General features: G+C 72.3%; 55 protein-coding genes and 1 riboswitch (1 of these 56 only partly in view). Of the genes, 25 read left to right on the top strand and 30 right to left on the bottom strand.

Annotated elements, in window-relative coordinates; all coding sequences use genetic code 11:
* A protein-coding gene (locus ACZ501_RS06920) for a phospho-sugar mutase (RefSeq protein WP_361602918.1) crosses the window boundary here: on the top strand, window positions 1-819 show its final stretch. It extends 828 nt beyond the left edge of the window; 819 of the gene's 1,647 nt are visible here — the last part of the coding sequence; the start codon falls outside the window, past its left edge; it ends in the stop codon at window positions 817-819.
* Window positions 820-1,780: 961 nt separating this feature from the next.
* Here the strand turns inward: ACZ501_RS06920 and ACZ501_RS06915 are convergent.
* From ACZ501_RS06915 to afsQ1, 3 genes are read right to left on the bottom strand one after another with little or no spacing between them, the layout of a single operon-like run.
* Entirely contained in the window at window positions 1,781-2,425 is a 645-nt protein-coding gene (locus tag ACZ501_RS06915) for a hypothetical protein (protein ID WP_468793098.1), read from the bottom strand.
* Complete coding sequence (locus tag ACZ501_RS06910; protein WP_361611110.1) at window positions 2,406-3,896, bottom strand: HAMP domain-containing sensor histidine kinase; 1,491 nt, start codon at window positions 3,894-3,896, stop codon at window positions 2,406-2,408. Before ACZ501_RS06910 ends, ACZ501_RS06915 begins: the two co-directional genes overlap by 20 nt.
* Complete coding sequence (gene afsQ1, locus ACZ501_RS06905) at window positions 3,893-4,570, bottom strand: two-component system response regulator AfsQ1 (protein WP_180291024.1); 678 nt, start codon at window positions 4,568-4,570, stop codon at window positions 3,893-3,895. The genes ACZ501_RS06910 and afsQ1 overlap by 4 nt, the downstream gene beginning before the upstream one ends.
* A 202-nt stretch (window positions 4,571-4,772) precedes the next feature.
* Here afsQ1 and ACZ501_RS06900 point away from each other — a divergent pair, with 202 nt between their 5' ends.
* Window positions 4,773-5,477: a SigE family RNA polymerase sigma factor gene (locus tag ACZ501_RS06900; protein ID WP_361611108.1), complete on the top strand. Its 705-nt coding sequence runs from the start codon at window positions 4,773-4,775 to the stop codon at window positions 5,475-5,477.
* A gap of 146 nt (window positions 5,478-5,623) precedes the next feature.
* Here ACZ501_RS06900 and ACZ501_RS06895 read toward each other — a convergent pair whose 3' ends face one another.
* Window positions 5,624-6,256 (bottom strand): uridine kinase family protein, encoded by a 633-nt coding sequence (locus ACZ501_RS06895; protein WP_361609303.1) that lies wholly within the window; start codon window positions 6,254-6,256, stop codon window positions 5,624-5,626.
* A gap of 143 nt (window positions 6,257-6,399) precedes the next feature.
* On the opposite strand from ACZ501_RS06895, the gene ACZ501_RS06890 reads away from it, so the two are divergent.
* Window positions 6,400-6,771: a hypothetical protein gene (locus ACZ501_RS06890; protein ID WP_361609301.1), complete on the top strand. Its 372-nt coding sequence runs from the start codon at window positions 6,400-6,402 to the stop codon at window positions 6,769-6,771.
* Window positions 6,772-6,850: 79 nt separating this feature from the next.
* On the opposite strand, the gene ACZ501_RS06885 is transcribed toward ACZ501_RS06890, so the two are convergent.
* Genes ACZ501_RS06885 through deoC form a run of 3 tightly spaced genes read right to left on the bottom strand, consistent with a single transcriptional unit; the run spans window position 6,851 to window position 10,144 of the window.
* Window positions 6,851-7,747 carry an aldehyde dehydrogenase family protein gene (locus ACZ501_RS06885; protein ID WP_361609299.1) on the bottom strand — a complete coding sequence of 299 codons (897 nt, stop codon included), beginning with the start codon at window positions 7,745-7,747 and terminating at the stop codon, window positions 6,851-6,853.
* Window positions 7,740-9,176 (bottom strand): aldehyde dehydrogenase family protein, encoded by a 1,437-nt coding sequence (locus ACZ501_RS06880; RefSeq protein WP_361609297.1) that lies wholly within the window; start codon window positions 9,174-9,176, stop codon window positions 7,740-7,742. Before ACZ501_RS06880 ends, ACZ501_RS06885 begins: the two co-directional genes overlap by 8 nt.
* 5 nt (window positions 9,177-9,181) lie before the next feature.
* Window positions 9,182-10,144: a deoxyribose-phosphate aldolase gene (gene deoC / locus ACZ501_RS06875; RefSeq protein ID WP_361609307.1), complete on the bottom strand. Its 963-nt coding sequence runs from the start codon at window positions 10,142-10,144 to the stop codon at window positions 9,182-9,184.
* Window positions 10,145-10,280: 136 nt separating this feature from the next.
* Here deoC and ACZ501_RS06870 point away from each other — a divergent pair, with 136 nt between their 5' ends.
* The 3 genes from ACZ501_RS06870 to ACZ501_RS06860 all read left to right on the top strand — a co-directional run bounded on the left by ACZ501_RS06870 (window position 10,281) and on the right by ACZ501_RS06860 (window position 11,855).
* The gene (locus ACZ501_RS06870; RefSeq protein WP_361609295.1) at window positions 10,281-10,910 is read left to right on the top strand and encodes a PH domain-containing protein; all 630 of its coding nucleotides are present in this window, start codon (window positions 10,281-10,283) and stop codon (window positions 10,908-10,910) included.
* 102 nt (window positions 10,911-11,012) lie between these two features.
* Window positions 11,013-11,588, top strand: a complete 576-nt coding sequence (locus ACZ501_RS06865; RefSeq protein ID WP_468793095.1) for a VanZ family protein — start codon at window positions 11,013-11,015, stop codon at window positions 11,586-11,588.
* A gap of 54 nt (window positions 11,589-11,642) precedes the next feature.
* Complete coding sequence (locus ACZ501_RS06860; protein ID WP_362462793.1) at window positions 11,643-11,855, top strand: PspC domain-containing protein; 213 nt, start codon at window positions 11,643-11,645, stop codon at window positions 11,853-11,855.
* A gap of 47 nt (window positions 11,856-11,902) precedes the next feature.
* On the opposite strand, the gene ACZ501_RS06855 is transcribed toward ACZ501_RS06860, so the two are convergent.
* From ACZ501_RS06855 to ACZ501_RS06845, 3 genes are all read right to left on the bottom strand, one after another.
* Entirely contained in the window at window positions 11,903-12,679 is a 777-nt protein-coding gene (locus ACZ501_RS06855; protein WP_361609291.1) for a hypothetical protein, read from the bottom strand.
* 128 nt (window positions 12,680-12,807) lie between these two features.
* Entirely contained in the window at window positions 12,808-13,068 is a 261-nt protein-coding gene (locus ACZ501_RS06850) for a hypothetical protein (protein ID WP_361609289.1), read from the bottom strand.
* Between the two features lie 139 nt (window positions 13,069-13,207).
* Window positions 13,208-14,356, bottom strand: coding sequence for an adenosine deaminase (locus ACZ501_RS06845; protein WP_362462798.1), 1,149 nt, complete (start codon window positions 14,354-14,356; stop codon window positions 13,208-13,210).
* Window positions 14,357-14,468: 112 nt separating this feature from the next.
* On the opposite strand from ACZ501_RS06845, the gene ACZ501_RS06840 reads away from it, so the two are divergent.
* The 3 genes from ACZ501_RS06840 (at window position 14,469) to ACZ501_RS06830 (ending at window position 16,913) form a co-directional block, all read left to right on the top strand.
* Window positions 14,469-15,197, top strand: coding sequence for an alpha/beta hydrolase (locus tag ACZ501_RS06840; RefSeq protein ID WP_468793091.1), 729 nt, complete (start codon window positions 14,469-14,471; stop codon window positions 15,195-15,197).
* A 69-nt stretch (window positions 15,198-15,266) separates the two neighbouring features.
* Entirely contained in the window at window positions 15,267-15,632 is a 366-nt protein-coding gene (locus ACZ501_RS06835; RefSeq protein WP_361609283.1) for a cupin domain-containing protein, read from the top strand.
* A 240-nt stretch (window positions 15,633-15,872) separates the two neighbouring features.
* Entirely contained in the window at window positions 15,873-16,913 is a 1,041-nt protein-coding gene (locus ACZ501_RS06830; protein ID WP_468793088.1) for a helix-turn-helix transcriptional regulator, read from the top strand.
* Here the strand turns inward: ACZ501_RS06830 and ACZ501_RS06825 are convergent.
* Window positions 16,852-17,790, bottom strand: coding sequence for a LysR family transcriptional regulator (locus ACZ501_RS06825; RefSeq protein ID WP_468793085.1), 939 nt, complete (start codon window positions 17,788-17,790; stop codon window positions 16,852-16,854). The genes ACZ501_RS06830 and ACZ501_RS06825 overlap by 62 nt on opposite strands.
* A 98-nt stretch (window positions 17,791-17,888) precedes the next feature.
* On the opposite strand from ACZ501_RS06825, the gene ACZ501_RS06820 reads away from it, so the two are divergent.
* The 3 genes from ACZ501_RS06820 to ACZ501_RS06810 all read left to right on the top strand — a co-directional run bounded on the left by ACZ501_RS06820 (window position 17,889) and on the right by ACZ501_RS06810 (window position 21,116).
* Window positions 17,889-19,184 carry an MFS transporter gene (locus ACZ501_RS06820; RefSeq protein ID WP_468793082.1) on the top strand — a complete coding sequence of 432 codons (1,296 nt, stop codon included), beginning with the start codon at window positions 17,889-17,891 and terminating at the stop codon, window positions 19,182-19,184.
* 142 nt (window positions 19,185-19,326) lie between these two features.
* Window positions 19,327-20,034, top strand: coding sequence for a L,D-transpeptidase family protein (locus ACZ501_RS06815; protein ID WP_468793079.1), 708 nt, complete (start codon window positions 19,327-19,329; stop codon window positions 20,032-20,034).
* Window positions 20,035-20,117: 83 nt separating this feature from the next.
* Window positions 20,118-21,116 (top strand): sigma-70 family RNA polymerase sigma factor, encoded by a 999-nt coding sequence (locus tag ACZ501_RS06810; RefSeq protein ID WP_468793076.1) that lies wholly within the window; start codon window positions 20,118-20,120, stop codon window positions 21,114-21,116.
* On the opposite strand, the gene ACZ501_RS06805 is transcribed toward ACZ501_RS06810, so the two are convergent.
* The 10 genes from ACZ501_RS06805 to ACZ501_RS06760 form a co-directional block, all read right to left on the bottom strand.
* The gene (locus ACZ501_RS06805; protein ID WP_361610694.1) at window positions 21,015-21,341 is read right to left on the bottom strand and encodes an STAS domain-containing protein; all 327 of its coding nucleotides are present in this window, start codon (window positions 21,339-21,341) and stop codon (window positions 21,015-21,017) included. The two genes, ACZ501_RS06810 and ACZ501_RS06805, sit on opposite strands and share 102 nt — an antisense overlap.
* A 406-nt stretch (window positions 21,342-21,747) precedes the next feature.
* Window positions 21,748-23,025, bottom strand: a complete 1,278-nt coding sequence (locus tag ACZ501_RS06800; RefSeq protein WP_468793073.1) for a thymidine phosphorylase — start codon at window positions 23,023-23,025, stop codon at window positions 21,748-21,750.
* A 118-nt stretch (window positions 23,026-23,143) separates the two neighbouring features.
* Window positions 23,144-23,542, bottom strand: a complete 399-nt coding sequence (locus ACZ501_RS06795; RefSeq protein ID WP_361610875.1) for a cytidine deaminase — start codon at window positions 23,540-23,542, stop codon at window positions 23,144-23,146.
* On the bottom strand, window positions 23,539-24,801 hold the full coding sequence (locus tag ACZ501_RS06790; protein WP_468793070.1) for an ABC transporter permease: 1,263 nt from the start codon (window positions 24,799-24,801) through the stop codon (window positions 23,539-23,541). Before ACZ501_RS06790 ends, ACZ501_RS06795 begins: the two co-directional genes overlap by 4 nt.
* Window positions 24,798-25,913 carry an ABC transporter permease gene (locus ACZ501_RS06785; RefSeq protein ID WP_361610878.1) on the bottom strand — a complete coding sequence of 372 codons (1,116 nt, stop codon included), beginning with the start codon at window positions 25,911-25,913 and terminating at the stop codon, window positions 24,798-24,800. The genes ACZ501_RS06790 and ACZ501_RS06785 overlap by 4 nt, the downstream gene beginning before the upstream one ends.
* The gene (locus tag ACZ501_RS06780; RefSeq protein WP_468793819.1) at window positions 25,910-27,640 is read right to left on the bottom strand and encodes an ABC transporter ATP-binding protein; all 1,731 of its coding nucleotides are present in this window, start codon (window positions 27,638-27,640) and stop codon (window positions 25,910-25,912) included. The genes ACZ501_RS06785 and ACZ501_RS06780 overlap by 4 nt, the downstream gene beginning before the upstream one ends.
* 197 nt (window positions 27,641-27,837) lie before the next feature.
* A complete protein-coding gene (locus ACZ501_RS06775; RefSeq protein WP_361601298.1) occupies window positions 27,838-28,902 on the bottom strand; it encodes a BMP family lipoprotein in 1,065 nt (354 codons plus the stop codon).
* A 230-nt stretch (window positions 28,903-29,132) separates the two neighbouring features.
* Window positions 29,133-30,377, bottom strand: coding sequence for an amidohydrolase (locus ACZ501_RS06770; protein WP_362463876.1), 1,245 nt, complete (start codon window positions 30,375-30,377; stop codon window positions 29,133-29,135).
* 371 nt (window positions 30,378-30,748) lie between these two features.
* Window positions 30,749-31,399 carry a leucine efflux protein LeuE gene (leuE, locus tag ACZ501_RS06765; RefSeq protein ID WP_468793067.1) on the bottom strand — a complete coding sequence of 217 codons (651 nt, stop codon included), beginning with the start codon at window positions 31,397-31,399 and terminating at the stop codon, window positions 30,749-30,751.
* 45 nt (window positions 31,400-31,444) lie between these two features.
* Window positions 31,445-33,040, bottom strand: a complete 1,596-nt coding sequence (locus ACZ501_RS06760) for an acyl-CoA mutase large subunit family protein (RefSeq protein WP_468793064.1) — start codon at window positions 33,038-33,040, stop codon at window positions 31,445-31,447.
* A 163-nt stretch (window positions 33,041-33,203) separates the two neighbouring features.
* Here ACZ501_RS06760 and ACZ501_RS06755 point away from each other — a divergent pair, with 163 nt between their 5' ends.
* On the top strand, window positions 33,204-34,088 hold the full coding sequence (locus ACZ501_RS06755) for a L,D-transpeptidase family protein (protein WP_362463860.1): 885 nt from the start codon (window positions 33,204-33,206) through the stop codon (window positions 34,086-34,088).
* A 273-nt stretch (window positions 34,089-34,361) separates the two neighbouring features.
* Here the strand turns inward: ACZ501_RS06755 and ACZ501_RS06750 are convergent, their stop codons facing one another.
* Together ACZ501_RS06750 and ACZ501_RS06745 are read right to left on the bottom strand one after the other, a co-directional pair.
* Window positions 34,362-35,375: a hypothetical protein gene (locus ACZ501_RS06750; protein WP_468793061.1), complete on the bottom strand. Its 1,014-nt coding sequence runs from the start codon at window positions 35,373-35,375 to the stop codon at window positions 34,362-34,364.
* Entirely contained in the window at window positions 35,375-36,124 is a 750-nt protein-coding gene (locus tag ACZ501_RS06745) for an RNA polymerase sigma factor (RefSeq protein WP_361601388.1), read from the bottom strand. The genes ACZ501_RS06750 and ACZ501_RS06745 overlap by 1 nt, the downstream gene beginning before the upstream one ends.
* Window positions 36,125-36,485: 361 nt before the next feature.
* Here ACZ501_RS06745 and ACZ501_RS06740 point away from each other — a divergent pair, with 361 nt between their 5' ends.
* From ACZ501_RS06740 to ACZ501_RS06700, 9 genes are all read left to right on the top strand, one after another.
* Window positions 36,486-37,106, top strand: a complete 621-nt coding sequence (locus tag ACZ501_RS06740) for a 2-oxo-4-hydroxy-4-carboxy-5-ureidoimidazoline decarboxylase (protein WP_361601312.1) — start codon at window positions 36,486-36,488, stop codon at window positions 37,104-37,106.
* A gap of 152 nt (window positions 37,107-37,258) precedes the next feature.
* On the top strand, window positions 37,259-37,639 hold the full coding sequence (gene sdhC, locus ACZ501_RS06735; RefSeq protein ID WP_361601315.1) for a succinate dehydrogenase, cytochrome b556 subunit: 381 nt from the start codon (window positions 37,259-37,261) through the stop codon (window positions 37,637-37,639).
* Window positions 37,640-37,644: 5 nt separating this feature from the next.
* Entirely contained in the window at window positions 37,645-38,127 is a 483-nt protein-coding gene (locus ACZ501_RS06730) for a succinate dehydrogenase hydrophobic membrane anchor subunit (protein ID WP_267033120.1), read from the top strand.
* A gap of 24 nt (window positions 38,128-38,151) precedes the next feature.
* A complete protein-coding gene (sdhA, locus tag ACZ501_RS06725; RefSeq protein WP_361601318.1) occupies window positions 38,152-39,906 on the top strand; it encodes a succinate dehydrogenase flavoprotein subunit in 1,755 nt (584 codons plus the stop codon).
* On the top strand, window positions 39,906-40,664 hold the full coding sequence (locus tag ACZ501_RS06720) for a succinate dehydrogenase iron-sulfur subunit (protein ID WP_007266035.1): 759 nt from the start codon (window positions 39,906-39,908) through the stop codon (window positions 40,662-40,664). The genes sdhA and ACZ501_RS06720 overlap by 1 nt, the downstream gene beginning before the upstream one ends.
* A gap of 203 nt (window positions 40,665-40,867) precedes the next feature.
* The gene (locus ACZ501_RS06715; protein WP_361601322.1) at window positions 40,868-42,865 is read left to right on the top strand and encodes a bifunctional metallophosphatase/5'-nucleotidase; all 1,998 of its coding nucleotides are present in this window, start codon (window positions 40,868-40,870) and stop codon (window positions 42,863-42,865) included.
* Window positions 42,866-42,944: 79 nt separating this feature from the next.
* Window positions 42,945-43,364, top strand: coding sequence for a hypothetical protein (locus ACZ501_RS06710; RefSeq protein ID WP_361601325.1), 420 nt, complete (start codon window positions 42,945-42,947; stop codon window positions 43,362-43,364).
* Between the two features lie 3 nt (window positions 43,365-43,367).
* Window positions 43,368-43,805, top strand: coding sequence for a thiol-disulfide oxidoreductase DCC family protein (locus tag ACZ501_RS06705; protein WP_468793058.1), 438 nt, complete (start codon window positions 43,368-43,370; stop codon window positions 43,803-43,805).
* Between the two features lie 11 nt (window positions 43,806-43,816).
* Window positions 43,817-44,551 carry a TetR/AcrR family transcriptional regulator gene (locus tag ACZ501_RS06700; protein WP_468793055.1) on the top strand — a complete coding sequence of 245 codons (735 nt, stop codon included), beginning with the start codon at window positions 43,817-43,819 and terminating at the stop codon, window positions 44,549-44,551.
* A 25-nt stretch (window positions 44,552-44,576) separates the two neighbouring features.
* Here the strand turns inward: ACZ501_RS06700 and ACZ501_RS06695 are convergent, their stop codons facing one another.
* A complete protein-coding gene (locus ACZ501_RS06695) occupies window positions 44,577-45,809 on the bottom strand; it encodes an MFS transporter (RefSeq protein ID WP_468793052.1) in 1,233 nt (410 codons plus the stop codon).
* A gap of 107 nt (window positions 45,810-45,916) precedes the next feature.
* On the opposite strand from ACZ501_RS06695, the gene ACZ501_RS06690 reads away from it, so the two are divergent.
* Window positions 45,917-46,444: a MarR family winged helix-turn-helix transcriptional regulator gene (locus tag ACZ501_RS06690; protein ID WP_468793050.1), complete on the top strand. Its 528-nt coding sequence runs from the start codon at window positions 45,917-45,919 to the stop codon at window positions 46,442-46,444.
* A gap of 30 nt (window positions 46,445-46,474) precedes the next feature.
* On the opposite strand, the gene ACZ501_RS06685 is transcribed toward ACZ501_RS06690, so the two are convergent.
* Together ACZ501_RS06685 and ACZ501_RS06680 are read right to left on the bottom strand one after the other, a co-directional pair.
* Entirely contained in the window at window positions 46,475-47,953 is a 1,479-nt protein-coding gene (locus ACZ501_RS06685; RefSeq protein WP_468793047.1) for a metallophosphoesterase, read from the bottom strand.
* Window positions 47,950-48,192, bottom strand: coding sequence for an SCO4848 family membrane protein (locus tag ACZ501_RS06680; RefSeq protein WP_468793044.1), 243 nt, complete (start codon window positions 48,190-48,192; stop codon window positions 47,950-47,952). The genes ACZ501_RS06685 and ACZ501_RS06680 overlap by 4 nt, the downstream gene beginning before the upstream one ends.
* 121 nt (window positions 48,193-48,313) lie before the next feature.
* Between ACZ501_RS06680 and ACZ501_RS06675 the strand changes: the two genes are divergently transcribed.
* Window positions 48,314-49,591 (top strand): D-alanyl-D-alanine carboxypeptidase family protein, encoded by a 1,278-nt coding sequence (locus ACZ501_RS06675; protein ID WP_468793041.1) that lies wholly within the window; start codon window positions 48,314-48,316, stop codon window positions 49,589-49,591.
* A 6-nt stretch (window positions 49,592-49,597) separates the two neighbouring features.
* Here ACZ501_RS06675 and ACZ501_RS06670 read toward each other — a convergent pair whose 3' ends face one another.
* The 4 genes from ACZ501_RS06670 to ACZ501_RS06655 all read right to left on the bottom strand — a co-directional run bounded on the left by ACZ501_RS06670 (window position 49,598) and on the right by ACZ501_RS06655 (window position 53,845).
* On the bottom strand, window positions 49,598-50,548 hold the full coding sequence (locus ACZ501_RS06670; RefSeq protein WP_361601349.1) for a YihY/virulence factor BrkB family protein: 951 nt from the start codon (window positions 50,546-50,548) through the stop codon (window positions 49,598-49,600).
* A 169-nt stretch (window positions 50,549-50,717) separates the two neighbouring features.
* Entirely contained in the window at window positions 50,718-51,302 is a 585-nt protein-coding gene (locus ACZ501_RS06665) for a 2'-5' RNA ligase family protein (RefSeq protein WP_361601352.1), read from the bottom strand.
* A gap of 83 nt (window positions 51,303-51,385) precedes the next feature.
* Window positions 51,386-52,399 carry a tryptophan--tRNA ligase gene (trpS, locus tag ACZ501_RS06660; RefSeq protein ID WP_361601355.1) on the bottom strand — a complete coding sequence of 338 codons (1,014 nt, stop codon included), beginning with the start codon at window positions 52,397-52,399 and terminating at the stop codon, window positions 51,386-51,388.
* 177 nt (window positions 52,400-52,576) lie between these two features.
* Window positions 52,577-53,845 carry a serine hydroxymethyltransferase gene (locus ACZ501_RS06655; RefSeq protein WP_468793038.1) on the bottom strand — a complete coding sequence of 423 codons (1,269 nt, stop codon included), beginning with the start codon at window positions 53,843-53,845 and terminating at the stop codon, window positions 52,577-52,579.
* Between the two features lie 35 nt (window positions 53,846-53,880).
* A riboswitch (ZMP/ZTP riboswitch) is annotated at window positions 53,881-53,971 on the bottom strand.
* A gap of 117 nt (window positions 53,972-54,088) precedes the next feature.
* On the opposite strand from ACZ501_RS06655, the gene rocD reads away from it, so the two are divergent.
* A complete protein-coding gene (rocD, locus tag ACZ501_RS06650) occupies window positions 54,089-55,294 on the top strand; it encodes an ornithine--oxo-acid transaminase (protein ID WP_361601361.1) in 1,206 nt (401 codons plus the stop codon).
* The last annotated feature ends 88 nt before the right edge of the window (window positions 55,295-55,382 follow it).

Here is a 55,382-nt window from a genome sequence, read left to right as displayed (position 1 = left end):
ATGGACCTGGCCTTCGCGAAGGCCGCCGAGGTCCGGCCGGACATCGTGATCGCCAACGACCCGGACGCCGACCGCTGCGCGGTGGCGGTCCCGGACAACGGCGGCTGGCGGATGCTGCGCGGCGACGAGGTCGGCGCGCTGCTCGCGGCCCACCTCGTCCACAAGGGCGCCCGGGGCGTCTTCGCCGAGTCGATCGTCTCCTCCTCCCTGCTCGGGCGGATCGCCGAGGCAGCGAACCTCGGCTACGAGGAGACCCTCACCGGCTTCAAGTGGATCGCCCGAGTCGAGGGCCTGCGGTACGGCTACGAGGAAGCGCTCGGCTACTGCGTGGACCCGGAGGGCGTCCGCGACAAGGACGGCATCACCGCCGCCCTCCTGGTGGCCGAGCTGGCCGCGACGCTCAAGGAACAGAACCGCACCCTGACCGACCTGCTGGACGACCTGGCGATGGCCCACGGCCTGCACCACACCGACCAGCTGTCGGTCCGCGTCTCGGACCTGTCGGTCATCGCCAACGCCATGGCGCAGCTGCGCGCCCAGCCCCCGCTGTCCCTCGCGGGCCTGCGGGTGGTCTCGGCGGAGGACCTATCGGTCGGCTCGGCCGCCCTCCCGCCCACGGACGGCCTGCGCTACTACCTGGACGGCGACTACAAGGCCCGCGTCATCTGCCGCCCGTCCGGCACGGAGCCCAAGCTGAAGTGCTACCTGGAGGTGGTGGTCCCGGTCGCCGAAGCCTCCGACCTCACCTCGGCCCGCACCCGCGGCCAGGAGATCCTGGACGCGGTGAAGAAGGACCTCGCGGCAGCCATGGGCCTCTGACCCGGCCCCGCCCCACGACGGCCCCCTCGGCCCCGCCCGAGGGGGCCGTCGTCGTTCCTGTACGCGGCGTGCGGCGCGGGGGGCGGGGCGGGGTGCCGGCGGGGCCGTCTCACAGCCGGTTCGGGGGTTTCCCGTCAGTCCCATCGTCCTTCCGCGTCGGGCCGGTCCCTCAAGGGCGCTCCTTCGTCGCGTCGCTTCGCGATTTCGCTGCGCTCAACCCTTGACCGACCGACCCGCCCCGGAAAGCCGAAAGACTGCCGGGAAGCCCCCAAAGGAACGGTCACCAGGGAGAGGTCCCAGGAGCGGGTCTCTCAGGGATGAGACGAGGGACCGGGCTGGGCGAGAAGGGGGCGATCGGGTGCTTTCGAGGGGTGAAGGGCGCCTCACGCAGGTCGGGTGACGGCTTGTCGGAGTCTGAGGGTGTCTTTTTCACCCGCAGACTCCGACAGGGCTTCCCTCGCCGCTCTGATCACCGTGTGGTGCGGGTGACAGCCCAAGACGGCCGTCGGCCGGCGAGACCTGGGGAACGCGTGGCGATCTGCTGCGCCTGGGTGCTCCGCAGGGGGCCCTGGGCAGCCTCTCGTGCGGGTAGCCCGCGCCTGTCCGGAATCTCCGCCATGAGGGCCCGGGCGCCAGCCGGCCAAGGCCCGGCCCCGTCGCCTCGTCCCTGAGGGACCCGCTCCTGCCTGTCCTCCCCAGTGACCGTTCTTTCGGGGGCTTCCCGGCAGTCCTTGTCTTTCTGGGGCGGGGCGGTCGGTCAAGGGTGGCCGAAGGCCATCGCGAAGCGACGCGACCGAAGGGAGCGCCCTTGAGGGACCGGCACGGCACGGAATGACGATGGGACTGACGGGAAACCACCGAACCGGCTGTGAGACCGCCCCTCCACGACACCGCCCACCACCCCGCCCGGCCCCACCCCCACGAGGGAGACAGCCGGCCCGCGCCACAAGCCCCGTACGCCTCAGACCCCCGACGACGCCCCCGGCGACGGTGTCGGGCTCGCCAGGTCGCCCAGGGTCGGGACGGATTCCGGGCGGGAGCGGACCGCGTCCGTGCACTCCCACGCGCGCGGCGGGTCCGCGTCCGGGCCGCCCAGGACCACCGGGCCCGCGCCCGCCGAGACGGCCTCGCTCGCGGCCAGGGTGCACACCACCTGGGCCAGCGCCACCGGCGCCAGGTCCTCCGGCTTGCGGCTCAGCCGGAGCGTGCCCGCCGGGTCGCCCGCCCGCGCCGGGGCAGCCGACAGGCCGTCCGGGACGCTGGTGGTGAAGCCCCCGTCCCGTTCCTCCGCCGACGGGTTCCGTTCCAGTTCCTCCAGCAGCGCCTGCGCGACCAGCACCACCGGCTCCCGCGAAGCCCGCTTCTCAGGCACCGGAACCACCCGCTCCACGCCCACCAGCTGCGACCCGCAGACCAGTTCCACCGTGGCCCGGAAGCCCTGCACCCCGCTCTGCCCGCCCGGCTGCCCGGGGGTTTCGCAGGACACCCGCGACGGCGCCGCGCCCACGTCGACCGGTACGGTCGTGGCGCGGATCCCGCACCCGGACAGGGCGAACACCCCCGCCAGCACCAGGGCCCCGCACGCCCTACCCCTCCATGCCGTCACCGGCGATCACCTTCCCCACGTCCACCGGCAGCCGCAACGTGAAGACGGCCCCGCCCTCCGGCCCGTTCGCGGCCGTGATGTCACCGCCGTGGATGTGCGCGTTCTCCATCGCGATCGACAGCCCCAGCCCGCTCCCGTCCGACTTCGGCCGGGACGCGCTCGCCTTGTAGAAGCGGTCGAAGACGTGCGGCAGCACCTCCTCCGGGATGCCCGGCCCGTTGTCCTTGACCGCGATCACCAGCCACTCCCCCTCCACCAGCACCGACACCCGCACCGGCGAACCGCCGTGCTTGAGCGCGTTGCCGATCAGGTTGGCCAGGATGACGTCGAGCCGCCGCGGGTCGAGCCGCGCGACGATCCCGCGCCCGGCGTCGAGTTCGACCGCGTCCAGCCAGGCCCGCGCGTCGATGCACGCCGTGACCTGGTCGGCGACGTTCACGTCGTCCAGCACCAGGCGGGCCGTCCCCGCGTCGAAGCGGGTGACCTCCATCAGGTTCTCCACCAGGTCGTTCAGCCGCCGCGTCTCGCTGACGACGAGCCCGACCGCCGGGGCGATCATCGGGTCGAGGTACTCGACCTCCTCCTCCAGCACCTCGGCGACCGCCGTCAGCGCCGTCAGCGGCGTGCGCAGTTCGTGGGACATGTCCGCCACGAACCGCCGGCTCGCCTCCTCGCGCGCGCTCATGTCGGCGACCTTCTTCTCCAGGGCCTCCGCGGTCCGGTTGAACGTCCGTGACAGATCGGCGAGTTCGTCGGTGCCCGACACCTCCAGCCGGTGGTCCAGTTCGCCCTCGCCGAGCCGCCGGGCCGCGTCCCCGAGCCGCTGTACGGGCTTGAGGACGGTCCGCGCCGCCGCCTGCGCGAGCAGCGCCGACCCGAGCAGCGCCACACCGGTGGCGATGGTCAGCGACCAGCCCAGCGCGTTGAGGTCGTCCCGCTCCGTGGCGAGCGACTTGTACATGTAGCCGGTGGGCCCGCCGCCGACGATCCGGGTGCCGCCGACCAGGTACGGGTTGCCCTGCGGCTTCGTCCGCTGCCAGTACATGTGGTACTCGGCGTCGTTGGCGGCGGTGGTCTTCTGCCGGTCGTTCACCGCGTGCTGGAGGGACTGCGGTACGTCGTTCAGCCCGAACGGGACGGCGCCGGCGGCGCCGATCACCTTGCGCCCGTCCTTGCGTTCGTGGACGAGCAGCACGCTGTAGCCGGGGCTGCTTCCCGCCATCAGCTCGGCGGTGCGCTGTATCTCGTCGGGCGTCGGGTCCGCGGGCAGTGCCGCGGCCCGGTTCTGCATCTCCTGGCGGAAGTCGCCGAGGGCCGCGTCCTGGGTCCGGGTGAGCACCGCTTCGCGGTTGAGCCAGTACGCGATGCCGGACGCGGAGACCGCGGCGGTCAGCGCGACCAGCGCGAACACCACGAGCAGGCGCAGCCGCAGGCTGGTCCAGCGCCGGCCCGCGAAGAGGGGCTTGGTCACTGCGGCGAGTCCAGCCGGTAGCCGACGCCCCGCACGGTACGGATCAGCGTCGGCGAGGAGGGCACTTCCTCGACCTTGGCACGCAGCCGCTGCACGCAGGCGTCGACGAGCCGGGAGTCGCCGAGGTAGTCGTGCTCCCACACGAGGCGCAGCAGCTGCTGGCGGGACAGCGCCTGGCCGGGCCGGCGGCTGAGCTCCAGGAGCAGCCGCAGTTCGGTCGGGGTCAGCTGGAGGTCCTCGCCGTTCTTGGTGACGGTCATGGCGGCCCGGTCGATCACCAGCGAGCCGAACACGGCCGAGTCGCTGGCCTCGCGCTCGCCGCGGCGCAGCACGGCCCGGATGCGGGCGTCGAGCACCCGGCCCTGGACGGGCTTGACCACGTAGTCGTCGGCACCGGACTCCAGGCCCACCACGACATCGATGTCGTCGCTGCGCGCGGTGAGCAGGATGATCGGCAGCTGGTCGGTGCGGCGGATCCGCCGGCACACCTCGAAGCCGTCGATCCCGGGCAGCATCACGTCCAGCACGATCAGGTCGGGCCGCTGCTCGCGGAGCAGTTTCAGACCGTCCTCGCCCGTCGCCGCGGTGGCCACTCGGTGGCCCTGGCGTGACAGGGAGAGTTCGAGGGCCGTGCGGATGGCGTCGTCGTCCTCGATCAGCAACAGGAAAGGCACGGGCTCATTCTGTCCCATCGGCCGTCCGCACTTCGACCGTCCGGCAGGGGGCAATCGCGCCACGGACCGGCGGGCCGGTGGCTGTGACAGGCCTGTGACAGTCGGCGGACACCCTGGTTATGTCCGGCGGGCAGGCTTTTCCCATCGACAACGACGGACCGGAACCACGGGCCGAAGCAGACTCCACGACGGGGGGCGCGAGATGAACACGCTGCACAGCACCACGACCAGCGCGGTCGTCACGCGGCTGCACGATGTGAACCGCCGGGCGGGTGTCCGTACGGTGACGGTCGCCCGTCAGCGGCCGGCACACGTCACAGCCATTGACGCGAAGCAGTACCAGGCGGTTCCCGCACAGCGCAGCACGCCTTCCCCGTCGTCCTCCTCGGAGGCGGAGTTCACCGCGTACGTCCAGGAGCGGCGGGCCGCGCTGTTCGCGACGGCCTTCCACCTCACCGGCGACCGGCACGAGGCCGAGGACCTGTTGCAGAGCGCGCTGTTCTCCACGTACCGCGCCTGGGACCGGATCAGCGACAAGGCGGCGGTCGGCGGGTACCTGCGCCGCACGATGACGAACCTGCACATCAGCGCGTGGCGTCGGCGCAAGCTGAACGAGTACCCGACCGAGGAGCTGCCGGAGACGGCCTCCGACACGGACGCCATGCGCGGTACGGAGCTGCGCGCGGTGCTGTGGCAGGCGCTGTCCCGCATCCCGGAGCCGCAGCGCACGATGCTGGTGCTGCGCTACTACGAGGGCCGTACGGACCCGGAGATCGCGGAGATCCTGGGCATCAGCGTCGGCACCGTGAAGTCGAGCATCTGGCGCTCGCTGCGCCGGCTGCGGGAGGACGAGGTGCTGAGCTTCGGGCGTGACGAGGCGGAGTCCTTCGGGGAGCTCGTCGCGTAACCACAGACCATGGGGCCGGGGGGCCCGTCCTACGGGGGTGGGACGGGGGCCGCAGGGGGAGAAGAGGCGGGATCGGGCGGCCGGGGGTCCGCGCGGTCCCGCCTCTTCGCATTTCCGCCGGTGTGCCGGGGTCTGCGTACCGCCGGTCAGAGGGCGGTGGGGGTGCGGTGGCGGCCCGCCGCGGCGGCGGCCAGCCGGCCGAGGGCCTCGTCGCGGGCGCAGGCGTGGGCGCCGAGGGCGACGTGCCGGGCGACGATGCCGCGTTCGGCGCGCATCAGCCGGTAGCCCCTGCGCAGCAGGAACGGCAGGGACTTGCGGCCTTCGCGCAGGTCCCGGGCGAGGCGGCGGCGGAAGGTGGTGGAGGGCCGGCCGCGCAGGCAGATGGCGTCGGCGAGCAGGCCCAGTTCCTGGCAGCGCGCCGCGATGTCGGCGGCGAAGATGCCCTCCGCGATGAACAGCGGGGTGCGGTCGATGTCCAGGGTCTCCGTGCCGGTCCGCGAGGACGTGGCGAGGGAGTAGACGGGGACGTGGGTACGGCCCGAGGCGCACAGCTCCGCGATGGCCGTGACGGCGGTGTCCGCGTCCCAGGAGAGCGGGGAGTCCCAGTCGATGTCGGAGCTGCCCTCGACCAGCGGAAGGGTCGGGTCCGTCCCCTCCTTGTAGAAGTCGTCCAGGCGCAGTACGGGAAGGCCCGACCGGGCCGCGAGCGAGGACTTGCCGGAACCCGAGGGACCGGTCAGCAGGACGACGCGCGTGGGGAGGGGAGATGAACTGCTCACGGGAGACCAGTGTGAGGCATGACCCGGCGTATCGACACACCGGCGACGGCCCCTGCGACGGGCCTCACACGGCGGGTTGGCGACCGGGAAGCCGCCTCCACTACTGTGTGTGCGCACGCGACTACGACCTCAGGCGGGAACCCATGGCACGTCACGCAGCCCCCGAACCGTCGCCGAAGCGGCTCCGCGCCGCCGGCCTGACCCTGTCCATGGCCGGGGCGGCCCTGGCGATGGCGGCCGGCGGGGCCCAGGCGCAGACCCGCCTGCAGGCGGCGGAGACCGACCTCCAGGCGGCGGTGGCCGGGGTCGCCGACCCGGTCACGAACCTCAAGGTGAATCCGCTCGCCCACACCGGGGTGGACCCGCTCGACAACGGGGTGGCGACCAAGGTCGCGGACTTCCCGGCCGTGGGTACGGGGATGGTGACCGGGGTCCTGACGCAGGGCCCGTCGGTCGGGGAGCTGCCGACGACGGCGGTGTCCTCGCTGCTCGGCCCGGTCCTGCCGAAGCAGTAGCGGGGAAAGCACGAAGGCCCTGGCGGCACGGGGGTCGCCGCCAGGGCCGGTCTTCGTGTGCTCGTACCTGCCGTGACGGCTAGTACGAGGATCCGCCCGAGCCCAGCGAGCCCGTCGGGTGCCAGACCGTCTTGGTCTCCAGGAACGCCGTCATGCGGTGCGTGCCCGGGTCGGCGGTCCAGTCGTCCACAGGCTGTGGACGCAGGACGCGCTTGAGGTTGTCGGCGGCCGCGATTTCCAGCTCCTTGGCGAGGGCCGCGTCGGCGCCCGCCAGGTCGATGGCGTTGACGTCCTGGTGGGCCGCCAGGTGCGGGCCCATCTCGGCGGCCTTGCCGGACAGGATGTTCACCACGCCGCCGGGCAGGTCGGAGGTGGCCAGCACCTCGCCCAGCGAGAGGGCGGGCAGCGGGGACTTCTCCGAGGCGATCACCACGACCGTGTTGCCCGTGGCGATGACCGGCGCGATCACCGAGACCAGGCCCAGGAACGACGAGTCCTGCGGGGCGACGACGGTGACGACACCGGTCGGCTCCGGCGTGGACAGGTTGAAGAACGGCCCCGCGACCGGGTTGGCGGCTCCCACGACCTGGCCGATCTTGTCGGTCCAGCCCGCGTACCAGACCCAGCGGTCGATGGCCGCGTCCACGACGGCGGCGGCCTTCACCTTGGACAGGCCCTCCGCCTCGCGGACCTCGTGGACGAACTGTCCGCGGCGGCCCTCCAGCATCTCGGCGATGCGGTAGAGGATCTGGCCGCGGTTGTACGCGGTCGCGCCCGCCCAGCCGCCGAAGGCCTTGCGCGCGGCGACGACCGCGTCACGGGCGTCCTTGCGGGAGGACAGGGGGGCGTTGGCCAGCCACTTGCCGTTGGAGTCCGTCACCTCGTACACCCGGCCGCTCTCGGAGCGGGGGAACTTGCCCCCGACGTACAGCTTGTAGGTCTTGAAGACGTTCAGACGCGTGGTCGTCTCAGACATCGAGGTAAGCCTCCAGGCCGTGGCGACCGCCCTCGCGGCCGAAGCCCGACTCCTTGTAGCCGCCGAAGGGCGAGGTCGGGTCGAACTTGTTGAACGTGTTGGCCCACACCACACCCGCGCGGAGCTTGTTCGCGACCGCGAGGATGCGCGAGCCCTTCTCCGTCCAGATGCCGGCGGACAGGCCGTACTGGCTGTTGTTGGCCTTGGCGACGGCCTCGTCGGGCGTGCGGAAGGTCAGTACGGACAGCACCGGGCCGAAGATCTCGTCGCGGGCGACGGTGTGCGCCTGGGTGACGTTGGTGAACAGCGTCGGGGCGAACCAGTAACCGGCGGACGGCAGCTCGCACGCCGGGGACCAGCGCTCGGCGCCCTCGGCCTCGCCGGTGTCGGCGAGCGCGGTGATCCGGGCGAGCTGCTCGGCGGAGTTGATGGCGCCGATGTCGGTGTTCTTGTCGAGCGGGTCGCCCAGGCGCAGCGTGGACAGGCGGCGCTTGAGGGAGTCGAGCAGCTCGTCGTGGATCGACTCCTGGACCAGCAGGCGCGAGCCCGCGCAGCAGACCTGGCCCTGGTTGAAGAAGATGCCGCCCACGATGCCCTCGACGGCCTGGTCGATGGGGGCGTCGTCGAAGACGATGTTGGCGCCCTTGCCGCCCAGTTCCAGGGTGACCTTCTTGTCGGTGCCGGCGATCTGGCGGGCGATGGCCTTGCCGACGGCGGTGGAGCCGGTGAAGGCGACCTTGTTGACGTCCGGGTGCGCGACGAGCTCGGCGCCCGCGTCCCCGTAGCCGGGGATGATGTTGACGACGCCCTTGGGCAGGCCGGCCTGGCGGCAGATGTCCGCGAAGAACAGGGCGGACAGCGGGGTCGTCTCGGCGGGCTTCAGCACGACCGTGTTGCCGGTGGCGAGCGCCGGGGCGATCTTCCACGCGAGCATCAGCAGCGGGAAGTTCCACGGGATGACCTGTCCGGCCACGCCGAGGGGGCGGGGGTTCGCGCCGTAGCCGGCGTGGTCGAGCTTGTCGGCCCAGCCCGCGTAGTAGAAGAAGTGCGCGGCGACCAGCGGGAGGTCCGCGTCGCGGGTCTCCCTGATCGGCTTGCCGTTGTCCAGGGTCTCCAGGACGGCCAGCTCGCGGCTGCGCTCCTGGATGATCCGGGCGATGCGGAAGAGGTACTTGGCGCGCTCGGAGCCCGGCAGCGCGGACCACTTCTCGAAGGCCTTGCGGGCGGCCTTGACGGCACGGTCGACGTCGGCGGCGCCGGCCTGGGCGACCTCGGCCAGCACCTCCTCGCTGGAGGGGCTGACGGTCTTGAAGACCTTGCCGTCGGCGGCGTCGGTGAACTCGCCGTCGATGAAGAGCCCGTAGGAGGGGGCGATGTCGACGACCGAGCGGGACTCGGGGGCCGGCGCGTACTCGAAGAGGGATGCCATGGTGATCAGTCCACCGTCACGTAGTCGGGACCGGAGTAACGCCCGGTGCTCAGCTTCTGGCGCTGCATGAGCAGGTCGTTCAGCAGGCTGGAGGCGCCGAAGCGGAACCACTCGTTGGTCAGCCAGTCCTCGCCCGCGGTCTCGTTGACCAGGACGAGGAACTTGATGGCGTCCTTGGTGGTGCGGATGCCGCCGGCCGGCTTCACGCCGATCTGAATTCCAGTCTGCGCCTTGAAGTCGCGTACGGCTTCGAGCATCAGCAGGGTGTTGGCGGGGGTGGCGTTGACGCCGACCTTGCCGGTGGAGGTCTTGATGAAGTCGGCGCCGGCGAGCATGCCGATCCAGGAGGCGCGGCGGATGTTGTCGTACGTCGACAGCTCGCCGGTCTCGAAGATGACCTTCAGGCGGGCGGCCGTGCCGTCCTCTCGGACGCAGGCCTCCTTGACGGCCCTGATCAGCTCGTACGTCTCCAGGTAGCGGCCGGCGAGGAAGGCGCCACGGTCGATGACCATGTCGATCTCGTCGGCGCCGGCGGCGACGGCGTCACGGGTGTCGGCGAGCTTGACCGGCAGGGCGGCGCGGCCGGCCGGGAAGGCGGTGGCGACGGAGGCGACCTTGACGTCGGCTCCGTGCAGCGCGGCCTTGGCGGTGGCCACCATGTCGGGGTAGACGCAGACCGCCGCGGTCATGGGCGTGCTGCGGTCGGTCGGGTCGGGGTTGACGGCCTTGGCGGAGAGCGCCCGGACCTTGCCCGGGGTGTCCGCACCCTCGAGCGTCGTCAGGTCGATCATCGAGATGGCCAGGTCGATGGCGTACGCCTTGGCCGTCGTCTTGATCGAGCGGGTGCCGAGTGAGGCCGCGCGGGCCTCCAGGCCGACTGCGTCTACGCCGGGCAGCCCGTGCAGGAAGCGGCGCAGCGCACTGTCGGACGTCGTCACGTCAGCGAATGCGGTGAGGGTGGTGGGCATGGTCACCAGATGAGCATATCTACGCGCGTAGCGCCTGTCACCCCCCACGGTGCACACATGGGCGTGACATCCGTCATCGGAGCTTCGGGCTCCGCGTGCCGGTACCGCCCGGCGGCCCATGCGGCACAATCGGCGCATGACTACGCCCTCCCCCCACGAGCCGGTCTACGCCGACCGCGTCTACCGCTCCCCCATGGCCGTCGTCACCGGGGTGCTGCTGCTCGCGCTCGTCGCGTGGCTGTGCGGGGACGCCGTCGTACGGGGCGGGGCGAGCGCCCGCTGGATCGGGATCGCCGTCGCGCTGTGCGCCGTCCCGCTGATCGTGGCGTTCACCCTGCGGCCGGCCGTCTTCGCCAACGACGACCGGATGCGGATCCGCAACCCCTTCCGGATCATCGAGCTGCCCTGGGCCGCCGTCGACGCGGTGCGCGCCGGGTACTCGGCCGAGGTGCTGGCGCAGGGGTCGAAGTACCAGCTGTGGTCGGTCCCGGTGTCGCTGCGCGAGCGCAAGAAGGCGGGCCGGCAGTTCAGCCGCCGGGACGCGCTCAGCGGCAAGGGCGTGACGGAGCAGGAGGAGGCCGCCGCGGGCGCCGCGCCGCAGCGGGCGGGCGCCGACCGGGTCGTGGACGAGCTGCGCGAGCTCCACGAGACGGGCGCCGCCCGGCCCGGCGCGCAGGGCGGCGTCACCGTGCGGTGGGCGTACGAGATCATCGCGCCGGCCGTGGCGGGTGCGGTGCTGCTGGCCGTCCTCCTCGCGACGGGCTGAGGCGTCCTGCCGTCGCCGGCCGGGCCGCTGAGCGGCCGTAACCGTTCCGCAACGGCGCCGGCTGCCGGAACCATCGCCGCCGGGGGGCGCGTCCTCGCAGGTGTGCACCGTCATGCAGGCAGCGGCAGCGCCGCCACCGCCACACAGCTCCCGGTCCGGTCCCGGCTCCTGAGCGGGGCCCTGCTGGCCGCGCACCTGCTGGTCGTCGGATGGCTGACCCTGAGCCCCCTGGACGTCCCCTGGGCGGCGGCCGCGAACATGACCCCGCTGGAGGGGATCCGGGCGGACCTCGCCTACGGCCCGCTGGAGGCCGCCCAGCGGATCGGCGAGGGGCTGGCGCTGCTGGCCCCGCTGGGGGTGCTCCTGCCGCTGGCCGGCGGGCGCCTGGTCCCCGGGCCGCTGGCCGCCTGGTCCTCGCTGGGGCGGACGGCGGCAGCGGCCGTACTGATCTCCCTGAGCATCGAGATGCTCCAGACCGCGGTCCCGGGCCGGGTACTGGACGTGGACGCGCTGCTGCTGAACACCACCGGCGTGGTGCTCGTCCACCTGGCCGTCGTACCGGTGCTGCGCGCCCGGCTGCGACGCACCCACGCGACTCAGGGGCCCACCCCGAGAATTACCAGGGTCGGCATCGGCCCTTGGACCGAGGTGCTGTCGGCGGTACCGCGCGAGTATTGAGGCATCGCGGAAAGGGAATATCCCGGCCCGCGGTCCCCTACGAAGGAGAAGAAAATGAGCGCGATTACCCGCCCCCGTGACGGACGGATGATCGGCGGCGTCTGCGCCGGGCTCGCACGGCGTTACGGAATCAAGACGCGGACGATGCGGATCATCTTCGTCGCCTCGTGCCTGCTGCCCGGACCGCAGTTCCTCATCTACCTCGCGCTGTGGCTGCTGCTCCCGAACGAGAAGTCCGGAGCGGGCACCGCGCGGACCGCCTGGTAGCACCAGACCGGGGCTCTGGTGTGGCCGGAGCGCGGCTCTGGCGGGGATCAGCCCGCCTTCCGGACCTTCTCGAGCTGCTTGTCGGCCACTTCCTGCGGGACCAGCGCCTTCTGGTCCTGGGCGGCCACGTTGAGGGCCATCAGCCGCACCACCCGGTCGCCCTCGCGCACGACGACCAGGTGGACCGGCGCCGAGACGCCTTCGGCCGCGGCGGTCGTCGTCCAGCTGACGGTCTCGTCGCCGGCGGTCCGGTACGGGACGGTCTTCACGTCCCGGTAGCGGCCGGTCTGCTTCTCGACGGTGGCGGTGAAGCCCGTACCGCAGGCGGCGACGGCCTCGCGCAGCCGGGAGAGGACCTTCTTGGCGTCACCCTCGGCGTAGGAGCTGACGGAGGCGGAGACCGCGAGTCCGACCTGCTTCTGGGAGCCGATGCCCCGGTTGACGGTCTCGCGGGCGGCCGGGTCGGGCTTGTCGCCCATGACGTCGGCGAGCGGCTGGCAGGCCTTCTTGTCGGCCTGCGGCTGGCCGTCCGGGGCGTTCGGGTTCTTGCCCTGCGCGGAGATCTGGTAGCCGGCCAGGTCGCCCTGGGCGAGGGCGGCCCGCTCCAGGCTCGCGTCCTTGGCCTTGGGGGCGGCGGAGGCGGCCGGGGCGCCGGGCGCGCCGGGTGCGTCCGAGGGGCGTACGGCCGCCGAACCCTTGGGGTCGGGGGACTTCCCGGACGCGGAGGTGTCCGTACCGCCGCCGCACGCGGCCGCCCCGAGGAGCAGGGCGGGGAGCAGCGCGAACCTCGTCGCGGGCGCCGTGAATCGAGCCGTGATGCGCATGACCGAACCTCATACCCCTTGCTGAGCCGGGCAGTTGGTGGTGATCGTGGCACACCGCGCGACGCGGCGCACACCTCCTCGAAGGGGCGTGCGCCGCGTGCACGTGCGTGCGATTCAAGGGGCCCGGATCAGCCGCCGAGGCCGCCGGGCAGCGGGGGGAGCCCGCCGAGCAGGCTGGTGACGGGGGCGGCGGCGTCCGTGGCCTCGCCCTCCTGCGCCGCCTGCTGCGTCTGGTCGGTGAGCTGGCTGGTGGCGCTGGTGAGGGAGCCGAGGGTGTCCGTCAGGCTGGCGGCGGGGAGCGCCGAGGCCGAGGCGGTTCCGGCGGCGCCCGCGGCGAGGGCGGCACCCATCACAGCGACACCGAGGGACTTGGCAGCAGACTGCTTCATGAAAGATCGTCCTTGCGACGGGGAACTGAGCGGCTCCGCAAACTAGCCACTTCAAACCCCCTCCTGCAAACATCCTTAAATACGAGAAAGCGTCCGGAAATCATTTCTCCCGGACGCTTTCCGTAGGTCAGCCCATGGCCTAGGCCGAGACAGTTCCGCTGGTGGAAGCGGTCTGGCGGAACAGCCATTCGGACTTCAGCTCCGCGTAGCCCGGCTTGATCACGTCATTGATCATGGCCAGTCGTTCATCGAAAGGAATGAACGCGGACTTCATCGCATTGACGGTGAACCACTGCATGTCGTCGAGCGAGTAACCGAAGGTGTCGACCAGGTGCTCGAACTCGCGGCTCATGCTGGTGCCGCTCATCAGCCGGTTGTCGGTGTTGACCGTCAGCCGGAAGTGCAGCTTGCGCAGCAGGCCGATCGGGTGTTCGGCGTACGAGGCGGCCGCGGCGGTCTGGAGGTTCGAGGTGGGGCACATCTCCAGGGGGATGCGCTTGTCCCGGACGTACGAGGCCAGGCGGCCCAGCTTGACCGAGCCGTCCTCGGCGACCTCGATGTCGTCGATGATCTTCACGCCGTGGCCGAGCCGGTCGGCGCCGCACCACTGGAGGGCCTGCCAGATCGACGGCAGGCCGAAGGCCTCGCCCGCGTGGATGGTGAAGTGGTTGTTCTCGCGCTTGAGGTACTCGAAGGCGTCGAGGTGGCGGGTGGGGGGGAACCCGGCCTCCGCGCCGGCGATGTCGAAGCCGACCACGCCGTTGTCGCGGTAGCGGTTGGCCAGCTCGGCGATCTCCAGGGCGCGGGCCGCGTGGCGCATCGCGGTCAGCAGGGCGCCGACGCGGATGCGGTGGCCGTTGGCCCGGGCGCGGCGCTCGCCCTCGCGGAAGCCGTCGTTCACGGCCTCGACGACCTCTTCGAGGGTCAGGCCGGCTTCCAGGTGCTGTTCGGGGGCGTAGCGGATCTCGGCGTACACGACGCCGTCCTCGGCCAGGTCCTCGGCGCATTCGGCGGCGACCCGGTGCAGGGCCGCCTTCGTCTGCATGACGGCGCAGGTGTGCGCGAACGTCTCCAGGTAGCGCGGGAGGGAGCCGGAGTCCGCGGCGTCGCGGAACCAGACGCCCAGCTTGTCGGCGTCGGTCTCGGGCAGCTTGTCGTAGCCGGCCTCGGCGGCCAGTTCGATGATGGTGCCGGGGCGCAGTCCACCGTCGAGGTGGTCGTGCAGCAGCACCTTCGGGGAGCGCCGGATCTGATCCGGGGTGGGCAGGTTGGAGGTCTCGCTCGTCATCCGGGCACTCTACTCCTACGCGCGTAGAGCGGGGAGTCGGCGCCGAGGTCGATATGTAACAGAGACCGTACGGACGGGTCGCGTACACCTGTGGGTCTGAGACTGTTCCGCCATGGCACAGCATGCGCCGCCGGCGCGCGGGGCCCGCCTGGGGCGGGCGGCCGGCGCGAACGGCTCGGTCTCGACGGTCGGCACGGTCAACGGGGTGGTGCTCCTGGTCCCCGGAGCATCCAGATGGTCCCCCTCTCCGGTACGCCCGCTCGCGCGGGCGCTGGCCCGGGCGGGCGGGGCGCAGGGGCTGGTGGCGCATCCGGTGGTGCCCGGGGCGGGGCCCCTCGAGGAGGCCGCCGGGTGGGCGGCGGACGAGGTGGTGCGGCGGTACGGGGACGTGCCGGTGTGCCTGGCGGGTTTCGGCGCGGGCGGCGGGGCGGCACTGCGGGCGGCGGGGCACGACGCCGTCAACTCGGTGGTGGCGCTGGCCCCTTGCTTACCCGGGGTGGTTCCCGGGGGCTCCCCTGAACCGGTGAAACAGCTCGCGGGGCGCCAGGTGCTGATCGTGCACGGCACGAATGACGCGCGCAGCGATCCGGAGTCCTCCTTCCTGCTGGCCGCGCGGGCGAAGAAGGCGAATCGTTCCACTTGCCGGTTCGAGGTGCACTCGGACGGCCACCGGCTGCGGGACCACCGGGCGGAAGTGGTGGCGCTGGCCGTGGACTTCGTACTCGGCGCGATGTTCACGGGCCGTTACTCCCGGCCGGTCACCGACGCACTCGCCGCGCCCCCGCCGCTGGGCCTGCGGATGCCGCTGGCCTCGGGTTTCGGGCGGTCCCTGCGGGGCTGAGGAGGCGCGGACCCGAGCGTAGAGTGGGGAGTGGACTCGGGGTGGCTCCTTCGCGGGAGGCGATCCGCCATGGCCAACATGGTGCGCAAGAGCTTCGACAGCGCCGACGAGACCCGCCCGTTCGCCGAGGGCAAGGGCAGGCTGGACCTGATCGAGACGGACGGCGGGCCGGTCGGGCGGGCCGTCTTCGAGCCGGGCTGGAAGTGGTCGGAGCACATCAAGCCGCTGGCGGGGACGGACAGCTGCCAGTCCGCGCACACGGGGTACGTGGTGAGCGGCCGCATGCACGTCGTCATGGACGACGGGGAGAGCGCCGAGTACGGCCCGGGGGACTTCATGCAGATCGCCCCGGGGCACGACGCGTGGGTGCTGGGCGACGAGCCGTGCGTCGCGGTGGACTGGACGGGCTTCGGCTCCTACGCGAAGCAGGCCTGAGCCCCTCACCGACGCGTTGCCCTGCGCCTTCCGGCGCAGTCGCCACGGCGCGGCCGCGTCGGCGGAGCCTGCCGTTCCGTCCCCTCTCGGTCGGACGGCTCCCGGTCCGGCGCGGCCGCGCGCCGTGGGACCACTGTGCCGGTCCGGCGAGGAGCGGAAGCCCTCGTTCAGGCGTCGAGTTGCCGCCTTGCGGGAACCCGAGGGGTTTATAAACGGACACAGTCAGGGACGTATGTGCACATGCCCGCCGATGCCGAAGACGACGACCTGAGCCCGGCGGCGCGGCGCCTGTACGCGTACGCCGTCGAGCGGCACGCCTTCACGGTGGCCGACGCCACGGCCGCGCTGGGGGCCTGCGCGGCGGCGGCCGTGACCGAGCTGGCCGCCGCGCACCTGCTCCAGCGGGCCCCCGGCGGCGGCCCGGAGCGCTGGAGCGCGGTGGCGCCCCGCGCGGCGGCGGCCCGGGCGCTGGCCCCGCTCGCCCTGCTCGTACGGGAGACCCACGACGAGATGGACCGGCTGCGCGGGCGGCTGGAGGCGCTGGTCCCGGCGTACGAGGCGGGGGCCTCGCACCGGGACCTGAGCGGGTCGGGGCGGCTGGAGCTGGTGACGGACCTCGGCGCGGTGCGCGGGCTGATCACCGAACTGGCGGCGGGCTGCGAACGGGAGCTGCTGACCTCCCAGCCGGGCGGGGGCCGGCCGCAGGAGACGCTGGAGGAGGCGGTCGGCCGGGACGAGTCGCTGCTGGCGCGCGGCGTCCGGATGCGGACCATCTACCAGCACACGGCGCGCTATTCACGGCCGACGGCGGCGTACGTCGAGCGGGTCACGGCGCTGGGAGCGCAGGTGCGCACCCTGGGCGACGGGCTGATGCGGATGCTGATCTTCGACGGGCACACCGGGCTGATGGCGGTGCCGGACCGGCAGGGCGCGGCGCTGGTGGTGCGGGAACCGAGCGTCGTGCACTTCATGACGGCGGCGTTCGAACGCTCCTGGACGGGGGCGGAGCCCTTCCCCACGACGGTGAGCCCGGAGGCGGCCAAGTCCCTCTCGGACGAACTCCGCCAGACGATCGTACGACTGCTGTCGGAGGGCCTGGAGGACAAGGTAATCGCCCGCCGCCTCGGCATGTCCGAACGCACCTGCCAACGCCACATCGCCGAGATCATGCGCGCGATCGGCGCCAAATCCCGCTTCCAGGCCGGGTACTTGCTCTCCCCTAGGACGGCGGTTCCAGTTCCGGGATCAGGCGGCCGCGGCGGGACAGGAGGAAGCGCTTGAACGCGGCCACCGGTGGGGTGTCCGGGTGGCCGTCCAGCCAGGCCACGCCGATCTCGCGCACCGCGCGCGGCGCCGTCACCGTCAGCTCGACCACCCCCGGGCGGGGCACCGCCGGCGGGGGCAGGAGGGCCACGCCGAGACCCGCCGCGACCAGGCCGCGCAGGGTCTCCGCCTCCTCGCCCTCGAAGGCGACCCTGGGGGTGAACCCGGCCTCCGCGCACAGGTCGTCGGTGATCCGGCGCAGGCCGTAGCCCGCTTCGAGGGTGACGAAGGTTTCCTCCGCGGCCTCCGCGAGGCGGATCCGCTTGCGGCCCGCGAGGCGGTGGTCGTCCGGGACCACCAGGCGCAGCCGCTGTTCGTCGAGGCGGCGGGCCACCAGGTCGGGGGCGTCGGGCACCGGCGAGGTCAGGCACAGGTCGAGTTCCCCGGCGCGGAGTTTCTCCAGCATGGCCTCGCCGTAGTTCTGGACCAGGGCGAAGCGGACGCGGGGGTGGTCGGCGCGGAAGCCGCGGATCAGGCCGGGCACCGTCTCGGGGCCCAGGGTGTGCAGGAAGCCGAACGCCACCTTGCCGGACGCCGGATCGGCGTCCTCCTGGACGGATCCGGCGGCGCGGGCGATCCCGTCGAGGGCCCGTTCGGCGGAGGCGAGGAAGGTGCGGCCGGCGGTGGTGAGGGCGACGGTGCGGCCCTTGCGGGCGAACAGCGTGACGCCCAGGTCCTGTTCGAGGCGGACCATCGCCCGGGACAGGGTCGACTGCGGTACGCCCAGCTCGTGGGCGGCGCGCGTGACGTGCTCGTGCCGGGCGACCGCGACGAACTGGGCGAGGCGGGGGGCCAGCTGATGTGTCACGGCCATGTCTTCTTCGTAACGGTTCATTGATATCCGAAGCCCTGAGCAGTGGTGATGCGTGAGTGGATCGATTATCGCGAATTCGTGCATTGGACGCATGAAAAAGGGAGGCCTACCTTCGACGTATGCCTCCCGCTCATACCGGGGCACCCCTCGTCACGGGTGCCTCCACCCCGTCGTTCCCCCAGCCCGAGCCGCACTCCCCCGGCCGCCCCGGCTACCGCCGGATGAGCCTCGCGCTCTTCGCCGCCGGGCTGGCGGTCTTCGCCCTCCTGTACTCCACCCAGGCCCTGCTGCCCGCGGTCTCCGCCGGCTTCGGCGTGACGGCCGGCCAGGCCAGTTGGACGGTGTCCGCGGCCACCGGCGCGCTCGCCCTCGCCGTCCTGCCGCTCAGCGCGCTGTCCGAGCGGTTCGGCCGGACCCGGATGATGACCTGCTCGATGGTGGTGGCCGTCGGCATCGGCCTGCTGGTGCCGTTCGCGCCGAGCCTGGAGTGGCTGGTGGCGCTGCGGGCGGTGCAGGGCGCGGCGATCGCCGGCGTCCCCGCCTCCGCGATGGCGTACCTGGCGGAGGAGGTCCGGCCGAAGGCGCTGGTCGGGGCGATCGGCCTGTTCGTGGCGGGCAACTCCATCGGCGGCATGAGCGGCCGCATCGTCACCGGCTGGGCCGCGCAGCTGTGGGGCTGGCGCGGCGGGCTGCTGGCCGTCGGCGTGATGGCGCTGGTCTGCGCGGCGGCCTTCCTGGCGCTGCTGCCCCGGGCGCGTTTCTTCCGCCCGGCGTCGCTGGAGCCGCGCGCGGTGGGCCGTACCGTCGCCGGGCACCTGCGCGATCCGCTGCTGCTGCGGCTGTACGGGATCGGCGCGCTGTTCATGACCGTCTTCGGGGCGGTGTACACCGTCATCGGCTACCGGCTGGCCGCCGCGCCGTTCTCGCTGGGCCAGGGCGTGGTCGGCTCGGTCTTCCTGGTCTACCTGGTGGGGACGGTCTCCTCGGCCGCCGCCGGGAAGCTGGTGGCGCGGGCGGGCCGGCGCGGGGCGCTGTACCTGGCGGTGACCACGACCGCGCTGGGGCTGCTGCTGTCGCTCGGGAACTCCCTGGGGCTGATCCTGCCGGGGCTGGTGCTGATCACGGCCGGTTTCTTCGCGGGGCACGCGGTGGCCTCGGCGGCGGTGAGCCGGACGGCGAAGACGGGCCGGGCGCAGGCCTCCGCGCTCTACCAGTCCGCGTACTACCTCGGCTCCAGCGCGGGCGGCACCCTGGGCGCCCTGGCGTACCACGCCTCGGGCTGGGCGGCCACGGTCGGCATCGCCCTGCTGGCGGTGCTGGGCGTCGTCTCGATCACCCTGTACGGGTCCCACGCGGCCCGGGCCGAGCGGCGGCGGCTGCTCTCCCCGGGCGGCCCGGCCGCGGCGGCCCGCTGAGGCATCGGAAACGGTCGGCTCCGGACCCCGCGGGAGCCCGCGGCGGCCAAGTCCGTTCAAGGTCTGTGCGGCGTGCGCAACTCGCTCTAGCGTGGGGGGAAGTGGCGCCCCCACCGGGCGGGCGCGGCAGGGGAGGGACCGGATGGCGGCGATACGCGTGCGCGCGAAGCGGCGGGCTGCGATGGTGTTCGGCGGGGCTCTGGCGCTGGCGGCGCCCCTGGTGGCGGTGGGGGGCGGTACGGCTCAGGCCGCCTCCTGCAACGTGACCACCGGGCCCTACCAGCGGCAGGTCGAGCAGTTCCTGGGGCGGCCGGTGGACGGGGTGCAGTCGGCGGCCGACTGCACGGCCATCCAGTCCTTCCAGGCCACCCACGGGATCACCCCGACCATGGGGTACGCGGGTCCGCTGACCTGGCAGACGATGAGCACGATGCTGGCGCAGCGGGCGGCCGGCAAGAACCCGAACGCGGCGGGGGCGTGCCCCACCCACCTGGGGCGGATCGCCTGCGTGGACCTGACCCGCCAGCTCAGCTGGATCCAGGACGGCGCCACGCTGAAGTACGGTCCGGTGCCGGTGCGCACCGGCAAGGCGGAGACGCCGACGCGGACCGGCCTGAAGAAGATCTACTACCGGAGCATCAACCACTGGTCGACGATCTACAACGTGGCCATGCCGTACTCGCAGTTCTTCGACGGGGGCATCGCCTTCCACTCGGTCACCAAGAGCATGTGGAACCCGCCGGGTTCGGGTGGCTGCGTGAACATGACGACGACCGACGCCAAGGCCTACTGGAGCATGCTGACCAACGGCGAGGACGTCTACGTGTACGGCCGCAAGCCCGGTACCTGACGTTCCCCCCTCGCTCCGGCTGCCGTTGTCAGACCCCTCCGGTAGTTTCCGAAGGGACGGCAACAACCTGGGGGACGGCAGCCATGAGTGACCTCGCGACCTCGTCACCGGAACTCGACGCGGCGATGGACCTCTACCGCGTCGAGCTGACCGGCTACTGCTACCGGATGCTCGGCTCGTCCTTCGACGCGGAGGACGCCGTGCAGGACACCTTCGTCCGCGCCTGGCGGGCGCACGGGAAGTTCGAGGGCCGCTCCTCGCTGCGCTCGTGGCTGTACCGGATCGCCACCAACGTCTGCCTGGACCAGCTGAAGGCGGGGAGCAAGCGGGCCCGGCCGATGGACCTGTCCGCCCCGCAGCACCAGGCCTCGGCCGTGCTCAACGAGCGGCCCGAGGTGACCTGGCTGGAGCCCGTGCCGGACGGACGGGTGCTGCCGCAGACCGCCGACCCGGCGGAGGCGGCCCTCGCGAAGGAATCCGTCCGGCTGGCCTTCGTGGCGGCCCTGCAGCACCTGCCGGCGAAGCAGCGGGCCGTGCTGATCCTGCGGGAGGTGCTGGCCTGGAAGGCGGACGAGGTCGCGCAGCTGCTGGAGACCTCGGTGGCGTCGGTGAACAGCGCCCTCCAGCGTGCGCGGGCCACCCTCGCGGGGCAGGCGCTGCGCCCCGGCGAGCCGAAGGACCCGCTGGACGCGGACCAGGCGAAGCTGCTGGAGCAGTACCTGTCGGCCTTCGAGGCGTACGACATCACGCGGCTCACCGCGCTGCTCCACGAGGACGCGGTGCTGTCGATGCCGCCGTTCGACCTGTGGCTCCAGGGCCACGCGGACATCGCCGCGTGGCACCTGAACCAGGGCATCGGCTGCAAGGGTTCGCGCCTGGTCCCGACCACGGCGAACGGCCTGCCGGCCTTCGGGCAGTACCGTCCGCGGGAGGACGGCCTGCCCGGGCACGTGCCGTGGGCGCTGCAGGTGCTGGAGGTGTCAGAGGGGCGGATCGTCGGGCTGAACGCCTTCCTGGACACGGCGCGGTGGTTCCCGCTGTTCGGGCTGCCGGAGGAGCTCTCCGAGGCCGGCCAGGTGTAGCAGGGCCCGGAGCGGCGGGGCTGCGCCGGTGACGCCGAAGGGGGCGCCGTGGCGGCGGGCCGCCAGGGCCATGCGGGCCAGGGCGTCGACGGTGGCGAGGGTGGGCTCCGTGACGCCGCCCGCGTCGCAGGTCACCGGCCCGTGGCGGGAGGCCTCGCGGACGCGGGCGCAGAGGGCGGGGACGTCGGGCTCGGGCCCTTCCAGGGCCAGGGTTCTGATCTCCACGAGGGGATGACCGTCCGCTGCCGCGGAACTCATCGGTAGCCGTGCGCTGCCGCGCGGGGGCCTGAGCGGTGCGCTGCCGCGGGGTGCCGGTGTGGTGGCCGGGTGCGCTGCCGCGGGGTGCCGCTGCGCGGCGCGAGGTCCCCTACCCGCCCTTCGCCCGTTCCCCGGGCTGCGCCCGGACCCCTGGGGGCTCCGCCCCCAGACCCCCGCGCCTCAAACGCCGGCGAGGCTGGATTCTCCAGCCCGCGCGGCGTTTGAGCGCACCGGGCGCGGAGCGTCCGGAACGGGGTCCGGAGCAGAGCCCCGGGGGCTTTCAGCCCCGCCGGCGACTGAGGGCGAGAACGGTGAAGGGTGGGGAGGGGCAAGCCCCGCGCAGCGGCGGGACCGGCCCCGCCCCGGCCGGGGATCAGGCGATGCGGTCCAGGACGATCGGCTGCGCCGAGAACGCCGTGCCCGCCGGGGCGACGTCGTAGGAGCCCTCCAGGGAGGCCAGGGCGTACGCGAACTTCTCCGGGGTGTCCGTGTGCAGGGTCATCAGCGGCTGGCCCGCGGTGACCGTGTCGCCCGGCTTCGCGTGGAGCTCGATGCCCGCGCCCGCCTGGACCGGGTCCTCCTTGCGGGCGCGGCCCGCGCCCAGGCGCCACGCGCCGACGCCGACCGCGTACGCGTCGAGGCGGGTCAGGACGCCCGAGGCGGGCGCGGTGACCACGTGCTGCTCGCGCGCCACCGGCAGGGCCGCGTCCGGGTCGCCGCCCTGGGCCGCGATCATCCGGCGCCACACGTCCATGGCGGAGCCGTCGGCGAGGGCCTTCGCCGGGTCGGCGTCCTTGATGCCCGCCGCGTCCAGCATCTCCTTGGCCAGGGCGACGGTCAGCTCGACCACGTCGGCCGGGCCGCCGCCGGCGAGGACCTCGACGGACTCGCGGACCTCCAGGGCGTTGCCCGCGGTCAGGCCGAGCGGGGTGGACATGTCGGTGAGCAGGGCGATCGTCTTGACGCCGCTGTCGGTGCCCAGGGCGACCATGGTGGAGGCCAGTTCGCGGGCGTCCTCGATGGTCTTCATGAAGGCGCCGGAGCCGACCTTGACGTCGAGGACGAGCGAGCCCGTGCCCTCGGCGATCTTCTTCGACATGATCGAGGAGGCGATCAGCGGGATGGCCTCGACCGTGCCGGTGACGTCGCGCAGGGCGTAGAGCTTCTTGTCGGCGGGGGCCAGGCCGTCGCCGGCCGCGCAGATGACGGCGCCGGTGGTGTCGAGGACGTTCAGCATCTCCTCGTTGGACAGCAGGGCGCGCCAGCCGGGGATGGACTCCAGCTTGTCCAGGGTGCCGCCGGTGTGGCCGAGGCCCCGGCCCGACAGCTGGGGCACGGCCGCGCCGCAGGCGGCGACGAGCGGGGCCAGCGGGAGGGTGATCTTGTCGCCGACGCCGCCGGTGGAGTGCTTGTCGGCGGTCGGGCGGGAGAGGGAGTCGAAGTTCATCCGCTCGCCGGAGGCGATCATGGCGGCGGTCCAGCGGGCGATCTCGGCCCGGTTCATGCCGTTCAGCAGGATGGCCATCGCGAGCGCCGACATCTGCTCGTCGGCGACGACCCCGCGGGTGTACGCGTCGATGACCCAGTCGATCTGCTCGGGGCTCAGCTCACCGCGGTCCCGCTTGGTCCGGATGACGGAGATGACGTCCATGAGGTGACTTCCTTCTACGCGCATAGAGATGAGGGAGGGAGGTTCAAGGAGTTTTCGAGGAGGGGGCCGGGAGCGGCGACGGCCCTCCGCCCGGCAGGGCGGAGGGCCGTCGCTACGGCTATCTCAGGTGGTCGGGCCCGAAGGCCTGCGGCAGCATCGCGCTCAGCGGCAGGATCCCGTCCGGCGTCTCCACCAGCAGGTCCGGGCCGCCGAACTCGTACAGCAGCTGCCGGCAGCGCCCGCACGGGACGAGGACCTCGCCCTTGCCGTCCACGCACGTGAAGTGGGTGAGACGGCCGCCGCCGGTGGCCTGGAGGGAGGAGACCAGGCCGCACTCGGCGCACAGGCCGAGTCCGTAGCTGGCGTTCTCGACGTTGCACCCGGTCACGACCCGGCCGTCGTCCACCAGGGCGGCGACCCCGACCGGGAAGCCCGAGTAGGGGGCGTACGCCCGGGTCATCGCCGCCCGGGCGGCCGTGCGCAGGGCTTCCCAGTCCACCGTCGGGTCCGCGGTCACTTGCCCTGGCCCTTGCGGTACGGCATTCCGTCCGCCTTCGGCATCCGCAGGCGCTGCGCCGACAGCGCGAGCACCAGCAGCGTCGTCACGTACGGGGCGGCGTCCACGAACTGGCTGGGCACCTGGTCGGTGGCCGCGTACCAGGCGAAGAGCCCGGCGGCGCAGACCGCGGCGATGCCGGCCTGGAGGTACTTCTTCTTGTAGAGCTGCCAGCCGACGGAGAGCACCAGCAGGATGGCGACCAGGAGCAGCATCGCGTGGACGTTCTCGGCACCGCCGCGCAGCTTGAGGCTGTCGGTGAAGCCGAACAGGCCCGCGCCCAGCGCCATGCCGCCCGGCATCCAGTTGCCGAAGATCATCGCGGCGAGGCCGATGTAGCCGCGGCCGCCGGTCTGGCCTTCCTGGTAGATGCCGGTGGAGACGATCGCGAGGAAGGCGCCGCCGAGGCCCGCCAGACCGCCGGAGACGATCACGGCGATGTACTTGTACTTGTAGACGTTCACGCCGAGGGACTCCGCCGCGACCGGGTTCTCACCGCAGGAGCGCAGGCGCAGGCCGAAGGCGGTGCGCCACAGCACCCACCAGGTGGCGGGGATCAGCAGGACGGCGACGACCGTCAGCAGCGACAGGTGCGTGATCAGGCCGCCGAGGATGCCGGCGACGTCCGAGAGCAGGAACCAGTGCTTGGCCTGGAGGCTGTCCAGGCCGCTGGAGAGTCCCGGGATGGTGATCTCGGTGATGGACTCGATGCGCGGGGACTGCTTGGAGGAGCCGCCCTCGGCCTTGTCGAAGGTGAAGTTCGACAGGTACTGGGTGAAGCCCGTCGCGAGGATGGTGACCGCCACACCGGAGACGATGTGGTTGACGTTGAAGGTGACGGTGATGATCGCGTGCAGCAGGCCGCCGATGGCGCCGCCGACGATGCCCATCACGACACCGGTCCAGGGGCCCCACTGGTAGCCGGCCCAGGCACCGAACCAGGTGCCGAGGATCATCATGCCTTCGAGGCCGATGTTGACCACGCCGGCCCGCTCGGCCCACAGGCCGCCGAGGCCCGCGAGGCCGATGGGCACGGCGAGCTGGAGGGCACCGGAGACCTGGCCGACGGAGGTCAGGTCGTTGGCGCCGGAGATGACCCGGACCAGCGAGACCAGCGCGAGGCCACCCGCGATGATCAGCAGGATCCAGGGCAGGGTGAGCTTGCGGCGGCCGCCGGGGGCGGGCGCGGCTTTCGTCGCGGAAACGGTGCTGGCGCTCACGCCGCGACCTCCTTCTCGGTCTTGATGGCGTGGCCGGCGGCCAGCTCCTCGCCGACCTTCTGCTGCTGGCGGCGGATGCCGTAGCGGCGGACGAGCTCGTAGCTGACGACCACGGCGACCACGATCAGGCCCTTCATGATCGTGCCGATTTCCTTGGCGTAGCCGGCGGTGTCGAGGCCCGCGGACGCCTTGTCGATGAAGGCGATCAGCAGCGCGGCGAAGAAGATGCCGACCGGGTTGTTGCGGCCGAGCAGCGCGATGGTGATGCCGGTGAAGCCGATGCCCGCCGGGAAGGACAGGTTGTACGTGTGGGACTCGCCCAGCAGCAGCGGCATGGAGACCAGACCGGCGACGGCGCCCGAGATGAGCATCGACGTCATGATCATCTTCTTGGCGTCCACACCGGAGGCCTGGGCGGCGGACTCGCTGGCGCCGGTGGCGCGCAGGTCGAAGCCGAAGCGGGTGCGGTTGAGCACGAACCAGTAGACGATGCCCAGCGCGAAGGCGATGAAGGTGAAGCCGTAGATCTCCAGGCCGTCACCGAGCGAGACGGCCGGGAACCAGCCGGACTCCGGGATGTCACCGGTGGTCAGGTCGTTGGAGCCGGCCGGCTGGACGCCGAGGTTCTTGGGGAGGATCAGCCAGGCGATCAGCGCGGTCGCGATGGCGTTGAGCATGATCGTGGAGACGACCTCGCTCACGCCCCGCTTGGCCTTGAGGATGCCCGCGATACCGGACCAGAAGGCGCCGACGAGCATCGCGACGAGCACGATCACCAGGATGTGCAGCGGGCCGGGCAGCGTCACCGCCGCGCCGACCAGGGCGCTCACCATCGCGGCGAGGCGGTACTGGCCGTCCACACCGATGTTGAAGAGGTTCATCCGGAAGCCGATGGCGACGGCCAGGGCTGCCAGGTAGTACGTGCCGGCCTGGTTCACGATGAGGACCTGCACGTCCTCGTAGCCGGACTGTTCGATCATGATGCGCAGCGGCTCGATCGGGTCGACGCCCGAGGCGGCCAGCACGATCATGCTGAGTACGAAGGCGCTGATCAGTGCCAGCGCCGGGCCGGCGAAGCCGAGAAGCAGCCGGTCCTTGTCGAATTTCTTCATCGGGCCTCGTCCTCCGTCGTGTCGCCGTCGACCTCGGCGGAGTGGTCGTCATGGGCTTCCAGGTGCCCGGTGGCGGCGCCGGTCATGGCGGTGCCGAGCTCCTCGGGGGTGATCGTCGCCGGGTCGGCGTCCGCGACCAGGCGGCCGCGGTAGATGACGCGCAGCGTGTCGGACAGGCCGATCAGCTCGTCCAGGTCGGCGGAGATCAGCAGGACGGCGAGGCCCTCGCGGCGGGCCTCGCGGATCGCGTCCCAGATCTGCGCCTGCGCGCCGACGTCCACGCCGCGCGTGGGGTGGGCGGCGATGAGGAACTTCGGGTTGTGGCTCATCTCGCGGCCGACGATCAGCTTCTGCTGGTTGCCGCCGGAGAGCGAGGCCGCGGTGACGTCGATGCCGGGCGTGCGGACGTCGTACTCGCGCACGATCCGCTCGGTGTCCTTGCGGGCGGCCTTCGGGTCGAGGATGCCGCGCCGGGAGTTGGGCTTCTCGGTGACGTGGCCGAGGATGCGGTTCTCCCACAGCGGGGATTCCAGCAGCAGGCCGTGCCGGTGGCGGTCCTCGGGGATGTAGCCGATGCCGCCCTCGCGGCGCTTGCGCACCGGGGTCCTGGTGATGTCGGTGCCGTCGAGGGTGATGACGCCCGCGTCGGGGGTGATCATGCCCATCAGGGCCTCGATCAGCTCCGTCTGGCCGTTCCCCTCGACGCCGGCGATGCCGAGGACCTCGCCCTTGTGGATCGTGAAGGTGATCCCGTCGAGCAGCAGGCGGCCGAGCACCGGGGCCTCGCGCAGGTCGGTGTCGGAGTCGCCGAGGGCGGCCGCGGAGGTCTCGGGGGCGACGACGACGCCCGACTCGACGACGGTGAGGGCGTTGACCTCCAGCATCGGGGTCGTGGTCACCGTGGACTCGCGGGTCTCCGGCGAGGGCAGCTCGGTGCCGACCATCAGCTCGGCGAGCTGCTTGGTCGTGGCGGTCTTCGGGTCGGCGGTGCCGACGGTGGTGCCGCGGCGGATGACGGTGATGTCGTCGGCGACCTTCAGCACCTCGCCCAGCTTGTGCGAGATGAAGATGACCGTGAGGCCCTCCGCCTTGAGCTCGCGCAGGTTGTCGAAGAGCGCGTCCACTTCCTGCGGCACGAGCACGGCGGTCGGCTCGTCGAGGATGAGGGTCTTGGCGCCGCGGTAGAGGACCTTGAGGATCTCCACGCGCTGGCGGTCGGCGACACCGAGGTCCTCGACCAGGGCGTCGGGGCGAACGCCGAGGCCGTACGCGTCCGAGATCTCCTTGATCTTCTTGCGGGCCTTGGAGCCGATGCCGTACAGCTTCTCGCCGCCGAGGACGACGTTCTCCAGGACGGTGAGGTTGTCGGCGAGCATGAAGTGCTGGTGCACCATGCCGATGCCGCGGGCGATGGCCTCGCCGGGGTTGTTGAAGGAGACCTGCTCCCCGTCGATGGCGATGGTGCCCTCGTCCGGCTTCTGCATGCCGTAGAGGATCTTCATCAGGGTCGACTTGCCGGCACCGTTCTCACCGATGAGGGCGTGGACCGTGCCCTTGCGGACGGAGATGGCGATGTCCTTGTTGGCGACGACGCCGGGGAAACGCTTGGTGATGCCGTGCAGTTCTACGGCGAGAGGGGGGCTGGACGCGTTGATGACGCACTCTCCTTGGCGCGGAAGGAGCTGGAAAAGCCGCGTGGACGGCAGGGGCGGGGACAGGGCGAGGATCGGCCGGGCGGGTGGGCGGGAGTCGGACGGTATCGCGTCCACGATGCCTCTACGCGCGTAGCACTGTCGGAAGTGAAAACTTGCGGCCAACTGGCCACACGTCGTCACGGACCTGGGGGGAAGACGCGGCTCGGGGTCCGGGAGCGGTAGAGACCGCTCCCGGACCCCGGAGACCGCGACGAGACGTCAGACAGCCGTTACGGCGTGGTCTTGACGGTGATCTTCTTCGCGATGATGTCGGCCTTGGCCTTGTCCACCGCGGCGATCAGTTCGGCGTTGTTCTTGTACTCCGGGTTGGAGTCGGCCAGGCCGACGCCGTCCTTGTCCAGACCGTAGCGGACCTCACCGCTCTCCGGCTTGCCGTCCTTGACCGACTTGATCAGGTTGTAGACGGAGTCGGAGACGTCCTTGGTGACCGAGGTCAGGATCTTGTCCTTGTACTTCGACAGACCGGCCTGGTTGTACTGGTCGGAGTCGACACCGATGGCCCACTTGCCGGAGGTCGCGGCGGCCTCGATGGCGCCCGAGCCGGCGAGGCCGGCGGCGGCGTAGATCACGTCGGCGCCACCGTCGATCTGGCCCTTGGCGGCGGCCTTGCCCAGGTCGGGCTTGGCGAAGCCACCGAAGTCCGGCGGCTGCGAGAGGTACTTGGTCAGTACCTTGGCGTTGGGGTTGGTGTCCTTGACGCCCTGGGTGAAGCCCGCCTCGAACTTCTTGATCAGCGGGACCTCGACACCGCCGATGAAGCCGACCGTGCCGCTCTTCGACGCCTTGGCGGCGGCGACGCCGGCCAGGTAGGAGCCCTGCTCCTCGTTGAAGACCAGGTTGGCGATGTTCTTGTCGGTCACCGAGGTGTCGTCGATGATGCCGAAGGTGGTCTTCGGGAACTTCGCGGCGACCTTCTTGATGGCCGGGGCGTACGAGAAGCCGACGCCGATGACCGGGTTGTTGCCCTTGCGGGCCAGCTCGGTGAGGCGCTGGACCTTGTCGGCCTCGCTCTCGCCCTCGGTGGGCTCCGCCTCGGCGCCCTTGATCTTCAGGTCCTTCTCGGCCTTCTCGAGGCCCGCGTAGGCGGCGTCGTTGAACGACTGGTCGCCACGGCCGCCGATGTCGTACGCGATGGCCGCGCCCGCGGAGGAGGCGGTGGCGCTGCCGTCGGCGGAGGGGCTGTCCGAGGACTTCTTTCCGCCACAGGCGGTGGCCGAGAGGGCCAGCGCCGCGGACGCGATGCCCACGGTGGCGATCCTGGTGATCCGGCGCAAGGGGAGGCTCCTTCAAAACCTGACCGAAGCGCCACGACCGGCGCTGGTTTCGCGGCGATCGTAACGCGCGTAGATGTCAGTTAAAGGCCCGTTCATGAGTCGTTATCGGATCGACGCGAACCGGACAGTGACCGATCGGTAACAGGACGACCGTCCGGCCCTTGTGTACCAAGGGCCGGACGCCGCCGACGGCCGACCCGCCGGTGCTGTATGGAGCTTTACCCGATCTTTTACGCGACGGGCCCGTTGCGGCGGCCGTCGAGGAGTGCGGCGGCCGTGAAGAACTCCACGCCGTAGCCGATCGCGGACTCGTCGACGTCGAAGTCGCCCCGGTGCAGGTCCCGCTTGGCGGTGTCGCCGGGCCGGCGGACGCCCAGCCGGGCCATGGCCCCGGGCACGTGCTCCAGGTACCAGGAGAAGTCCTCGCCGCCGAGGCTCTGCTCGGTGTCCTCGACCGACTCCGGCCCGCGCCGGGCGCCCATGGCCTCGCGGAGCAGCTCGGTGACCACCGGGTCGTTCACCACGGGCGGCACCCCGCGCACGTGGTTGATCTCGAACTTGGCGCCGTGCATCGTCGCGACCTCGTCGATCGCCGCGTGGATCATGTCGGGCGCCTCGTACCAGGCGTTGAGGTCCAGGCAGCGCACCGTGCCGGACAGCTCGGCGTGCATCGGCACGACGTTGCAGGCGTGTCCCGACTCGATCCGGCCCCAGGTGACGGACATGCCGGAGCGGGCGTCCATCCGGCGGGCCAGCAGGGCCGGCACGTCGACCGCGACGCGCGCGGCGGCCGTGACCATGTCGGTGGTCAGGTGCGGGCGGGCGGTGTGGCCGCCCGGGCCGGAGAGGGTGACCTCCAGGCGGTCGCAGGCGGAGGTGATCGGGCCGGGCCGCAGCCCGATCATGCCCGCGTCGACCCGGGGGTCGCAGTGGACCGCGATGATCTTGCCGACGCCGTCCAGCACGTCGGACTCGATGGCCTCGGTCGCCCCTCCCGGCAGCACCTCCTCGGCGGGCTGGAACAGCAGCCGCACGGGCCGGGGCAGCAGGCCCTGGCGGTCGAGGTCGGCGAGCACCAGGCCGGCGCCGAGGACGACGGCGGTGTGGACGTCGTGGCCGCAGGCGTGGGCCCGGTCGGGGTAGGTGGAGCGGTACGAGACGTGCGTCTTGGCGTCCGGGATGGGCAGGGCGTCGATGTCCGCGCGCAGGGCCAGCATCGGCCGCCCCCCGTCCCAGGTGCCGACGTCACAGATCAGCCCGGTGCCGGACTTCAGGACGCGCGGCCGCAGCCCGGCCTGCTCCAGCCGGGCCTTGATCGCCGCGGTGGTGCGGAACTCCTGGTGTCCTAGCTCGGGGTGCATGTGCAAGTCCCGGCGGAAAGCGATCAGTTCGGCACGCAGCCGGTCCGGCAGCTTGCCGGGCAGCTCGGGCCGGGCAGGCTTGCCGGGCAGGGCGGTCTGGGGCTCGCGGGACATCAACTGGTTCACCCGTTGAAGGGTAGGCGCACGGATGGGTCAACTGTCCGGAGATCACCAAAAGTTCATGCCCTTAGGGGAAAGAAAAGCGACCTCTGGACGCATGAGCGGTTGCACCGGGGGGTAAACTCGCGCGCTCATCCGGCCGCCGGGGCGGTTCACCGACACCGCCCGTGGGGTGCGCGGACCGCCCCTCGGGCCCGGGGCGGGGCGCCGGGGGCGGGCCGGGCGGGGTCGATACCGCATACGGCCACCGTCACGCCAGTGCCGGTCAGTGCGTACGGCAGCGTGTGGACGACCGTGGACGCAAAGCTGACGATCGTACGGCCGACCGGGCCCCGACGGACGGTCAGCGAGGCCGGTGCGCCCGGTCAGCCGACCGCGAGCTTGGCGGCGAAGCCGAGGAAGATCACGCCGGCCGCCGAGGTGGCCCCGGCCGAGAGCCGCTTGCGGCGGCGGAAGGCGGCGGACAGGCGGGTGCCGGCGAAGATCAGCGTGGACAGGTAGAGGAGGCTGATCAGCTGGGAGACCGTTCCGAGCAGCAGGAACGACAGCGCCGGGTAGGCGTACCCGGGGTCGACGAACTGCACGAAGAACGACAGCAGGAAGAGGATCGCCTTCGGGTTGAACAGGCTGACCAGCAGCGCCCGCCGGTAGGGCCGCTCGGCCGCGCCGGCCGGCTCCTCCGCCGCCACGGGCTCCTCGTGGCGGTCCCCGCGGGTGCGCCACATCCCCCAGGCGGCCCGCATCATTCCCACGGCCAGCCAGCCGAGGTACCCGACGCCGAGCACCTTGACCGCGGTGAACAGCACCGGGCTCGCCTGGAGCAGCGCGCCCGCGCCCACCGCCGCGAGCACCATCAGCACGGTGTCCCCGGTGAACACCCCGCAGGCGGCCTTGTAGCCCTCCGCGATCCCGCGCCGAGAGGCGACGGAGAGCACGTACAGCGAGTTCGGCCCCGGCAGCAGCACGATCAGGACGACAGCGGCGAGATAGGTAGGAAGATCTGGCACACCCAGCATGAGCAGGAGTGTCCCATGAGGACACACCTGTCGCGTCAGTCGGTTTCAGTGACCGGAACCGGACGGTTCGTAGCCGCCCCAGACCTCCCGCAGCACCCCGCACACCTCCCCCACCGTGGCCCGTGCCCGCAGGGCCTCCTTCATCGGGTAGAGGACGTTGTCCCGCGTCCCGGCCGCCGCCTCCCGCAGCGCGGCCAGCGCCCCGGCCACCGCCCGCCCGTCCCGCTCCGCCCTCAGCCGCTCCAGGGCGGCGCACTGCCGGGCCTCGATGGCCGGGTCGACGCGCAGCGGCTCGTAGCGCTCCTCCCGTTCCAGGGCGAAGCGGTTGACGCCGACCACGACCCGCTCCCCGCTCTCCTGCTCCCGCGCGATGCGGTAGGCGTTGGCCTCGATCTCCTCCTTCTGGAACCCGGCCTCGATCGCCGCGACCGCCCCGCCCATGTCCTCGACCCGTCGCATGAGCGCGAGCGCGGCCGCCTCCACCTCGTCCGTCATGCGCTCCACCGCGTACGACCCGGCGAAGGGGTCGACCGTCAGCGGCACGTCCGTCTCGTACGCCAGCACCTGCTGGGTGCGCAGCGCGAGCCGGGCCGCCTTCTCCGTCGGCAGCGCGATGGCCTCGTCGAAGGAGTTGGTGTGCAGCGACTGGGTGCCGCCCAGCACGGCGGACAGCGCCTGCACGGCCACGCGTACGAGGTTCAGTTCGGGCTGCTGCGCCGTCAGCTGCACCCCGGCCGTCTGGGTGTGGAAGCGCAGCATCAGCGACCTGGGGTCCCGGGCCCCGAACTCCTCGCGCATCACCCGGGCCCAGATCCGCCGGGCGGCACGGAACTTGGCCACCTCCTCCAGGAGCGTGGTCCGGGCGACGAAGAAGAAGGACAGCCGGGGCGCGAACTCGTCGACGGCCATCCCGGCGGCGAGCGCCGTGCGGACGTAGGCGATCGCGTCGGCGAGGGTGAAGGCGATCTCCTGCACGGGCGAGGCCCCGGCTTCCGCCATGTGGTAGCCGGAGACGGAGATGGTGTTCCACTTGGGGACCTCCTCGCGGCAGTAGCGGAAGGTGTCGGCGGTCAGCCGCAAGGAGGGGCCGGGCGGGAAGATGTAGGTCCCGCGCGCGATGTACTCCTTCAGGACGTCGTTCTGCACGGTGCCCGTCAGCTGTCCGCCCGTGATGCCCTGTTCCTCCGCGACCAGCTGGTACATCAGGAGCAGCAGCGCGGCCGGGGCGTTGATGGTCATCGAGGTGGACACCCGGTCGAGGGGGATGCCGGCCAGCAGCACCCGCATGTCCTCGACCGAGTCGACGGCGACGCCGACCTTGCCGACCTCCCCGTGCGCGAGCGGGGCGTCGGAGTCGTGCCCCATCTGGGTGGGCAGGTCGAAGGCCACGGACAGCCCGGTCCCGCCGCCCTCGATGAGCGCCCGGTAGCGGGCGTTGGACTCGGCGGCCGTGCCGAATCCGGCGTACTGACGCATGGTCCAGGGCCGGCCGGTGTACATCGTGGGGTGGATCCCCCTGGTGAAGGGGTACTCCCCGGGGCTGCCGAGGCGCTCCTCGGGATCCCAGCCCGTCAGGTCGCCGGGACCGTACACCGGTTCGACGGGGATGCCGCTCTCGGTGCGTGCGGTGGAACGGGCCATGAGGAACCCTCCGTGTCCGTGGAGCCGACGGGCCCGGGGGCTGGTACAACCGAGCCCGCGACGGCCGCTGGTCACAATGGGGCAACATCGCGCGTTCGTCCGCAACTGTCCACGCCCGTGAGGCATCACCTAGATACACGACGTTGAACTCGGGGGACCCGCCATGCACCGACAGAGAGCCATCATCCGTACGCTCGGCCTGGCCGCGGCCGTCGCGCTCACCGCGACCGCCTGCGGGCCCCAGGGTTCCGGCGCCGCTCCGGCCGCCCCCTCCGCGCCGCCGGCGGGCAGCTCCCCGGCGGCCTCCCCGTCCGCGGGCGACGACAAGCCCGGCGAGGCGTCGCCTTCCGCGTCGCCCTCGCAGTCCCCGTCCTCGTCGTCCTCGCCGTCGCCCTCGCAGTCGTCCGCTCCGGGCCCCAAGCCGCTCATGGCCAACGGCGACGAGAGCGAGCAGGTCCGCGAGCTCCAGGCGAGGCTGCGCCAGCTCAAGCTGGTGTCGACGGCGCCCACCGCCTTCTACGGCTCGAAGACGACCGCCGCGGTCAGGACGTTCCAGTCGCAGCACGGGCTGGCCGCGACCGGCTCGGTGGACGAGGCCACCTGGCAGAAGGTGCAGGGCCTCAGCCGGAAGCCGACGGACGAGGAGCTGCGCCCGCCGACCACCAACGAGGTGGACGCCCCGGACCCGCGCTGCATGCAGGGCCGGGTGATGTGCATCAGCAAGGAGAGCCGCACCCTCGCCTGGATGATCGACGGCAAGGTCGTCTCCACGATGGACGTGCGCTTCGGGTCGGAGAACACGCCGACCCGCGAGGGCCTCTTCCAGGTGGAGTGGAAGGCGAAGGAGTGGACGTCGACGATCTACCACACGTCGATGCCGTACTCGATGTTCTTCAGCCAGGGCCAGGCCGTGCACTACTCGTCGGACTTCGCGGCCCGCGGCTACGCCGGCGCCTCGCACGGCTGCGTGAACGTCCGGGACAAGGGGAAGCTGTCGGCGCTCTTCGACCAGGTGAAGGTGGGCGACAAGGTCGTCGTCTACTGGTGAGCCGCCGGGCCCGGAGCGGTCGGAAGGAGTGAGGGCGCGGGCAGGGCCGGGGGAACGTGCCCCGCCCGCGCCGGTTGCGCAGAGCCCAGGGGTACGGGGGGAACCCCGGCTCGTGCGCGGCCGATGACCAGTCGGCTCGATACGTACTGCGCCGAGGGGTCGAAAAGTGTTACTGCCCTGCGCGGAGAGCTTGCCGAAACGTTTCCGCAGCTCGTTCCGGCTGCCGTTCAGGCCTTCGTCCGGCCGTCGTTCCGGCGCCTGCGCCGGCCCTCGTCAGCGGGTGCGGAAGCCGAGCGCCCCGCCCGTCAGGGAGGACGGCGACGGCAGGGGCGCGCTGCCCTGGTCGGCCCCGCTCTGCGGGAGGCCGCGGGTGGCCCCGTCCAGCAGGGTCGCGCAGAAGCGCTGGACCTTGGCGGCCCCGCCGGCCAGCTTCGAGAGGTACTCACGCCGGTCGTCGGTGAGCTTCTTCGCCCTGTTGTCCCGGCACAGCTCCTCGGGGCGGGGCTTGTCCCGCCCCGTCAGGTCCCTGCCGCCGTCGGTGGTGGCGCCCCCGCCGCTGTCGATGAACCGGTCGTCGCGGCTGCCGTCCGAGCCGGCCGCGCCACCGCCGCCCGCCGTGGCGGTACCGGGCGTGGCCGACGGGCCGGGGGCCGTCCCGGGCTGCGTACGGGAATCCGTGCCCGGGATCCGTGACGCGTCCGGGCTGGACGCGGGGACGTCACCGCCCAGGGACGGGGTCGGCCGCAGCTGCGGGACCAGGGTGGGGCCGGCGGTGTCCCCGGCGGGCTCCGGGTCCGAGTCGGCGCTGACGGAGACCGCCGGGGCGGGACCCGCCGTCAGGTGCGCGGCGCGGTCCAGCAGACCGGCTCCGGCGACGGCCGCGATCCCGCCGACGGCGACGCCGGCCAGCGCGGCCGCCAGCCCGAAGCGGGCGGCCGTGGCGGGGCGCCGCTGCGCGGGGATGCGTACGGGCGGTACGGGGGCCAGGGCGACCAGGGGCTCGTCGGCGCGGCCGGCGCCGGCCGGGCCGGGCTTCGCGGGCGCGCCGGATCCGGCCGCCTGGGCCCCCTCGGCGCGGGCGGCGCGGAAGGCGGCCAGGGCGGCCTCTTCACCGGGCAGCCCGCCCCCGGCGGCGCGGGGCGTCAGGGCGTCGAGGGCGGCGCGCAGACGGGCGGCCTCCGCCCGGGCACGCGGGTCGGCGCCCGCTCCGGCCGGGCCGGGTGTTCCTCCGCGCAGCAGCTCGTCCGCCGTGGCCCCGTCCAGCCACGCGTTGTGCTCGTCGGCCATCACATGTCCTTCTGCGTCCGCCAACGTGAATGCGTCACACCGGTTTGCTTCACCAGATCTCCCGCCCGCGCGCGCTGGGCGGGCACCGCGTCGAGATCACGCTCCCGTGCCTGGTCCCCGGCATTATGGCCGACCCGGGCCCGCGGCTCCGCTTCGATTTCCGTCCCGCCCGCCGCACCGGCCGGGCCGGCGGCGCCGAACTCCGCGGTCAGCAGTTCCGCGAGCTTCTTCAGCCCCCGGTGCGCGGCGGTGCGGACCGCGCCGGGGCGCTTGCCCAGGGTCTCGGCCGCGCTCTTGGCGTCCAGACCCACGACCACCCGCAGGACGACGGCCTCGGCCTGGTCCTGCGGGAGCTGGGCTATCAGCGCCATGGTCCGCCCGGTGGACAGCGCCTCCATGGCCTCGCCCGCGGTGTCGCTGTCGGCGGCGCGCCCGGTCAGCTCGGTCTCGTCGCCGCCGATGGCGGGTCGGCGGCCGCGCATGCGGATGTGGTCGAGGGCCCGGTTGCGGGCGATGCGGGCGGCCCAGCCGCGGAAGCGGTCGGCGTCCCCGGTGAAGGAGGCGAGGTCGCGGGCGATCTGCAGCCAGGCCTCCGAGGTCACGTCCTCGGCGTCGCCGTCCCCGACGAGCGTGCGCACGTATCCGAGCAGGCGTGGGTGCACGGCGCGGTACACAGTCCGGAACGCGCTCTCGTCGCCGTCCTGTGCCGCGAGCACCGCGGCGGTCAGCTCGGCGTCGTCCCCCAGCAAAGTCCCCAACCCGTTCAACGTCCCTGTACGTGTGGCGCAAATCCGCACGTTACGGCCTACACGCACCTCTCGTCCACGAGTTGTACAACCAGCAACCAAGCCTGCGCGGAGCGGGGTGTGACAGAAAACGCACTCCATACGCTGACATGGATACGGGCTTGTCGCACGAGTCCGTGACGGATGGCGACCGGGGCCTCTCCTGTGGGGGGTGGCGGCCTCGGTCGCCCTCCCCTTCTCGCGGGTCCCGGCCGGGCTCTTGACCGTTCTTGCGCCGGGTCAAACCTCCTGGCCTCATCCTTTCGGCTCACTTCCGGGTGAAATCCCCGCGCGAGCGGGGCGCGGCCCCTCCGAGATCGCTAGCGTGGCGGCACACCCCGCGCACGCCCCGAGGAGAACTCCGCTGTCCAGCCACCTTCCGGCACAGGTCCGCGGCCCGGCCTCCGCCCCCGGCGCCGGACTGGCGCGATTCAACTGCCTGCCGCCCGAGACCGCCCGCGCGGTCCTGCTGCGCTGCTGCGGCAGCGGGCGCTGGGCCCACCGGGTCGCCGCCCACCGCCCCTACCCGGACACCGCCTCGCTGCTGGCGGCGGCCGACGAGGCCGCGTACGACCTCTCCCAGCGCGACCTCTCCGAGGCGCTGGCCCGGGAGTCCTCCGCCGAGCTGGGGCAGGGGGCCCCGTACGCCGCGCTGCTCGCGCTCGACGCGGCGCGGGCGGAGTACGAGCGGACCTTCGGGCACGCCTTCGTGATCTGCCTGGACGGGCATCCGCCGGAGGAGCAGGTGGACCAGCTGCTGGCCGCGATCCGCCGCAGGATGGCTCACGAGATCGACGAGGAGCGCTCGATCGCCGCCGACGAACTGCGCCTGGTGACCCGCTCCCGGATGGTCCGGCTGCTGGACGGTCTCGCCGGTGTGCAGCGTCCGAACCCGGACGACGGCCTGTCTGCTGCCGATTTCGGGCTATTTGCCCCTGTGGGATAGCCCGTCCGTGCCTGTTTGATCACACCGGAGGACCCCGGGCGAGGGAACCGACAAAGCGTCGCTACGATGTCCGGGGCCGGTGGACCGTACCCGGCCGGGCCCGACCGACAAAGAAGCCGGCTGGCCCCCGCCCCGCTTCCGGAGGGTTTTCCGTGCCGGCTGGAACGTTGTACCGCGGCCGGGAAGGAATGTGGTCCTGGGTGGCTCATCGAGTCACCGGCGTCCTCATCTTCTTCTTCCTGTTCGTACACGTCCTCGACACCGCTCTCGTCCGCGTCTCCCCCGAGGCGTACGACGATGTCGTGGCTACCTACAAGACCCCGATCGTCGCGCTGCTGGAGTACGGCCTCGTCGCCGCAATCCTCTTCCACGCGCTCAACGGTCTCCGTGTCATCGCCGTGGACTTCTGGTCCAAGGGCCCCCGCCACCAGAAGTCGATGCTCTGGTGGGTCGTGGGCATTTGGGTCCTGCTGATGGGCGGGGCCCTGTACCCCGTACTCGGCCACGCCTACCTCGAACTGTTCGGGAAGTGACACGCATGTCCTCTGACACTTCTTCCGCCAAGGCGATCGGCGACGTGGAGGGCGTTTCCCTCTACGACACCGACAACCCGGCGCCCTACATCGAGGCCCCGCGCAAGCGCACCGGCAAGACCCCGCGCTCGACCCGCGGCAACTTCGAGATGGCCGCATGGCTCTTCATGCGCCTCTCGGGCATCGTGCTGGTCGTCCTGGTCATCGGCCACCTCCTGATCCAGCTGGTGCTGGACGGCGGCGTCTCCAAGATCGGCTTCGCCTTCGTGGCCGGCCGCTGGGCGTCCCCGTTCTGGCAGGTCTGGGACCTGCTGATGCTGTGGCTGGCCATGCTGCACGGCGCCAACGGTCTGCGTACCGTCATCAACGACTACGCGGAGCGCGCCAACACGCGGCTGTGGCTGAAGGGCCTGCTCTACACCGCCACGGTGTTCACCATCCTTCTGGGCACGCTGGTGATCTTCACCTTCGACCCGAACATCCGCTAGGCACGGGCTGAGGCGAATCGACTCATGAAGATCCACAAGTACGACACCGTCATCGTCGGCGCCGGTGGCGCGGGCATGCGCGCCGCCATCGAGGCGACGAAGCGCAGCCGCACCGCCGTGCTGACGAAGCTCTACCCCACCCGCTCCCACACGGGCGCGGCGCAGGGCGGCATGGCCGCCGCGCTGGCCAACGTGGAGGACGACAACTGGGAGTGGCACACCTTCGACACGGTCAAGGGCGGTGACTACCTGGTCGACCAGGACGCCGCCGAGATCCTGGCGAAGGAGGCCATCGACGCGGTCCTCGACCTCGAGAAGATGGGCCTGCCGTTCAACCGCACCCCGGACGGCACCATCGACCAGCGCCGCTTCGGCGGCCACTCCCGCAACCACGGCGAGGCGCCGGTCCGCCGGTCCTGCTACGCCGCGGACCGCACGGGCCACATGATCCTTCAGACGCTGTACCAGAACTGCGTCAAGGAGGGCGTGGAGTTCTTCAACGAGTTCTACGTCCTGGACCAGCTGCTGGTCGAGGAGGACGGCGTCAAGAAGTCGGCCGGTGTGGTCGCGTACGAGCTCGCCACCGGCGAGATCCACGTGTTCCAGGCCAAGGCCGTCATCTACGCCTCCGGCGGCACCGGCAAGTTCTTCAAGGTGACCTCCAACGCGCACACCCTCACGGGTGACGGCCAGGCGGCCTGCTACCGCCGCGGGCTGCCGCTGGAGGACATGGAGTTCTTCCAGTTCCACCCGACGGGCATCTGGCGCATGGGCATCCTGCTGACGGAGGGCGCCCGCGGTGAGGGCGGCATCCTGCGCAACAAGGACGGCGAGCGCTTCATGGAGAAGTACGCGCCGGTCATGAAGGACCTCGCGTCCCGTGACGTCGTCTCGCGCTCCATCTACACGGAGATCCGCGAGGGCCGCGGCTGCGGTCCCGAGGGCGACCACGTGTACCTGGACCTGACCCACCTGCCGCCGGAGCAGCTCGACGCGAAGCTCCCGGACATCACCGAGTTCGCCCGCACGTACCTCGGCATCGAGCCGTACACGGACCCGATCCCGATCCAGCCCACCGCGCACTACGCCATGGGCGGCATCCCGACCAACGTCGAGGGTGAGGTCCTGGCGGACAACACCACCGTCGTGCCCGGCCTGTACGCGGCCGGCGAGGTCGCGTGCGTGTCGGTGCACGGCGCGAACCGCCTGGGCACCAACTCGCTGCTGGACATCAACGTCTTCGGCAAGCGCTCCGGTATCGCGGCGGCCGCGTACGCGGCCCAGAACGACTACGTCGAGCTGCCGGAGAACCCTGCGCAGCAGGTCGCCGAGCTCGTCGAGCGGCTGCGCAACTCCACGGGCAAGGAGCGGGTCGCCGAGCTGCGCCTGGAGCTCCAGGAGACGATGGACGCGAACGTGATGGTCTTCCGTACGGAGCAGACCATCAAGACGGCGGTCGAGAAGATCGCCGAGCTGCGCGAGCGCTACAAGAACGTGTCCGTCCAGGACAAGGGCAAGCGCTTCAACACGGACCTGCTGGAGGCCATCGAGCTGGGCAACCTGCTCGACCTGGCCGAGGTCATGGCCGTGTCCGCGCTGGCGCGCAAGGAGTCCCGCGGCGGTCACTACCGCGAGGACTACCCGAACCGCGACGACGTCAACTTCATGCGCCACACCATGGCGTACCGCGAGGTCGGCGCCGACGGCCAGGACTCCGTGCGCCTGGACTACAAGCCCGTCGTCGTCACCCGCTACCAGCCGATGGAGCGTAAGTACTGATGGCCACCCCGACCCTGGACAAGATGGAGGCGGCGGCCGCCGCTTCGCCGTACATCACGGTCACGTTCCGGATCCGCCGCTACAACCCCGAGGTCTCGGCCGAGGCGGAGTGGCAGGACTTCCAGATCGAGATCGACCCGAAGGAGCGCGTGCTCGACGGTCTCCACAAGATCAAGTGGGACCTCGACGGCACGCTGACCTTCCGCCGCTCGTGCGCGCACGGCATCTGCGGCTCCGACGCGATGCGGATCAACGGCAAGAACAGGCTCGCCTGCAAGACGCTGATCAAGGACATCAACCCGGAGAAGCCGATCACCGTCGAGGCCATCAAGGGCCTCACGGTGATGAAGGACCTCGTGGTCGACATGGAGCCCTTCTTCCAGGCGTACCGCGACGTCATGCCGTTCCTGGTCACCAAGGGCAACGAGCCGACGCGTGAGCGCCTGCAGTCCGCCGAGGACCGCGAGCGCTTCGACGACACCACCAAGTGCATCCTGTGCGCCGCGTGCACGTCCTCGTGCCCGGTGTTCTGGAACGACGGCCAGTACTTCGGCCCGGCGGCGATCGTCAACGCCCACCGCTTCATCTTCGACAGCCGTGACGAGGCGGGCGAGCAGCGCCTGGAGATCCTGAACGACAAGGACGGCGTGTGGCGCTGCCGCACGACCTTCAACTGCACCGACGCGTGCCCGCGCGGCATCGAGGTCACGAAGGCGATCCAGGAAGTCAAGCGCGCGCTGATCACCCGCCGCTTCTGATCCCCTTCACGCGCCGGACTCCGTCCGCCGGTCCCCGCTGAGGCCGGTGGACCGCCGAGGCCCGTACCCCTGCCAGGGGTACGGGCCTCGCTCGTGTACGCCGCCCACCGCGGGCGCGCCCCCGGCGAGCCGGCCGGCGCGCAGGGGTGAAGCCCGGCACGGCGCCTCGACACGTGCGCCCCGGCCCGGGAGCATGGGCGGCTGTGACGAGGCCCACCAGCACCGCGCGTCCCGGCGCCAGTTCGCAGCGCCTCGGGCGGCGGACGTTCCTCACCGCCCTCGGCACCGTCGCCGCCACCTTCGCCACCGGCGTGCCCGCCCGCGCCACCGACGACGCCCGGGACGCGGCCACCGCCGCCGAGTACGTGGACGTACAGCTCCTCAACATCACCGACCTGCACGGCTACCTCCAGGCCGCCCCGGGCGGCGACGCCACCATCACGGGCAACGGGGGCCGTACGTACACCGTCGGCGGCGTCGCCCACATGGCCGCCCACCTCGCCCGGCTCCGGGCCGGGCGGGCCAACTCGCTCTTCTTCACCCCCGGGGACGCCTTCGCCGGCTGGGAGTTCGACGCCGCCGCCTTCGCCGACGAACCGACCGTCGAGGCGCTCAACCGCATGGGCCTCGACTTCGCGACCGCCGGGAACCACGAGTTCGACAAGTCGCCCGCCATGCTGCGCCGGCACATGGAGCAGGGCGTGCCGTTCCCCGTCGAGGGCCGCGACGCCACCTTCACCGACTCCTCGGGCGCCCGCTTCCACGGCTGCGACTTCCGCTACCACAGCGCCAACGTCGTCCGGGGTTCCGACGGGCGCACCGTCCTGCCCGCGTACAACATCGAGACGGTCCGCACCGCCGCCGGACAGGAGCTGCGGATCGGCTTCGTCCACCTCACCGCCCTCGGCACCGAGCTGCTGCCCGGCTCCTACCAGCCCGGGCTCACCACCCTCGACCAGGTCGCCACCGCCGACCGGTACGCGGCCCTGCTGAAGGCCCGGGGCGTGGGCGCCCTCGTCCTCAGCGTCCACGACGGGGCCGTGGCCGGCGCCGACTTCAACAGCGGCTCCGACCCCACCGGTCCGGCCCTCGACCTGGCGCTGCGCGTCTCCCCCGACTTCGACGCCATCGTCACCGGCCACTGGCACAGCCGGTTCAACATGATGGTCCCGGATCCCGACGGCGTCCCCCGCCCCTTCGTCGAGGCGGGCTGCCACGGCCAGCTCATCAACGAGATCAACCTCCGCCTCGACCCGGTGACCGGCCAGGTGGTCCGCGAGCTGACCGTGTCGACCAACCACCCCAACACCCGCGACATCGCCCCGGACCCGGACCTCAAGGAGGTCGTCGACTACTGGGCCGGCCAGGCCGCCGCGCGCGACGCCGCCCGGATCGGCCGGCAGACCGGCTCGTTCCGGCGTACGCGCGACACCGCCGGCGAGAGCACCATGGGCGACCTGGCCGCCGACTGGGCGCTGTGGGCGGGCCGCAGGCCGTCCGACCCGGAGAACGACGCCAACGCCCACCCCAACGTGCCGGCCCAGCTCGCCCTGGTCGCCGCCGCTCCCCGGGTGGGCCAGGCCGTGATCGCCGGGGACCTGGTGCGTGACGCGGCTTCGGGCGGCGCGGTCACCTTCGGCCGGGCCTGGCGGGCCGTCGGCTACGGCAACCCGGTCGTCACCGCGACGGTGACGGGACGGCAGATCCACGACGCACTGGAGCAGCAGTGGACGAGGGCGGCGAGCGGCGAGCTGCTCTTCGCGCCGCTGGCCGTCTCCCGGAACGTGCGCTACACCTTCGACGCCCGGGGCGGGGTCGGCGACCGGGTGGATCCGGCGGACGTGTTCATCGACGGCGTCCCGCTCGATCCCGCCGGCACCTACCGGCTCGCGGCGCCCTCGTACACCTTCCTCGCGTGCGACGGCTACGACGCCCTCGCGGGCTTCCGGGCCCCCTACCGCCACCAGCGCGACTTCGAGAGCTTCGTCGCGTACGTCCGCGAGACGGGGACGCTCACGCCCGCGCCGCTGGACCGGGTGACGGCCGCGCACGCGGACCGGCGCGGCGCCGAGGTCGGCACCGTCCGGGAGCCGGTCCCCGTCCTCCACTCCGACGGCTCCGCGACGCCCCGCCCCCAGGCCGCGATCGTCGCGGCGGACCGCCCCGCAGGGATCCGCGCCGGGTACCGGCCGCCCTGCTGACCAAGGCTTGAACCCGTTCAAAAATAGGTCTAGAGTCAGCCCTGCCAAGGAGTTGAACACGTTCAAGGGGGCTGGGGCAATGGACCTCACCGTGGTCGCGTACGTCATCTACCTGCTCATCAGCATCGGGCTGACCGTCTGGGTGGCCCGTACGCTCAGCCGCAACGGCCGCGTCTTCATCGGCGACGTCCTCCAGGGGAACGAGAAGCTCGCCGACGCCGTCAACCACCTGCTGGTGGTCGGCTTCTACCTGGTCAACGTCGGCTTCGTGACCCTGTACCTGCGCTCGGGCGAGACGATCCTCGAAGCGCGCGGCCTCTTCGAGGCGCTGTCGGTCAAGCTCGGCGTCGTCCTGCTGGTCCTCGGCGTCATGCACCTCGGCAACGTGTGGGTCCTGAGCCGGATGCGCCGCCGCGGGATCATGGAGCGGCAGGCCCCGCAGATGCCGCCGCTGCCGCCGGTCGCCCCGCAGGGGTGGACCGCGCCGGCCGGGGCCTGACCGGTGGCGCGGGGCGCGCGGGCCGCGCGGGCCGCCGTCCGATACCTGACCGTCCTGTACGACGCCGACTGCCCCGTGTGCGTCCACATCCGGAACTGGCTGCTGGGGCAGCGGCAGCTGGTCCCGCTGCGGCTCGTGCCGGCGGCCTCCGCCGAGGCCTGGCGGCGGTTCCCGCGGCTGGCGCACGCCGACACCCTCCGCGAGATCACCGTCGTCGGGGACGGGGGGCAGGTATGGCGCGGGACGGACGCCTTCATCGTCTGCCTGTGGGCGCTGGCCGAACACCGTGCGAAGGCCGACTGGCTCGCCACCGCGGCAGGCCGGCCCTTCGCGAAGGCCGCCATGTACACGGCCGCCGCCGTCCGGCACGCGGTCCGTACCAATTCCCAAGCGGAGCCCGGAGAACCGGCCTGTGACGAACAGTGCCCGGCGCCCCGATAAGGTCGGACACCGTGACAGATCAGAAGGCGCCCAAGAGCGAGCAGACCCGCACGCTCATTCTCGAAACCGCGCTCCGGCTCTTCCAGGAGCGCGGTTTCGACAAGACGACCATGCGGGGCATCGCCAAGGAGGCGGGGGTCTCGGTCGGCAACGCGTACTACTACTTCGAGTCGAAGGAACACCTGGTCCAGGGGTTCTACGACCGGATCGGCGCCGCACACCAGGCGGCCGTACGGCCCGTCCTGGACCAGGAGACCGACCTCCAGAAGCGGCTCGCCGGCGTGCTGACGAGCTGGCTGGACATCGCGGAGCCGTACCACGAGTTCGCCTCCCAGTTCTTCAAGAACGCGGCGGACCCGGAGAGTCCGCTGAGCCCCTTCTCGGTGGAATCGGAACCGGCGCGCAAGGCGGCCATCGACATCCACCGCGAGGTGCTGGCCGGGGCGAAGACCAAGGTGCCGGCCGAACTGGCGGACGTACTGCCGGAGCTGATGTGGCTCTCGCAGATGGGCCTGGTCCTCTACTGGGTCTTCGACCGCTCGCCCGGCAGCGAGAAGACGCGCCGGCTCGCCGAGCGCGGTGCGCAGCTGACCACGCGGGGCATCGTGCTGGCCCGGTTCCGGGTGCTGCGGCCGCTGGTGCGCGAGGTGCACGAGCTGTTCGCGGACTTCCTGCCGGGCATGGCCCAGACGGCGGCCTCGCGCGCCGGGAAGCGGGCCTCGGACCCGCACCCCGGCGAGGAGTGAGCGCCCGGTCCCGGAACCCGGGGTCTCAGCCGAGGACCAGCAGGGCGGCGACGGCCGGGCCGAAGGCGCCGCCGAGCTGGTAGCAGAGGGTGAACAGGCCGATGGCGCTGGGCCGCTGGGCCTCCCCGGGGGCGTCGGCCACGGCGTGCGTGGACAGGATGGCGTTGGCTGCGCCGGCGGTGAACACCCCCGCCGCGGTGGCCGCCAGCAGCAGAGCCCCTGATGTGCCGAGGATCCCGGCGAGCGCGGCCAGGGCGCCGGTGGTGACGAGGACCGTGCGCACGGCCGTCCGGCTCATCCGGGCCGAGGCGGCGGCGAGCGGCCAGGACAGCGCGGACCCGGCGAGCAGCGCGACCAGCTGTCCGGTGCCGGCGGCGGCGGTGTCCCAGCCGGCACGGTCGGCGAGCAGCCGGGGCACCGCGAAGAGCAGCGTGAAGTAGGAGGCCGACAGGGCCAGCGCGAGCAGCGAGGAGACCACGAACACGGGCCGGCGCAGCAGCTCGGCGGGCACGAACCCGTCGGGGCGCCGGCGGACGTGCAGGGTGAGCAGCGCGGCGGCGACGAGGGCTGCGGCGAGGGCGGCGAGCGGTGCGGTCGGCAGCAGGACCAGGGCGGTGGCGAGCGCGGTCAGCAGGGCGGCGCCGCGGCCGTCGAAGCGGCCGGGGGCCGGCGGGGTGCCCGCGCCGGCCCGGCGGAGGACGGCGGGCACCGCCAGCAGGGACACGGCCTGGACGGTGAGGGCGATCCGCCATGAGGCGCCGTCCGCGAGGGCCCGGCCGAGCAGCGGCCCGGCCGCGCCGAGCATGCCGAAGCCGGCGCTGACGACGCCCATGCGGCGGGCGGTTCCGGCGAGGCTGATCGCGGCCGCCACCAGCCCGGCCCCGCCCGCCGCCTGGGCGCAGCGGCCGGCCAGGGTGAGCGGGAGCCAGGGGGAGGCGGCGACCAGCAGGGTGCCGGCCAGGACCAGGACGGTGGCCAGGCGCAGCACCGCGGCGAGGCCCCGGCGGCGCAGGAGTCCGGCGAGCAGCGGGGTGCCGACGGCGATCGCCCAGCCGAAGCCCGTGAGCAGCCAGGCGGCGCCGGCGGTGGTGACGCCGAGGGAGGCGGCCATGTCGGGGAGGATCAGCACCGGCGCGTTGGCTCCGGCGGCGATGGGCGTGGCCAGCAGGGCGAGCCAGAGGACGGGGACGGTCCCGCGCTCCGGGACGGCGGTGCTCCTGCTCCCGACGGTCGTGCCGGTGCCGGTGGTGGCGGTCATGACGGCCCCTCCCCTTCACATCTCAGCCTTGACAATCTCAACGTTGAGATAAAAACACCGGCGGTGGTTCAACGTCAAGTGTCTTAACGTTGAGGTAATCTGGGGCCATGGAAGACGCCAGGGAGAAGGACACGGTGGCCACCTTCATCGGCCAGTGGGAGGCGGAGTGCCCCGACCTCGCGGCGGGTCTGTGGCCGGTCGAGGTCCTGGCCCGCATCCAGCGGATGACCCGGATCATCGACAAGCAGCTCAAGGCCTTCATGGCCGAGCGCGGCCTGGAGGTCGGCGAGTTCGACGTCCTGGCCAGCCTGCGCCGGTCGGGCCCGCCGTACGCGATGACCGCCGGCGCCCTGATCCCGGCCGCGATGGTCACCTCGGGCGCCATCACCAACCGGATCGACCGGCTGGAGGCCAAGGGCCTGGTCGAGCGGGTCCGCGACGGGGCGGACCGCCGCTCGGTACGGATCCGGCTGACCGACGCGGGCCTAGCGGTCAGCGGTGCCGTCATGGAGGAGCACCTGGTGCACTACGCCCGGCTGCTGGCCCCGCTGGACCCCGGCACGGCGTCCGTGGTCGCCGACGCCCTGCGCACCCTGCTGCTGGCCCACGGCGACACCGTGGGGAGCACTCCCTAGCCAGTGCCCCCGGCGCCCGGTCGGACCGGGTCAGGCCTGGTACGAGGCGAGTTCGACGACGGTGATGTCGGACGGGGCTCCGACCCGCACCGGCGGACCCCACGCGCCCGCGCCGCGCGAGACGTACAGCTGGGTGTCGCCGTAGCGCTCCAGGCCCGCGACGGTCGGGTTCGCCAGCTCGGCCAGGTACTTGCCGGGCCACAGCTGGCCGCCGTGGGTGTGCCCGGAGAGCTGGAGGTCCACGCCGTGGCGGACGGCCTCGTCGATCACGATCGGCTGGTGGGCGAGGAGCACGGAGGTGCGGGAGCGGTCGCGGTCCCCGAGGGCCGCCCCGAAGTCGGGGCCGTGGCCCTCGCTCTCCCCCTGGACGTCGTTGACCCCGGCGAGGTCGAAGTGCGGCAGCTCGCGGCGGGCGTTCTCCAGCGGGGTGAGGCCGAGTTCGCGGACGTGGTCGACCCACTGCCGGGCGCCGGAGAAGTACTCGTGGTTGCCGGTGACGAAGTAGCTGCCGAGGCGGGCGCGGAGCTCGCGCAGCGGCTCGGCGGCGGGGCCGAGGTCGTGGACGTCGCCGTCCACGAGGTCACCGACGACGGCGATGAGGTCGGGCTGGGTGCGGTTGACGGTGTCGACGATGCGGCGGGTGTGGGCGCGGCCGAGGACGGGACCGAGGTGGACGTCGCTGACGACGGCGATCCGGAACCCGTGCGCCGCGCGGGGCAGCCGGGCCAGCGGCACCTGCACCCGCTTGACGCGCGGCCCGCGGAGCACCCCGTAGGTCCCGGCCCCCACGGTCACCCCGGCCGCGGCCACGGCCGCCCCGCCGAGCACCCGGGCGGCGAACACCCGCCGGCTCACCTCACGCGCCGCGGCGTCGCCGGGAACAGGCACCGCGCCCGGCTGCCCGGCGGGGCCGTCCTGCGGGGCGGTGACCGGCTGGTCGGCGGGGGCGGGGCCCTGCGGGGCCGATCCCCCGCCCGCCCCTTCCCGCAGCCGCGGCTCCTCCCCCGGCCCCGCGGACACGGCGACGGGATCCCCGGCCGCATCCGCCGCGACACGGGGCTGCGCCTCGGCCACTTCGCCAGCGCCGCGGACTCCGTCTCCCCCGGACGTACCGGCCGTACCCGCCGGGGCAGGGGGCAGTGCCCCGGAGCCCGCGGCCGGAACCTGCGGCGGCCGCGGAGCACCGGGCGCGGCGGGCCGGCGGAGCCAGAGGCGGCGGACCGGCTCCGCCACCGCCATCGCCATCGTCAGGTACAGCAGCACCGCCAGCCACATGTACCCCGGCCACGCCACCAGCCGCTCGAACCAGAACGGCGCGCCCGCCCGTCCGGCGGTGAGCGCCGCCAGCGCCAGCAGCGGCAGCGCGAAGGCCAGCACCGTGCCCGCCCGCCGGAGCGGCCCGCCCGCACGGGTCGTGTCGCGGACCAGCCGGACCCACAGCCACCGGTGGACCAGCCCCAGCAGCGCCAGTACCGCGGCCACCGCCGCGATCACCACGACCACGGTCATCGCGATTCCCGCCGCAGGGCCAGGAGACCACGCACGCCGATCACCCCAACGGCCGTCCCCAGGAGAAAGGACGTCACCGCCAGGAGAAGGTGGACCCAGAAGTAGGCCGTGGGCCGGCCGTCGTCGAAAGCCAGACCGCTGGCGTCGTGGAGGAGGTTCTTGACGAACGTGGACCAGATCACCCAGGACCAGACTCCGAACGCTGCGAGGAACCAGGACGCGGTGCGGCTGAGTTTCATGTCCCCAGTATCGGATTCGTCCCCAGGACGGACGCGCCGGGGTGGGCCGTACCGGGGGTGGTCGGGCCCGGTTGGCCGGTCCCGGGCGCCGGTCAGTCAATCGGGATGTACGTTCACCTGCGTGTCTGCCAAGAAGACCGCGCTGACGGTCCTTTCCGCCGCGCTGCTGCTTCCAGCGGTGCTCATGGCACCCGCGAGCGCGCCCGCCCAGGCGGCGCCGGCGCCGCCCCCGCCGGCCGACGGGAAGGGACAGCCCCCGAAGGCACCGGACGCCGCCGCGCCGCCCCCCTCGATGTCCACCGTCGGCGGCGCCCGCCTCGGGCAGCCCGGGACCCAGGTCAACCTGCTGCCCGGCGCGCCCGCCCTCCCGGCCAACCTCAGCGGCCGTTCCTGGATCGTGGCGGACGCCGAGACGGGCGAGGTCCTCGCGGCGCACAACGCCCACTGGCGGCTGCCCCCGGCCTCCACCATGAAGATGCTGTTCGCCGACACGGTGCTGCCCGGCCTTCCCAAGGACAAGGTGCACCTGGTCACCGACGAGGACATGGAGGGCGTCGGCCCGGGCAGCAGCCTGGTCGGGGTCAAGGAGGACCACGAGTACAGCGTCCACGACCTGTGGCTGGGCGTGTTCCTGCGCTCCGGGAACGACGCGGTGCACGTGCTGTCGGCCATGAACGGCGGCATCGAGAAGACCGTCAAGGACATGCAGGCGCACGCCGAGGAGCTCCAGGCCCTGGACACCCACGTGGTGTCCCCGGACGGCTACGACGCCCCCGAGCAGGTGTCCAGCGCCTACGACCTCACCCTCGTCGCCCGCTCCGGGCTGCAGAAGCAGGACTTCCGCGAGTACTGCGGCACGGCGGAGGCGAAGTTCCCCGGCCGGCAGGAGGCGGGCCGGCCGCGCGAGTACTTCGAGATCCAGAACACCAACCGGCTGATGACCGGCGCCGGCGGCATCACCCCCTACAAGGGCATCGCCGGGGTGAAGAACGGCAACACCACCATGGCCGGCTCGACCTTCACCGGCGCCGCCCAGCGCGGTGACAAGAAGCTGCTGGTGACGGTCATGAACCCGGACAACGGCGGCCTGAACGGGGTGTACGAGGAGACCGCGCAGCTCTTCGACTGGGGTTTCGCCGCGGCCGGCAAGGTCAAGCCGGTCGGCGAGCTGGTCCCGCCGAAGAGCCTGGACGCCTCCCCGCTCGGCTCCCCCGCCCAGACGCACGGGAAGGGCAAGCCGGCGGCGGGCGGCCAGGCGGCCTCCGGCTCCGGCGGGCTCGGCACGGCGCTCGGGATCGCGGGCGGGGCGCTGGCCGTCCTGACGGGCGGGGCCTTCGTGGTCAACCGGCGCTGGCCGCGCGGCCGCCGCGGCCCCGGTGGCGGCGGCGACGCCCTCTAGAGCCGGCTAGGGAACGGCTTCGGCCCCGTCGTCGGGGCGGTACTCCCCGGACGCGGCTCCGCCGGCCGCGTCCTGCGCGTCGTCCGTGTCGTCCGCTTCGGCCGGGTCCCGGTGGCCGGTCGCCGTCCAGGCCGCGCAGAAGAGGAGCAGCCGCGCCGTGAAGCTGATCCACAGCAGCAGGGCGATCGGCACGCCGAAGGCCCCGTACATGCTCTTGGCCGCGACCTCCCGCATATAGCCGCTGAGCAGCAGTTTCAGCAGCTCGAAGCCCGCCGCGCCGATCAGCGCCGCCTGGATCAGGCGGCCGCGGGGCGGGTCGACGCCGGGCAGCAGGGTCAGGAGGTAGAGCAGCAGCAGGAAGGCGGCCAGGACGCCGACGACGAAGGCCGCGCCGCGCAGCAGCGCCCCGCCCACGCCGTCGCGCGGGATGCCGAGGACTTCGGCGAACTTGCCGACCGCGCTGGCTCCCACGATCGACGCGGCGGCCGAGGCGAGGGCGGCGCCGCCGAGGCCGAGGAGGACGAGGGCGTCCTTGCCCTTGCGCAGGAAGGGGTTGCCCTCGTCCTCGTCGTCCTTCTCCCACACCGCGCGCAGGCAGTCGCGCATCGAGCCGATCCAGCCGATGCCGGTGAAGAGGAGCACGGCGCCGGCGACGAGGCCGACGGTGCCGGCGTTGGCGACGAGCCCCTCCAGGTCGAGCTGGTCGGAGATGCCGGGGACCTGTTCGGCGAGGCTGTGCTGGAGCTTGTCCAGCTGGTCCTGGCTGAGCAGGGTGGCGCCGATGGCGGCGGCGACCGTGATCAGCGGGAAGAGCGCGAGGAAGCTGATGAAGGTGATCGCGGCGGCGAGGCGGGTCCAGTGCACGCGGTCGAGGCGCTCGTAGGAACGCCAGGCGTGGGTCCGCATGGCGGCCGTGGCCGCCGGCCCGATCACCGGGAGTTTCTTCAGCCAGTCCATGGGGCCACCGTAAATGAGCTGCCGGAAATAGCCAGGATTGTCGCTTTCGGGCAGTACGGTCGTCGATTGTGACTTTTCGCCCTACGGCTCGTTCTGCGACCCGTCCGTTCCACACGCTGGTCCTGCGGGGCCTGCGGTTCCGTGCCCGCCGGGCCCTGCGGCTCCTGCGTCAGGAGCGGCGCGCGGCCGTGTCGCCCACCGGAGCGGGCTGTGCGGGGACGCCGGCGGTGCCCGCGCCGAAGGGGTACTCGCGCAGCATGCGCCAGACCCCGTCCGAACCCTGCTCGTAGAGGGCGAAGCCCTGGCACAGCCAGGCGGCGGCGTAGTCGGCGAGCTCGGCGAAGGCCCGGTCCATCGCCTCGTCGGAGATCCCGTGGGCGACCGTGACGTGCGGGTGGTACGGGAACGCCAGCTCGCGCGCGAGCGGCCCCTCGGGATCGCGGACGCGGCCCTGGAGGCGGGTGCAGCCCGCCGTGCCCTCGGCGAGCCGGACGAAGACGACCGGCGAGAGGGGGCGGAAGGTTCCCGTCCCCTCCAGGCGCATCGGGAAGGCCCGGAAGGAGCCCGCGACCTCCGCCAGGTGGGCGCGGACCGCGGGCAGCCGCTCCGCCTCCACCTCGGTGGGCGGCAGGAGGGTGACGTGCGTGGGGATGCCGTGCGCGGCGGCGTCCCCGAAGCCGGCGCGCAGCTCCTGGAGCTGGCGGCCGTACGGCTCCGGGACCGCGATCGAAACGCCGAGCGTTACGGTCCCCACGTGTGTCTCCTTGGTGTGTGTACGAGGTGCTGCCGCCTCAGTGTGGCGCCAGCACCCCCTCGGCCGCCAGGGGCGCCGGTCCGTCAGTGCTTGGCGGGCAGGAAACCGAGGCGGTCGTACGCCTGCGCCAGGGTCTCCGCGGCGACCGCCCGCGCCTTCTCCGCGCCCTTGGCCAGCAGGGAGTCCAGGGTCTCCGGGTCGTCCAGGTACTCCTGGGTGCGCTGCTTGAAGGGTGTGACGAAATCGACCATCACGCCGGCGAGGTCGGTCTTGAGCGCGCCGTAGCCCTTGCCCTCGTAGCGGGCCTCCAGGGCGGGGACCGACTCGCCCGTGAGGGTGGAGTAGATCGTGAGCAGGTTGCTGACGCCCGGCTTGTTCTCCGTGTCGAAGCGGATCTCGGCCCCGGTGTCGGTGACCGCGCTCTTGATCTTCTTCTCGGTGACCTTGGCCTCGTCGAGGAGGTTGATCAGGCCCTTCGGGGAGGACGCGGACTTCGACATCTTGATCGACGGGTCCTGGAGGTCGTAGATCTTCGCGACCTCCTTGACGATGTGCGCGGCGGGGAGCGTGAAGGTCCGGCCGAAGCGCTGGTTGAAGCGCTCCGCCAGGTCGCGGGTCAGCTCGATGTGCTGGCGCTGGTCCTCGCCGACCGGGACGGCGTTCGCCTGGTAGAGCAGGATGTCGGCGACCTGGAGGATCGGGTACGTGAAGAGGCCGACGCTGGCGCTGTTGACCCCGCCCTTGGCGGACTTGTCCTTGAACTGGGTCATCCGGCTGGCCTCGCCGAAGCCGGTGATGCAGTTCATGACCCAGCCGAGCTGCGCGTGCTCGGGCACGTGGCTCTGGACGAAGAGCGTGCAGCGCTCGGGGTCCAGGCCGGCGGCGAGCAGCTGCGCGGCGGACAGGCGGGTGTTGGCGCGGAGGTCCTTCGGATCCTGCGGCATGGTGATCGCGTGCAGGTCGACGACCATGTAGAAGGCGTCGTGCGTCTCCTGGAGGGCGACGTACTGGCGGATCGCTCCGAGGTAGTTCCCGAGGTGGAACGAGCCGGAGGTGGGCTGGATGCCGGAGAGCGCGCGAGGACGATCAGAAGCCATGCCGCCATTCTCTCAGGTGCCCGACCCGTCCTGGGCCCGCGCCCGGGAGCCCGCCGCGCGGGGCCGGAGTCCCCGACCCCGCCCTTCGCCCGTTCCCCGGCGCCGGCGTTCGAGGCGGAAGCGGAGAAAGGGCGGGGCGGGGAGGGGCTCCGCGCAGCGGGAGCTCGGGGGCTGGGGCTACGCCAGCGGGAGGCCCGGGGCCGGGTAGGCGGCCAGGAGGTCGGCGACCTCGGCGCGGACGGCGCCCAGGGCCGGCTCGTCGTCCTTGGCGGCCGCGTCGACGGCGCGGGAGATCCACTCCGCCACCAGCGGCATGTGCTCCACGCCCAGCCCCCGCGACGTCAGCGACGGCGTACCGATGCGGATGCCCGACGGGTCGAACGGCTTGCGCGGGTCGAACGGCACCGTGTTGTAGTTCACCACGATCCCCGCCCGGTCCAGCGCCTTCGCCGCGACCTTGCCCGCCACGCCCCGCGAGGTCAGGTCCATCAGGATCAGGTGGTTGTCCGTGCCGCCCGAGACGAGGTCGAAGCCCCGCTCCAGCAGCGCCCCGGCCAGCGCCTTCGCGTTGGCGACGACCGCGTGGGCGTACGAGACGAACGACGGCTGCGCGGCCTCGTGGAGGGCCACGGCGATGCCGGCCGTCGTCTGGTTGTGCGGGCCGCCCTGGAGGCCGGGGAAGACCGCCTTGTCGATGGCCTTCGCGTGCTCCTCCCGGCACATCAGCATCGCGCCGCGCGGCCCGCGCAGGGTCTTGTGGGTGGTCGTGGAGATCACGTCCACGTGCCCCGCCGGGGAGGGGTGGGCCCCGCCCGCGATCAGGCCCGCGATGTGGGCGACGTCCGCGACCAGGACCGAGCCCGCCTCCTCGGCGATCGAGGCGAAGGCGGCGAAGTCGATGGTCCGGGGCAGGGCCGTACCGCCACAGAAGATGATCTTCGGGCGCTCCGCGAGGGCCAGCGCCCGGACCTCGTCGTAGTCGATGAGGCCGGTGTCGGCCCGGACGCCGTACTGGACGCCCCGGAACCATGAGCCCGTCGCCGAGACCCCCCAGCCGTGCGTCAGGTGCCCGCCCATCGGCAGGGCCATGCCCATCACCGTGTCCCCGGGCCGGGCGAAGGCCAGGTAGACGGCCAGGTTCGCCGGCGAGCCCGAGTACGGCTGGACGTTGGCGTGGTCCACCCCGAACAGGCCCTTGGCCCGCTCGACCGCCAGCGCCTCGACGCGGTCGATGTTCTGCTGGCCCTCGTAGTAGCGGCGGCCCGGGTAGCCCTCGCTGTACTTGTTCTGCAGGACCGTGCCGGAGGCCTCCAGGACCGCCGCGGAGACGTAGTTCTCGCTGGGGATCAGCCGCAGCGTCTGTGCCTGGAGGGTCTCCTCGGCGGTGACGAGCGAGGCGAGCTCGGGGTCGGTGGCGTACAGGGCGGGCTGGCGGTGCGCGGTCATCGCGGCTCCTCCGGGGTCGATGTCGTCTCTCGTCCCCGCGAGGCCCAGGCGAGCGGCCCTGTCTGCGGTCGTACGCGCACGACTCCCCCGGAGTCCGTTCTCCGTGCGCCAGTCGCCGTGCGTACCGCACACCCTAGCGGGCGCGGCTACGGGGAGGTTTCCGGGTCCACGATCCGAGCGACGATACAAAGGACGTCACCCACGTCACCCGCGCCACCAGCCAGACGGACGATCGGAGACCCCGTGTCGAGAACTGCTGATGCCATCCGCTCCGCCGAGGAACACAGCGCGCACAACTACCACCCCCTGCCGATCGTCGTCGCGTCGGCGGACGGGGCGTGGATGACCGACGTGGAGGGCCGCCGGTACCTCGACATGCTCGCCGGGTACTCGGCGCTCAACTTCGGCCACGGCAACCGCCGGCTGATCGACGCCGCCCGGGCCCAGCTGGAGCGGGTCACGCTCACCTCCCGCGCCTTCCACCACGACCGCTTCGCCGACTTCTGCACCGAACTGGCCGCGCTGTGCGGCAAGGAGATGGTGCTGCCCATGAACACGGGCGCGGAGGCGGTGGAGACGGCGGTCAAGACGGCCCGCAAGTGGGGGTACGAGGTCAAGGGCGTCCCCGACGGCCAGGCCAAGATCGTCGTCGCGGCGAACAACTTCCACGGCCGTACGACGACCATCGTGTCCTTCTCCACCGACCACGAGGCCCGCGACCACTACGGCCCCTACACACCCGGCTTCGAGATCGTCCCGTACGGGGACCTGACCGCCCTCGACGCCGCCGTCACCGCCAACACGGTGGCCGTGCTGCTGGAACCGGTCCAGGGCGAGGCGGGCGTCCTCGTCCCGCCCGCCGGATACCTGCCGGGCGTACGGGAGCTGACGCGCCGGCGGAACGTGCTGTTCATGGCGGACGAGATCCAGTCGGGCCTGGGCCGCACCGGCCGGACCTTCGCGTGCGAGCACGAGGGCGTCGTGCCCGACGTGTACGTGCTGGGCAAGGCGCTCGGCGGCGGGGTGGTGCCCGTGTCCGCCGTGGTCGCCGACCGGGACGTGCTCGGGGTGTTCCGCCCGGGCGAGCACGGGTCCACCTTCGGCGGGAACCCCCTCGCCTGCGCCGTCGCCCTGGAGGTGATCGCGATGCTGCGCACCGGCGAGTACCAGCAGCGCGCCGCCGAACTCGGTGACCACCTGCACCGGGAGCTGAACCTGCTGACCGGCGGCGGCGCGGTGACCGCCGTACGCGGCCGCGGGCTGTGGGCGGGCGTGGACATCGACCCGGCGCGCGGGACGGGCCGCGACGTCTCCGAGAAGCTGATGGAGCTGGGCGTCCTGGTGAAGGACACCCACGGGTCGACGATCCGCATCGCACCGCCGCTGGTGATCAGCAAGGAGGACCTGGACTGGGGGCTGGACCAGTTGCGGTCGGTGCTCTCCGCCTAGCCGGCCGAGCAGCGGGGGGGGGGGGGGGTCGGGTACACAGCCGCCGCTCTGAGGGGGGGCATATACAACAAGAACAGCCCCCCCAACA

The sequence above is a fragment of the Streptomyces sp. NPDC034085 genome, from assembly GCF_055575555.1.
Note: the sequence above shows the minus strand (reverse complement) of the source record. Positions and strands in the feature narration are given on the sequence as shown.

Bases quoted from the DNA above. Each gene is read 5' to 3' on its own strand.
- ACZ501_RS06900 (WP_361611108.1), top strand. From the start codon at position 4,773: ATGAACACGCTGCACAGCACCACGACCAGCGCGGTCGTCACGCGGCTG.
- ACZ501_RS06890 (WP_361609301.1), top strand. From the start codon at position 6,400: ATGGCACGTCACGCAGCCCCCGAACCGTCGCCGAAGCGGCTCCGCGCC.
- ACZ501_RS06885 (WP_361609299.1), bottom strand. From the start codon at position 7,747: ATGTCTGAGACGACCACGCGTCTGAACGTCTTCAAGACCTACAAGCTG.
- ACZ501_RS06880 (WP_361609297.1), bottom strand. From the start codon at position 9,176: ATGGCATCCCTCTTCGAGTACGCGCCGGCCCCCGAGTCCCGCTCGGTC.
- deoC (WP_361609307.1), bottom strand. From the start codon at position 10,144: ATGCCCACCACCCTCACCGCATTCGCTGACGTGACGACGTCCGACAGT.
- ACZ501_RS06870 (WP_361609295.1), top strand. From the start codon at position 10,281: ATGACTACGCCCTCCCCCCACGAGCCGGTCTACGCCGACCGCGTCTAC.
- ACZ501_RS06860 (WP_362462793.1), top strand. From the start codon at position 11,643: ATGAGCGCGATTACCCGCCCCCGTGACGGACGGATGATCGGCGGCGTC.
- ACZ501_RS06855 (WP_361609291.1), bottom strand. From the start codon at position 12,679: ATGCGCATCACGGCTCGATTCACGGCGCCCGCGACGAGGTTCGCGCTG.
- ACZ501_RS06850 (WP_361609289.1), bottom strand. From the start codon at position 13,068: ATGAAGCAGTCTGCTGCCAAGTCCCTCGGTGTCGCTGTGATGGGTGCC.
- ACZ501_RS06845 (WP_362462798.1), bottom strand. From the start codon at position 14,356: ATGACGAGCGAGACCTCCAACCTGCCCACCCCGGATCAGATCCGGCGC.
- ACZ501_RS06840 (WP_468793091.1), top strand. From the start codon at position 14,469: ATGGCACAGCATGCGCCGCCGGCGCGCGGGGCCCGCCTGGGGCGGGCG.
- ACZ501_RS06835 (WP_361609283.1), top strand. From the start codon at position 15,267: ATGGCCAACATGGTGCGCAAGAGCTTCGACAGCGCCGACGAGACCCGC.
- ACZ501_RS06830 (WP_468793088.1), top strand. From the start codon at position 15,873: ATGCCCGCCGATGCCGAAGACGACGACCTGAGCCCGGCGGCGCGGCGC.
- ACZ501_RS06825 (WP_468793085.1), bottom strand. From the start codon at position 17,790: ATGAACCGTTACGAAGAAGACATGGCCGTGACACATCAGCTGGCCCCC.
- ACZ501_RS06820 (WP_468793082.1), top strand. From the start codon at position 17,889: ATGCCTCCCGCTCATACCGGGGCACCCCTCGTCACGGGTGCCTCCACC.
- ACZ501_RS06815 (WP_468793079.1), top strand. From the start codon at position 19,327: ATGGCGGCGATACGCGTGCGCGCGAAGCGGCGGGCTGCGATGGTGTTC.
- ACZ501_RS06810 (WP_468793076.1), top strand. From the start codon at position 20,118: ATGAGTGACCTCGCGACCTCGTCACCGGAACTCGACGCGGCGATGGAC.
- ACZ501_RS06800 (WP_468793073.1), bottom strand. From the start codon at position 23,025: ATGGACGTCATCTCCGTCATCCGGACCAAGCGGGACCGCGGTGAGCTG.
- ACZ501_RS06785 (WP_361610878.1), bottom strand. From the start codon at position 25,913: ATGAAGAAATTCGACAAGGACCGGCTGCTTCTCGGCTTCGCCGGCCCG.
- ACZ501_RS06770 (WP_362463876.1), bottom strand. From the start codon at position 30,377: ATGTCCCGCGAGCCCCAGACCGCCCTGCCCGGCAAGCCTGCCCGGCCC.
- leuE (WP_468793067.1), bottom strand. From the start codon at position 31,399: ATGCTGGGTGTGCCAGATCTTCCTACCTATCTCGCCGCTGTCGTCCTG.
- ACZ501_RS06760 (WP_468793064.1), bottom strand. From the start codon at position 33,040: ATGGCCCGTTCCACCGCACGCACCGAGAGCGGCATCCCCGTCGAACCG.
- ACZ501_RS06755 (WP_362463860.1), top strand. From the start codon at position 33,204: ATGCACCGACAGAGAGCCATCATCCGTACGCTCGGCCTGGCCGCGGCC.
- ACZ501_RS06750 (WP_468793061.1), bottom strand. From the start codon at position 35,375: ATGGCCGACGAGCACAACGCGTGGCTGGACGGGGCCACGGCGGACGAG.
- ACZ501_RS06730 (WP_267033120.1), top strand. From the start codon at position 37,645: ATGTCCTCTGACACTTCTTCCGCCAAGGCGATCGGCGACGTGGAGGGC.
- sdhA (WP_361601318.1), top strand. From the start codon at position 38,152: ATGAAGATCCACAAGTACGACACCGTCATCGTCGGCGCCGGTGGCGCG.
- ACZ501_RS06720 (WP_007266035.1), top strand. From the start codon at position 39,906: ATGGCCACCCCGACCCTGGACAAGATGGAGGCGGCGGCCGCCGCTTCG.
- ACZ501_RS06710 (WP_361601325.1), top strand. From the start codon at position 42,945: ATGGACCTCACCGTGGTCGCGTACGTCATCTACCTGCTCATCAGCATC.
- ACZ501_RS06695 (WP_468793052.1), bottom strand. From the start codon at position 45,809: ATGACCGCCACCACCGGCACCGGCACGACCGTCGGGAGCAGGAGCACC.
- ACZ501_RS06690 (WP_468793050.1), top strand. From the start codon at position 45,917: ATGGAAGACGCCAGGGAGAAGGACACGGTGGCCACCTTCATCGGCCAG.
- ACZ501_RS06685 (WP_468793047.1), bottom strand. From the start codon at position 47,953: ATGACCGTGGTCGTGGTGATCGCGGCGGTGGCCGCGGTACTGGCGCTG.
- ACZ501_RS06680 (WP_468793044.1), bottom strand. From the start codon at position 48,192: ATGAAACTCAGCCGCACCGCGTCCTGGTTCCTCGCAGCGTTCGGAGTC.
- ACZ501_RS06670 (WP_361601349.1), bottom strand. From the start codon at position 50,548: ATGGACTGGCTGAAGAAACTCCCGGTGATCGGGCCGGCGGCCACGGCC.
- trpS (WP_361601355.1), bottom strand. From the start codon at position 52,399: ATGGCTTCTGATCGTCCTCGCGCGCTCTCCGGCATCCAGCCCACCTCC.
- ACZ501_RS06655 (WP_468793038.1), bottom strand. From the start codon at position 53,845: ATGACCGCGCACCGCCAGCCCGCCCTGTACGCCACCGACCCCGAGCTC.